Genomic DNA, 57671 nt, shown 5'->3' on the forward strand with positions numbered 1-57671 from the left:
AACGGTATAGCTGCCGGGAATAGACAGAATCGGCAATCCAATAAATACTGTCTTTCCTGAAGATAGAAGAAGCGTACTTCTTGAAAGCAGCCGCACTAAAATGAGAATATGTACAATAAAACCGCAAAGTATCTTCCAAATACTTAGGATAGTTATTGCTTACCAGCATAATCTTATTCCCCCGTTTCGCCATTTTCAATAAAGCATTCACGTCTGCCTCTACCATAGACAAATTGTTGGCTATCACAAGTATGCCCTTATTGCCATTGTCCGTCGTATCCCCCTCCATCTGATAGAACGTCTCCTTAGATATGGAATAGCCATTTGGCAAAGAAGAAGACAACAGACTGTCGAACAGCGCACAACCGAGCGGCTGCTCATCGTAATGGCTGAAAGTAGGTGTCCACACAAACTTTTTAGGCAAATGATACTCTACCGCAAACATAACCAGCAGAAAAGCTACAATAAAGATAATAAACCAGCGGCTTCCTTTCATGAGACGCCTCCTTTCCCTATTTCTTCCTGTAACGTCTGCATGGTACGAAAAAGTTCTTCCGTCGCCTCAAAGTTTCCGTAACGCACCCGCAAAAAATGATTGGTAAGTTGGCGGAAAGCCGGCAAACGGACTTCATTCAGATACTGTGTAGGCGTTTTATAAAGTTGCCAGTCGATACGTTCCGCATCGCTGAGCTGCTTCAATGTCTGCAAATAAAGCAAACGCACCGCTTCCCGATAGTCCTGACGGGAAAGCGCACCGGCAATACCTCCCGGAAAATCTACGCCATAAATCGTATCTTCCCCTACGGTATAAGGCAATGCATTCTTAGGTGAACGCATGAACAGTTCGGGACGTTTTTTGTAAACGAACCAGATAATCAGAAGCAGAAGAATAATGGCAATACATATCAGAATTATTCCCGAATACTCTTCCGCAAAACGGCTGCCGAATATCTTACGCAGAAATTCTCCGAACTGTCTACTGATCCACTCGAAGAGATTAAGCTCCGGAGTAATCAGTTCACGGTTATAGTCGTATGCCGGATCAGACTGCCAAAGAGCAATCTTTGCCGTATCACAGACCAATGTATCAGCCGGGGAAGTGAGATTCATCTATTCGGGATTTATTTTAGAGTTTATCAAAGTTGTCAATATCACTTTCTACCGTAATGCTATCCACCACTTCCGACGCATGCCCGTACTGATATACCAGCCCTACAATACTGAATATAGCCGACAGATAAGAGCCGTACAACATCAGAATAGAAAACAGATATTGTGCAAAATTCAATCCGACAGACGAAGAGACTTCACCACCGTCACTCATGGCAAAAACCATTTTCACGATATAAATAACATACCACGGTATGGAAACAATCCCCTGCAATACGCTGGCAATGATTCCCATCACAATCAAAATCAGGAAAACTCCTCCCCAAGTGGCAAATCCCAGCCGGAATGTCTTCTTGAACGCCTCCATCAGCGAAATATCTTCAAACAAATAGATAGGAGCCATCAAAGCCATAGGTATCATAAATGCAAACAACAACGGGAAAGTGAGCAGCAATGTAAAAGGAGTCAATACAGCCAATAGCACCATGATAACAATGACAAACAGGAACAAGAAACTGACAGCCACCCCCATGAGAAACAATCTCTTGACATTGCGAAGCAACAACGGTTTTATGTCACTGAATACAATACCGTTCAGACGCTCTTCACGCTCATTATACAATCGAACCATTCCATAAATCAAGGAAGTCAGCAGCAAGGCCCCCAAACACGAAAAGAAGATAACTCCCGCATAGTTCAATACAAACGCAGGTCCCAAAAGTGCGAAAGGATTGTCACCCATATTTCCTGATGCCTGCATGGCGGTAAGGTCTGTCATACCTCCCATCAGTCCGCTAAAGTTTGCAGCTTGGAGTAAACAGACAGGGAGTACCAGATACGTTGAGTATTTAAACAACTGTTTCCAATTCTCTTTTATAAAGTCAAAAGAAGCGTTCAACTTTTCGCCGAAAGGACGTTTTACGTACATCGCAATCTTAGGTTTCTGTGATTCCATGTTTTTTTCTATTTGGTAAATAAATATAGTAGAAAATGATAAATGCCAGAGAAGTAAGGATCACTCCCAGCCTCAACATATCCGGAAGTTCGGTGTGACGGGTGAGAAAGCCTTCGATAAAACCTGCCATGATAAATACAGGGACAGTGCCGATTACGATTTTCAGCCCTCGTTTCGCCCCTCTCCGGAAAGATTCCAGCCGCGAATACGTTCCGGGAAACAACCATCCGTTACCCAAAGCCAGTCCGGCAGCGCCGGCTACGATAATCGCCCAAATCTCAAGCGTTCCGTGCAGCCAGATGGCAAGGCTGGATTCCCAAAGCAAGTCGTGCTGATAAAAGAAAGTTTGAAAAGCTCCCACCATAATCCCATTGGAAAGAAGCATATATCCCGTTCCGAAGCTGGTCAATAATCCCATTACAAAGCAGTTAAAAGATACCATTACGTTATTGAGAGTAATCCCCAAGAACATCGGAACTTCAGGAGAACCGTTATACACCGCCATCGGTTCCCCATTGGCAATATTCTCCAATGTCATGTCCACATAGCCATTTCCTAAAATCAGACGAACAAAATCCGGGTCGTTCGCAGCAGATAATACGCCAATCAGGACACTGGCCAGAAAAATGAGGAACGAAGCCAACAACTCCCGGCGTGCGTCATACATGGTCAAGGGAACTTCCTGTGTCCAGAAAGTGATAATCCGTGTCCACTTCTCACGCTTATTGCGATAAATTTCATTGTGCAGCGCGGAAGCCAGATTATTCAGATAAATCGTAATGCGCGATGTCGGAAAATGTGTTTGGGAAAATGCCAGGTCGGCAGTCAAGTCCGTATAGGCATCGGCAAGTTGGTCGGGGGACAGGTTTGCAGCCTGCTCCACCACCTTCTCAGTCTCTTTCCATTTTTCAATGTTCCGACGGATAAATGTAACTTCCTTCATGCCTTTCAATAGTTTTCGGATAAGTTTTGTCCGAAACCGGAAGCAAAAGTAAGAGAATTATGATATATTTGCAACGGAATCCTAAAAATGTTTAACCCAAAATGGCAAAATCTACAATAATCACCGGACAATTCGTCCGTATCAGCCAAACACCCGCCAGTATCGGCGAGCGATTTCTGGCATTAGTCATTGATTATTTTCTGATTGTACTTTATGTATATGCTACAGCCGCCCTTTTAATGGAGTTGCGTTTACCATCGGGATTTCAGGCTATCTTTCTTCTGTGTATCATCTATTTGCCAATACTTGGATATTCTTTTTTGTGTGAGACATTCAATCATGGACAAAGCTTCGGGAAAAAACTGATGAATATACGTGTCGTCAAAGTGGACGGCTCCACTCCTACCGTCAGTTCCTACCTGCTACGCTGGCTTCTTTTCATAGTTGACGGTCCACTGACAAGCGGTCTAGGGATTATTGTCGTCCTGCTTACCAAAAACAGTCAGCGGCTGGGCGATCTCGCAGCCGGTACTATGGTAATTAAAGAGAAGAATTATCGCAAGATACACGTCAGCCTTGACGAGTTCGATTACCTGACCAAAAATTATCAACCGGTCTATCCGCAATCCGCCGATTTGTCGCTGGAACAGGTAAACGTGATTACCCGGACTTTGGAATCCGGTGAGAAAAACCGGACACAACGCATTACGGCACTTGCAAAAAAAGTGCAATCACTCCTTTCCATTACTCCACGAGACGGCAATCAGGAGAAATTCCTTCAGACAGTGTTGAGGGATTATCAATATTATGCACTGGAAGAAATATAATTCGTTTTTTATCCTGACCTTTGTTCGTATAGAATAAAAACAGAACGATTATGACAGTGACCGCCGCCTCGTGGAATAAGTAAAAGGATATGCGGCGGACACAAAAAGGAAATTTCCGAATTATAAGGTCAGAGCCTATGTAGTATATATATGTGGGAATAAAGGTTATAGATGCCGGGAAGTGTAAAAGTTCAGAGCTACACAAGAAAATATAAATGGCAATTATCTGCCATCTGCAACAAAACCGTCGTATCCTTCTTATTCACAACAAATTACAGCGTTGCAGATACCTGTTGCAGATGTGTTGCAGATGCAATATCTGCAACACATCCGTTTGCTTTATAAAAGCCTGGCAACATGATAGACAGTACCGCTACGTACACGTTTCGACGGTATTTCGTGTTTGCGGAGTATTCGTCCGAATACACTCACCCGCTTGTTTGATAACGGTATGGCACTGTTTTTCTTTATATCTTCCAGAATCTCTGCCGGCGAAAGCCATTCACCGTCCTCTTCTTCCTTGACCGGACGAAAATAACGATAAAACAACTGTTCTTCAAGTGAAACTTGTTCAAACTCACGATTATTCTCCATCATAATCCGTTCTTCAGCCTGATCAAACCAGTAACGTTCGCCATGATCGAGTTCATACATAGCCTGTGCATAAAGTTGGTCATAATCTATCGCCTTGTTTGTGTCTATCGTCCCACTCACTTCGATACAGATAAAACGGCGGCTTCCCGAAGGGTCGGTCAGCAAATCTTTCTGGTTACTCGTTGCGATAAATGAAGCATAGCGGCGCATTTCCAATACAGCGTTGCCATAACGTTTGCGCATATTTATAATCGGTTTCTGGAGGATATGCTTCAGGAAACCTTGTTGGGTGGCACTAATCTGGTCAAATTCATCAATGTTGATGAGTGCAAAGCGATTGAGATAAACTTCGGCATCTCTCTTCTGTGAAAAGTCAATGCTGTCCGTATAATATGCACGTATAGCAGGCGGAATGATACTGCGGCAGAAAGTCGACTTACGGCAACCTTGCACACCTACCAGTAAGGGAGAAACATTGTTTGCATATTTTTTATCTGTTCCACGCCAGTGAACAACCATATTGAGAAACCATCGGTGAAACAGTTCCACCCAATGTTTGTTGTTGCAGGGCACAGTCTGCGCCAGTCCGCGGATACGGTCTTTGCCGTCCCAAGCGGGAAGATGATAAAGGAAGTCTTCCAACGGATTGAATACAGGGATGCGGTTGGAGTAAATATACCGGCTGATATCCCTGTCCCATAGCGGAATACCTTCGGCTTGCGCATCTAGCGCGATACTGTTCAGCACCCGTTTGTCGATAGCGTTGAAATAAAAACGGAATGAGTTCCGCTCGCGGTATTCCACTTCGCCCACTTGGGTATTGTAACGGAATTCATAACGCCGCTTCATAAATTCCTCAGTTTGAAGTGACAGAAACTGCTCTTTTCCTAAACTATTTTTCTTTCCGAAGCCTTCCTGTTCGCTATATACATTTTTGACCAATTGGCGAATAAGTGTTTCTTCCCGGTGTAAGTAATAGTGAAAGATAGTACGTTTCACCGTTTCCTCTTCGGGGATACCCGAGTGGAAGCAATTGACAGCCAGTTGTGTCACTACAGCCTGAAAGTCCGCATCTCTTTGGAGAGCACCTTCATCTTCCGCTCTGTAGATTTCTTCATGCGTCTTTCTCAAAGCCGCTTCAAAAAGCATGAATATGGCACGTTCTGTATCATAGCCCGGTACAGCCCGTGTCAACGGAGACTTTTCCGAATGCACTACTTCCCGATAAGACAGTTCTTCGGGCATCCCTCCCGGCTGCGACAGATAAAACGGAACGGAATCCGGTCTGTACATAAGCTCCGGATCGTATGATAACCGTGAATATTGTTCCAGGGCAGGTTCTTTTGACAAAATATTGAACGGGATTTGGGGCTGGTAACATTTCACGGCCAACCGATAAGCATGTGCATGAAACACTTCCGCTTCCTCTCTTTTTTGTGGAAGCGAACCATCGGGACGGGTAAATCTCGCCCAGATTTTCACTGTCCGCCCGCTGGAACCGGTAAAAGCACAGTAGGTTTGCGGCTGTTCCCAAGCCAATTGTTTTACCAGCGCAACTTCCGATCTCCCCGATAGCGGGCCGACTGTCAGCTCAACTATTCCGTTATAACTTTTCATTTGTTTTCCACCTTCCGTCCTGCGAAATTCCGCAGCCGGAAGAATCTTTGGCAACTTGTCGGCCTCGTAGCAGCGTGAGTCGGGCAGGGAATATCGCAGCACTTCTCTGAAAGCCGATACTGGCTGCATTTTAGTTTCAGTCCGTGTTTTTTCTATCCACGTTTCCATATCCATTGTAGTCAGCGCAGTAGTTTTGTCCTTGTCTCTTAACTGTGTAATCTTCATTATTTTATTTGTTAATAATATTCTGCTAAGTTAGCCATATTTGTTTGCTCATGCAAATAAATACGATATTTTATTCTGTTTGCCTTTTTATCCGTACATTTGTGGAATTTTAAAATAACAAAACCGATAAAAAGCAATGAAAGAACCGTTCGATTATTCCTTAGTCCCCTATACTTTCGGCATGTGTGCAGCCGAAGAATGCCCGCGTGCCGCAACTTGCCTGCGGCGGATTGCCTTAGAGTATGCTCCGGCAGAGCGTGTTTTCCTGTCAATGGTGAATCCCAACCGGCTGAAAACGATGAAAGACGCGTGTGATTATTACCGCTCCGACAAGAAAGTACGTTATGCACGTGGCTTTATGCGTACGATTAATGCGCTTACTGTTCGTGCGGCAGATACTTTTCGTTATCGTATGATTGAGTATATGGGTAGAAAGAACTACTATTTGAAACGCAGAGGAGAAATGAATCTTACTCCGGCAGAGCAACAACGGGTTATCACCATAGCCAAAGAGCTTGGTGTCATTCAACAAGAATACTTTGACGGTTACGTGGAGGAATATAACTGGGGGTAGTCTCGTAAATCTCCTTTGCAAGAAAACAACAGCTACGAGAGTCCCATAGTTTCCATACTAAGAAACTACAGTATCTATAAGCAGAAACTCCCGTTTCCACACTTGGATACTCCCGTTTCCAGCCTGGAAACGGGAGTTCCGACGCTGGAAATCATCTCTTCGGATATAGGAACAAAACTTACCGTCCGATGGGAAAATATTTTAGGCTTATATTGTGTTGCAGATAAAGGTATCTGCAACCTATCTGCAACAGGTATCTGCAACGCCATAATCAACTATCTATCAATCCGTTATTTTGGTTTTGTTGCAGATGGCAGATACTTTTTCTTTTTTCAAACTTTATGGTAGTTGAACCTGAGAGTCCGATATTCATTCAATGCCCTTTCGAAGATTACGAATAATAAAAAAAATAAAAGCCTGGAAAGATTTGCATCTTCCAGGCTTTTCAGAATTTTATCTACTAATGAGACTGGTTCCTGTTTAATCCACCTGCCCCAGAGAGTTTCCGTATTCCATCTCTCCCTGAACCACAAAAAGGATCTCTTCAGGATCATATTCTCCTTGTCCGTCACTCTTAGCTTCTTTTACAATGTAAGCCACAACCTCATCCAAATCGATGTTAACGTAGCCGTCTTCATCGGGCTGAGCGTCGAGAATACCACTTTCAGAATAATATTCGTCGATCAAGTCGATAAAGTAATACAACTCGTCATCTACGAATTTCTCCTTCAGCTCCTGAGGCAGATAGTTTTTAATAAATTCGACGGTCTTTTCGTCATCAGCATCTGCCATAAAAAAATCTTCTTCCAGTCCCATAATAATTTAAGTATTAAGTGATAAGTATTAGGTATTTGCCACCTAGAGCAATTTCTTTACTTTTTCGACAAATACCGGTTTGCCTACAGCACCTACCTGCTTGTCTACAATCTCACCATTCTTGAAAAACAATACGGTAGGAATGTTACGGATACCATACTCGGCAGCCATATCACCATTTTCGTCCACATCGCATTTGCCGATGATCACTTGTCCTTCAAACTCTGTTGCCAGTTCTTCGATAATAGGAGCCACCATTTTACAAGGGCCGCACCAAGGAGCCCAAAAATCTACAACAACCGGTTTGCCTTCTGCAAGCACCTCTTTATAGTTGCTGTCTGTAATTTCAAAAGCCATTTCTTTAAGTATTAATTATTAAATTATAGTTTCGCATTCAACTGCGCTACAAATATAATCAAATTATTCCATTTGGTCATATCCGTAGACTTTTTTTAAGAGACACAGACCTAAAAGAGAGAATGCTAATAAATAACAATTATCGCTTTTTATAAATAAATCGAGAATTAATGATTGCAGTTCCCGACTATTGTATTACCTTTGCCACTGTTTGAGTTACGAATCGTTATCGCTTAGTTCTTCTTTTTATATCCTTATTATTAAGCAGACCTCTCCTTTAATTATCTCCCTCATTCTTTCTTAGTATTTAATTAATTATTTTTTAAAATGAACATTTACATTTCAGGTTTAAGCTTTGGCACAAATGATGCTGACTTGAACGAATTATTCTCAGCGTATGGAGAAACATCTTCATCAAAGGTTATTATGGATAGAGAAACAGGCAGATCCAGAGGATTCGGCTTTGTTGAAATGTCCAACGAAACAGAAGGTCAGAAAGCAATTGACGAACTCAACGGAAGCGAATTTGACCAGAAAACGATTGCAGTAAGCGTTGCCCGTCCCCGCGAAGAAAGGCCCCGTAACAACAACGGCTATAATTCCAGACGGTATTAATGTATATTCCATCAAGAGTAGGAGATTTATTCTTCTGCTCTTGTTTTTTTAAAACAATGCACAAATTAAGGACATTGCCAGACGAATAGAATACCGGAAGTATATTTATCCGCTTACTGTCTTATCACAATATCAATTATATGAAACCATTTTTTATTGGAAATATAGAAATAAAAACACCTATCATACAAGGTGGAATGGGAGTCGGAATTTCATTATCCGGCTTGGCGTCAGCCGTAGCCAACGAAGGCGGCATAGGTGTTATTTCATGTGCAGGCTTAGGCTTGCTATACCCGAAAGGGAAAGGAAGCTACACCGAGAAATGCATTTGCGGACTGAAAGAAGAAATACGCAAAGCCCGGCAGAAATCAAAAGGAATCATCGGAGTGAATATCATGGTGGCCTTATCCAATTATGCCGAAATGGTACGTACTGCCATAAACGAAAAAATAGACGTAATCTTTGCCGGAGCGGGATTACCCCTTGACCTACCCTTATATCTGACACAAGAAAGCAAAACGAAACTGGTTCCCATCGTATCTTCTTCAAGAGCTGCCAGAATTATATGTGAGAAATGGCTGAAGAACCACGATTATCTGCCTGACGCCATCGTAGTGGAAGGCCCCAAGGCCGGCGGGCATCTGGGCTTCAAGAAGGAACAGTTGCAAGATGAGAAATATGCTCTGGAAGCACTGATACCGGAAGTAGTAACGATTGCATCGAGCTACAAAGAAAAAAAGAATATCCCTGTTATTGCCGCCGGCGGAATCTCCACAGGCGAAGATATTGCGAGGTTCATGCAATTGGGAGCCTCAGCCGTGCAAATGGGAAGTATTTTTGTAACCACATTGGAATGCGATGCTTCGCAGACCTTCAAGGAAGTGTACATCGACTCTAAAGCGGAAGATGTCCTCATCATTGAAAGCCCCGTAGGAATGCCCGGAAGAGCCATCAACGGAGAATTTATCCGCAACGTAGAAAAAGGACAGGAAAAGCCCAAGTGTTGTCCGTTCCACTGCATCAAGACGTGCGACTATCAGAAGAGCCCTTATTGCATTATCAAGGCATTGTATAACGCAGCCAAAGGAAACATGAAAAGAGGATATGCATTCGCCGGAAGCAATGCCTTTCTCTCTGAAAGGATACGCAGTGTCAAAGAAGTGATCAGCACATTAAACAATGAGTTTCTTCTGGCAAGCGGCCAATTGTCGACAATGAAAATAAGAGTTTAAAAAGAAATGACATAACGAAAAAGAGTATGCCTTGACACAGGCATACTCTTTTTTTGTTTTCATATCCAAGTTCAAACGAATCCCCGGTCAATTTATATGAAATCCCAGTTCGGGACGGTCTTTTAAGTAGGTTATTAAATCACGTCCTACCGAAAGCTTTATCGGTCGGGAAATCAAATCGACCGACATATGATTCACATCGGCATCATCTGTCACCTTGAAATAAAGTTCCGTATTCCCCGGATGTTCTTTCGTCAATGTAGCAAGTTCCGTGACAAGCGCAGAGTTCAATACAGACAACGGGATAATAATTGTAATCTTCTGCACCAGTTCTTCCTTGACGTCCGGCAGAAGCTCCATAGAGGTAATTTTCACCTCCAGTTCATCCTGCCGCCATTGTTTTGGCTGGCAACGGGCTTTGATATATAAGAAAGTACCTTCGTTGAGATATCCTTGATAAGTCACCCAGTCATTTCCCCAGAACGGAATTTCGGTAGAACCCGAATAGTCTTCTATCTTGGCGATGCCGTAAGGATTTCCATTCTTGCTGATTCCACGGCGGACACTGGTCACAATGCCGCCCATCGTTATTTCACGACCGGCCAGTGCGGCTTTATCTTCCAAATCCGCCATACGTGTGTTGCAGACATGCTCCAACACGATAGAAAACTCGTCCAACGGATGAGCGGAAAGATAGATACCCACCAAATCGCGTTCACGGTTCAGACGGTCGAGATCGCTCCAGCGTTCCACCCCCTGAGGTATTTCAGGAGTTGCCACATCAATCACGTTCTCACCACCGAACAGAGAGTTGACCGCAGCCATCTTATCTGCCTGATAACGGTTTCCATAACGCATCAGAGTTTCCAAAAACACTTCCCCTTTAGAGTTTACAGCGAAATATTGTTCGCGCTTCAGTTCCGGGAAACTATCAAAGCCACCGGCCAGTGCGAGACATTCCATATTCTTCTTGTTGCAGGCATTCAGGTTGACACGCTGCACAAAGTCGAAAATTCCGGTGAAAGGCCCGTTCTTTGTACGCTCTTCCATGATACTTTGCACGGCGGCTTCGCCAACCCCTTTCACTGCGCCAAGTCCGAAACGGATATTACCGTCATGGTTGACGGTAAATTTCAGGTTACTCTCATTTACATCCGGTCCCAAAGTCTGGATACCCATCGCCTTACATTCGTCCATCAGTTTTGTGATATCGGTAATGTTCGACAAACTTCGGCTCATGACAGCCGCCATATATTCAGAAGGATAGTTCGCTTTCAGATAAGCCGTCTGATAAGCAACCCATGAGTAACAGGTGGCATGCGATTTATTGAACGCGTAGGATGCAAACTTTTCCCAGTCAGTCCAAATCTTTTCGAGCACTTTCGGGTCGTGTCCGTTCTTCCGTCCGCCTTCGATAAATTTGGGTTTCATGTGATCCAGTTTGTCACGCAGTTTCTTACCCATCGCTTTACGAAGGGCGTCGGACTCGCCACGGGTGAAGTCCGCCAGCAAGCGTGACAAAAGCATCACCTGTTCCTGATAGACCGTAATGCCATACGTATCTTTCAGGTATTTCTCCATTATCGGAATATCATACTCAATCGGCTTACGTCCGTGCTTACGGTCAATGAAATCGGGAATATAATCCATCGGTCCCGGACGGTAGAGGGCATTCATGGCAATCAAATCTTCGAATGTAGAAGGCTGCAACTCGCGCAGGTACTTCTGCATACCGGCAGATTCGAACTGGAATGTACCAATCGTACGGCCGTCACTGTATAATTTATAGGTAGCAGGATCGTTTATATCTATCGTATCTACATCGACTTCGATGCTACGGCTCAGGCGGATATTTTCGACGGCTTCCTTAATGATGGACAATGTTTTCAGTCCCAGGAAGTCCATCTTAATCAGTCCGGTATCTTCAATTACCGAACCTTCATACTGGGTGACGAGCATCTTTTCACCCGTTTCCTTATCGTCGGCGGTGCTGACCGGCACCCAATCGGTAATATCGTCACGGCAGATAATCGTGCCGCAGGCATGCACACCCGTACCACGCACGTTGCCCTCAAGCATCTTGGCATATTTGAGCGTATCCCGCACCAATGGGTCGGGAGATACTTCAGCAGCCTGCAACTCAGGGACATATTCGATGGCGTTGCGCAGGTTCAACTTCTTGTCGGGAATCTTGTCCGGTACTAATTTTGCCAGACGGTCGGATTCGGAAAGAGGAAGTTTCTGTACACGGGCAACGTCTTTAATTGCCAGTTTCGTAGCCATTGTACCATAAGTGATGATATGAGCTACTTTTTCCTGACCGTATTTATTGGTTACCCAACGTAACACTTCACCACGACCGTCATCATCGAAATCCACATCAATATCAGGCAATGAGATACGGTCAGGATTCAGGAAACGCTCGAACAGCAAGTCGTACTGGATAGGGTCGATTTTCGTAATTCCCAGACAGTAAGCCACTGCCGATCCGGCAGCCGAGCCACGTCCCGGCCCTACCGATACGCCCAGTTCCTTACGGGCCGCATTGATAAAGTCCTGCACAATCAAGAAGTATCCGGGGAAACCCATCGTCTTCATGATGTACAATTCAAAGTTCATGCGTTCCTTTACTTCTTCGGTCAACGGTTCGCCGTATATTCTCTTCGCCCCGTCGAAAGCCAGCTTGGCAAGATAGTCTCCTTCGAGTTTGATACGATAAAGTTTATCATAACCGCCCAAGCGTTTGATTTTCGCTTTCCCGTCTTCTTCGCTCAGCACCACATTACCATGTTCATCCTGGGTAAACTCATCGTAAAGGTCTTTTTCGGTATATTTAGCCCTATATCCCTCTTCTGTCCCGAAATCTTCGGGAATGGCGAAAGTAGGCATGATAGGCGCATGGTCGATGGAGTAATATTCTACTTTATCAAGGATTTCCAGTGTATTGCTCAAAGCTTCGGGCACATCGGCAAAGAGTTCATTCATCTCTTCACGTGTCTTCATCCACTCCTGCTTGGTGTAAAGCATACGGGTAGGATCATCCAGATCTTTACCGGTACTCAAACAGATCAGACGGTCATGCGCTTCAGCATTTTCCTCATCCACGAAGTGAACGTCGTTCGTACAAATCAGCTTGATGTTGAACTTCCGGGCATACTCCATCAAATGTTTGTTCACATTCACCTGCAACGGGTAACATTCATGATTGGCACGGGGAACAGTCGCCTTATGACGCTGCATTTCGAGATAGAAGTCATCGCCGAACAAGTTCTTATACCATTGGATAGCTTCTTCGGCTTCTTCGAATTGTCCGGCAGTAATCCGTTTCGGTATTTCACCACCGAGACAGGCCGAGCAGACAATCAGTCCTTCATGATACTTTTCGAGTTCGCTGCGATCGGTACGCGGACGCATATAGTATCCGCGCGTCCACGCGTGCGATACCAATTTAATAAGGTTATGATACCCTTTTTCGTTCTTGGCCAACACTATCAAGTGATAACCGCTCTGGTCAGGTTTTCCTTCTTTCAGCTCCATCGTGCGGCGGGCCACATACATTTCACAACCGATGATGGGTTTGAAGAGTTTATTTTCCGCTTCTACTATCTTGGCCTTGCAAGCGGCAATCTCCGCTTCCTTGTCCTCACATTCTATGGTGCCGGCTTCAATTCCCGCTATTCGCTTCTTCAGGTCTTTGACTTCACCTTTCGGACCGCTATTCTTTTTATTGACGTAATTCGTAAATTCCTTGATACCGAACATATTTCCATGATCGGTCACGGCAATACCCTTCATTCCGTTTTTCATCGCCTTATCGACCAGACGAGCCACGCTAGCCTGACCGTCAAGAAGAGAATATTGGGTATGGACATGTAAATGAACGAAATCCTGCATAATGATAAGTAGTTAATTTGAAGGCATAAAATTACTACCTCTAGGGTTATAAACAAAAATAATCCTCAAAAAGTTATCAACATTCACATTTCTATGCTCATTTACTTGCTGATTTTTTAAATTAAGTATATTTTTGCAGACAATATCATTAAACAGCATTCATGGGCCGACTAAAGAAATTGAAAAAAATACGAATTCACCGCGAAGGAACACATATATTATGGGCTAGCTTTTTGCTATTGCTACTGATTAATGCAGCTCTTTATTGGGGAATCGATTGCAAAATACCATTTTATGTGGTAGCAGTAGCGAGTATCGCAGTCTATCTGCTAATGGTGAACTTCTTCCGTTGTCCGATCCGTCTTTTCGGACAGGACACCGAGAAAATAGTCGTGGCACCTGCCGACGGAAAAATCGTCGTTATCGAAGAAGTCGATGAAAACGAATATTTCCACGACCGCCGGCTGATGATCTCTATCTTCATGAGCATTGTGAATGTTCATGCCAACTGGTATCCGGTAGACGGTACCATCAAGAAGGTGGCTCATCACAACGGTAACTTTATGAAAGCATGGCTGCCGAAAGCCAGCACAGAGAACGAACGTTCTACGGTAGTGATTGAGACTCCGGAAGGTGTGGAAATACTTACACGCCAGATTGCCGGTGCTGTGGCACGCCGTATCGTAACCTACGCTGAAGCAGGTGAAGAATGTTATATCGACGAGCACATGGGATTCATCAAATTCGGTTCCCGCGTGGATGTATATTTACCCATTGGTACGGAAGTCTGTGTCAGCATGGGTCAATTAACGACCGGTAACCAAACGGTTATCGCCAAACTCAAATAATTCTGTCACAATGACAAACGTTATTAAAAACAGTATTCCGAATACCGTAACCTGCCTGAACCTTTTCTCCGGTTGTATCGCTTGCGTCATGGCTTTTGAAGCAAAATACGAACTGGCACTGCTTTTCATTATCTTAAGCGCTATTTTTGATTTTTTCGACGGTCTGTTGGCCCGTGCGCTCAATGCCCATTCCATCATTGGAAAAGATTTGGATTCGTTGGCTGATGATGTCAGTTTCGGCGTTGCACCTTCGCTGATTGTATTCTCTTTGTTTAAAGAGATGTACTATCCCGCAAGTATGGAATTTATAGCTCCTTATCTGCCTTACGCAGCATTTTTGATTTCCGTATTCTCCGCTTTGCGTCTGGCCAAGTTCAATAATGATACCCGGCAGACAAGCTCATTCGTCGGTCTTCCAGTTCCCGCCAACGCTTTATTCTGGGGGTCTTTGGTGGCAGGGGCACATGACTTGCTGGTTTCCGAAGGCTGCCATCCTGTCTATCTTTTTATATTGGTTTGCCTGTTTTCATGGCTGCTGGTATCAGAGATACCTATGTTTTCATTGAAATTCAAAAACCTGACATGGGGTGACAATAAAGTCAGTTTTATTTTCTTGATTATTTGTATTCCTTTCCTTGTTTTTCTGGGAATCAGTAGCTTTGCAGCCATCATTGTATGGTATATTTTACTTTCACTTTTTACAAGAAAAAGTAAATAAACAATCTCTTGGCACGTTTGTTGTACTATGAGTTTTATCAAAGTTACAATATAAAAATCATAGCCCGATGCATATACTTTTATTTATACTTATCTTTATTATTGCCATTGTCGTATTTGGCCTTTCTATTGTAGGTTTCCTGTTAAGAACCATTTTCGGGATAGGCCGCCGTTCGTCGTCGTCATCATCGCGCCCGAACCAGACAGAATCCGGGCGTACTGCCACGGGGCAACAAAGCTACGGTCAAAACGCTCAGGATACGGCGGATAATGAAGAGGAAATATACTCGGAGAATGTATCGGGAAGAAGACACAAGAAAATATTCACGCAGGATGACGGTGAATATGTGGACTTTGAAGAAATAAAAGAATAACGGCTATCTCCGTTTAGCGGCAAAGAACTCTTTCATGAGCATGGCGCACTCGTCAGCCATCAGACCTTTAACAACAACTGTTTTAGGGTGCAGGGCCGAACCGGCATATTTCTGATAACCGCGTTTCTCATCTTCGGCGCCAAACACAAGTTTGCCTGTTTGTGCCCAGGCAATAGCTCCGGCACACATCACACAAGGTTCAACCGTGACATACAAGGTACATTCATTGAGATATTTACCGCCAAGCACATTGGCTGCGGCAGTAATCGCCTGCATTTCAGCGTGTGCCGTTACATCATTCAATGTTTCCGTGAGATTGTGGGCACGTGCGATAATCCGCTCTTTACAAACTACGACAGCTCCCACGGGCACTTCTCCCCGCTCGGCAGCCTTACGCGCCTCTATCAAAGCTTGTTTCATGAAATAAGTATCGTCCAGCATCCCAGCCTTTATTTTTAATCCTTAATTATCAATTACCGTCTCATATCATGCTCACCAAAAAGGGTCGGATAATCTTCTTCCATATTCTTATGAATAAACATGAGAATCGTTTCGCGAAGCCAACGTGACTTATTTGTTATCTTGTATTTTTCAAGATAACGGTCCACAATCAGTTGCTCTTCATCGCTCAACAAAATGCTCATCCGCCGTTCTCTTTTAGTACACTCGACGTGCATTTTCAGGCATTTCTTACTCCTTTTTCTCATATCTTCTGCAAAATTACTTTTACTTCTGTAAATTCAAAGAATAAAAGCAGTAAATTTGCAAAAAAAGATGGCTAAACATAACGAATTGGGTAAAGCAGGAGAAGATGCCGCAGTAGCCTATCTCGAACAGCAGGGCTATATCATCCGTGACCGGAATTGGAGAAAGGGACATTTCGAATTGGATATTGTGGCTACAAGCGACTGTGAATTGATTGTAGTAGAGGTGAAGACCCGCAGCAACACTCAGTTTGCGGAACCGGAAGACGCTGTTGATTTACCCAAGATAAGACGTACAGTGCGTGCCGCAGATACGTACATGAAACTATTCCAGATTGACGTCCCCGTACGTTTCGATATTGTCACTGTAGTAGGTGGGAACGGAGATTTCAAGATTGAGCATATGAAGGAAGCGTTTTATCCACCTTTATTTTAAGGTTTGCCACAGAGAATGCAGAGTCATACAGAATTTATTATAGATTTGATTTATTATGAACGTAGAAACTGTTAGAGAATACTGCCTGAGCAAGAAGGGGGCCACTGAATCTTTTCCCTTTGATGAGGTATCCCTAGTTATAAAAGTGATGAACAAGATGTTTGCCCTTATTGATTTGGAAGAAGCAAATCATATCGCGTTGAAATGTGATCCGGAAAAAGCGATTGAACTGCGTGAACATTATTCCGGAATTGAAGGAGCTTATCATTTCAACAAGAAGTATTGGAATGGTGTCCGCTTCGACAGTGATGTAGACGACAAACTTATGAAAGAGCTCATAGACCACTCTTATGATGAAGTAATCAAGAAGTTTACTAAAAAGCTACGTGCAGAATATGATGCTCTCCCCTGAATTATTTCCGGTTCCATTGATTCATATCAGTGAAACGAGTTCTACCAACAACTATCTGCAAACTTTTTGCGCCAAAGAAAAAGCCGGAGAGTTTACGACCGTAGTCGCCGACTTCCAAACTTCCGGACGGGGGCAGCGTGGAAATTCGTGGGAATCGGAGCCTTATAAGAATCTCCTTTTCAGCTTTGTGTTTTTTCCTGAATTTCTGGAAGCACGCCGCCAGTTTCTTATTTCCCAAATCGTGTCTTTAGCTATTAAAGAAGAGTTGGAGACTTATACCGCTGATATTTCTATCAAATGGCCGAATGATATTTACTGGAAAGAGAAAAAGATATGTGGCATATTGATAGAAAACGACCTGATGGGGCGCAATATCAGTCAGAGCATTGCAGGTATCGGAATCAATATTAATCAGGAAGTGTTTCACAGCCCGGCTCCTAACCCTGTTTCACTCTATCAAATCACAGGAAAACAATATGATATTTTTGAGATATTGAAGAATATAATGCTGCGCGTCCAGTCTTATTATTGCCGGCTTAAAAAGGATAACACATCATCAATCGCTATTCACTATGAAAAGTCACTTTTCAGAAAGGAAGGGATGCATCGGTACAAAGACGCTGACGGAGAGTTCCTTGCACGGATTGTATGTGTAGAACCCGAAGGCAGATTGATTCTGGAAGATGAAATGCAGACGAAAAGAGGCTATATGTTTAAAGAAGTGGAATATTTATTGAGATAAGTAATCTACGAACTGATTAAAACATTATCTTTGACACCGATGTTTTATATAAAAACTATCTCATTTATGAAAACAAGATTAATATTCCTGCTTCCATTATTATGGGTGCTAACAGGTTGCAGTGATTCGGAATCCTCAGACACAGCCACCTTAAAAGTTTCGGAAACCTCATTCAAAAACATAAGTGCGAATGGAGAAACGATAACAGTAAATATTCAAAGTAATCATAAGTGGAACATCAGCAGTAACAACTCGTGGTGTACTACCGATATTACATCTGGAGAAAATAATGGTAAGATAAGAATAGAAGTTAATAAAAACAGTGAAGCATATGCTCGCGCAGCAACGATTACAGTTGAAACTGATGGCCAACAAGAAAAGGTGTCAGTCATACAGGATGGAAAGCAACTTTCTGTTGAAGAAATAGAAAATCATCACTATAAAATACCAGTGGTATTTCAAGTTCTTTATAAAGATCCCAATAACACAACACAAAACATGAGAGCCAGTAGAGCTTCTGATCTAATTGTTGCATGTAACAAATACTATCAAAACTTACTAGAAAGTGCAAGCGTTGATATGAATCTTGAGTTCGTTCTTGCAACTAGAGACCCTGAAGGCAATATACTACAGGAAGCAGGAATCAATCGAACGCAAATTAATGAAGCAACAATGGATTGTGAAAAGTTTATGGAGAATAAAGACAATCTAAAATATCTTTGGGATACTGACAGATATATCAATATCATGTTGTACACATTCAGCAACGAAAATATATTAGGTATCTCGCATTTACCCTATACAATCGCTCCAGACAAACTTGATGGACTCAATCAGCTAGACTTCCTGCCAGAACATTCCAACTTAACATATCCTCACTGCGTATCTATTAATAATAAGTATATCTATTCATCTGCCAGTATAGAAAACAGAACGTATAATTCTGTAGATGTAATCCCAACTATCGCCCATGAATTAGGACATTATCTTGGTTTATTCCATGCTTTTTCTGAACCAGAAAATAAAGAAACAGGTATTAATACATGCATAGACAGTGACTATTGTGATGATACTCCAACGTATGACAGAGATGCATACATCACTTGGATGTCAGACTATATAATCTCAAAAAATGGAATAACCAATATGTCGCAGAGTGAGTTTAATAAATTATTTGAAAGACTAGATTGTGTGAGTAAAACGGTCTCTATTCCCAACAACATTATGGACTATGATATTTCATGGTTAAATCGTTTTACTAATGACCAAAGAAATAGGGTTAGACATATGTTGGCTCGAGGTGTACTAATTCCGGGGCCTAAAGAGACTAGAGTAAGCACAAGAGCAACAGGGCCACAGAATTTCCCAATGAGAATGATTAAATAGCAGGTAAAATATCATCAAAAGAAAGAGGTGAACCGCCTAGCGCTTCACCTCTTTCTCTATTCTCAATATCTTGTCCAATGTCTTTTGGGCTTCTGTCGACGGAAACCTTAGAACAACCTTCTGCAAAGAGCTCCGTGCTCTTTCATATCCTGTAGAAAACACTTTCGATAGTCCATCCCGATAGCGGGCATATTGCATTTTCGTTGGTGATGATATTTTCTTATAGTCGGCTTCCAATTGCTTCTTCTCCCGCTCAGCCATCAAATAATAGTAATTGCCTAAGAAGATGTTAGCCGCCAGATTATCTGCATCCAGTTGCAATATCTTTTCATACATATGCAGAGCATCCTTTTCCTGTCCACGGTATACCTGCATCTCTGCACATGATTCAAGATAATCTACATTATTGGGAGCCTTTTGAAGCAACTCTTTATAAAACAGATAGGCCTTGTCATAATTCCGATTCTTTTTATAAGCAACCGCCAGTTCATTAGCCAACTTCACACTCACTTCACTATTCTTGTCGACATTCGTCCAATAGTACATTTCTGTGCGGTCAATATTCAGACTGATTGTCTGTCGGAAATAGCTCACAGCCTGTCCATTCTGCCTGGCTTCGATAGCGGCAGACACTTTCTGCAACATCTCATCAACCGACTGTGCATTCAGCATCAGCGGCAATGAAAACAACGATAAAAAGAAGATAGTTAAGGCTCTCATAATCCAATATTTGCTATTTAGTTCGTGACACACAAAGATACAATAAAAAAATAAAAAATGTACCTTTGCGGCATAAAAGAACAATCAATTTGATAAAAGTGTTTCTATAAAATGATAGATAAAAAACAAACCTCTGAAAACAGACGAATATTACAGATTGCCATACCATCGATTATATCCAATGTAACCGTTCCGCTACTGGGACTTATTGATGTCACTATCGTAGGGCACCTTGGTTCTCCGGCCTATATCGGAGCCATTGCCGTAGGGGGAATGCTGTTCAATATCATCTACTGGATTTTCGGATTCCTGCGTATGGGGACGAGTGGCATGACTTCGCAGGCCTATGGTCAGCACGACCTTAATGAAATCACCCGGCTGCTGGTACGCTCCGTAGGTGTAGGATCAGTAATCGCCTTTTGCCTGCTGATACTCCAATACCCTATTCTGAGACTGGCATTTGCATTTATACAAACGACACCGGAAGTCGAGCAACTGGCAACCACTTATTTCTACATCTGCATTTGGGGAGCCCCCGCCATATTAGGCCTTTATGGATTTGCCGGCTGGTTCATCGGAATGCAGAATTCACGCTTCCCGATGTACATCGCCATTACTCAAAATATCGTCAATATTGCAGTCAGCCTATGCCTTGTTTATCTACTGGATATGAAAGTGGCAGGAGTAGCCACAGGCACCCTTATCGCACAATATGCAGGTTTCATTATGGCAATACTGTTATACATACGCTATTATAGCAAACTCCGTAAACGAATTATATGGAAAGAAATAGTACAGAAGCAAGCCATGTACCGTTTTTTCCAAGTGAACCGTGACATATTCTTCCGCACGCTCTGCCTTGTCATAGTCACCATGTTCCTCACTTCGGCCGGAGCGGCACAAGGCGAAGTCATTTTAGCGGTCAACACCTTGTTAATGCAGTTATTCACTCTTTTCTCCTATATCATGGACGGCTTTGCCTATGCGGGCGAAGCATTGTCAGGACGCTATATCGGTGCAAGAAACCAAACAGGCCTGCACAGCACGGTACGCCACCTATTTTATTGGGGATTCGGGCTTTCAATGGTATTCACCATTCTATATTCGGTCGGAGGAAAGGAATTCTTGGAATTACTGACTAATGACGTTTCGGTAATCAAAGCAGCGGATTCCTACTTTTATTGGGCACTCGCCATTCCATTAGCCGGTTTTTCCGCCTTCTTGTGGGACGGGGTCTTTATCGGTGCCACTGCTACCCGCCAGATGCTTTACTCTATGCTAGTTGCTTCCGCCAGTTTCTTCGGGGTATATTATGCATTTCATCCCCTTTTGGGAAATCATGCCTTATGGCTGGCGTTTCTTGTTTATCTTTCATTAAGAGGAATCGTACAAACTTTCCTGGGAAGGCAAATCATGAAAAAAGTAATCGTATCCTAATAAGGCTATCTGACAAATTATCTCTATATTTGCGGCAAACTATAAAAAGCAAAAGATATGGCTAAGTATAAAAGAATCTTGCTGAAACTAAGCGGAGAGAGTCTGATGGGCGAAAAGCAATATGGCATCGACGAGAAAAGACTGGCAGAATATGCAGAGCAAATCAAGGAAATCCACGGACAAGGTGTACAGATAGGTATCGTTATTGGCGGCGGAAATATCTTCCGTGGGTTGAGCGGAGCCAATAAAGGTTTCGACCGCGTGAAAGGTGACCAAATGGGAATGCTGGCAACTGTCATCAATAGCCTGGCATTGAGTTCGGCATTGGTGGCTGCCGGAGTGAAAGCCCGTGTATTGACAGCAGTCCGCATGGAACCTATCGGTGAATTTTACAGTAAATGGAAAGCTATCGAATGCATGGAAAACGGTGAGGTTGTCATCATGTCCGCAGGAACGGGAAATCCTTTCTTTACCACAGATACAGGTTCTTCATTAAGAGGAATAGAAATTGAGGCTGACGTAATGCTGAAAGGAACCCGTGTAGATGGTATTTATACCGCCGATCCGGAAAAAGATCCTACCGCAACCAAATTTGACGACATCACGTATGATGAAGTACTGAAACGCGGTTTGAAAGTAATGGACTTGACAGCTACTTGTATGTGCAAGGAGAATAATCTGCCTATTGTCGTATTTGATATGGATACGGTAGGTAACTTGAAGAAAGTAATCAGCGGAGAAGAAATAGGCACGATTGTACACAACTAACTTACTCCTTCAAAATATTCAGAATAAGACAGAAGTCTCTTAAACGAGATTATCTGTCTTTTTTCGTATATAATTGCCTGCAATAATAGTTTTTAGCATACGAAAGATTAAATTATACTATCAACAGGGTAAACGCTTGTTTATCATTTACGAACTGCGTACTTTTGCACGCCATTTAAAAAACTTAAAACGATGAACAGCAAAACCAAAGGTTTTATCTATGGAGCGATTGCCGCCGCAAGTTACGGTATGAATCCTCTTTTTGCACTTCCGCTCTACGCAGCAGGCATGAGTGTCGATACGGTTTTATTTTACCGCTACTTTTTTGCTGTCATTGTATTGGGGATACTAATGAAGATGCAACACCAGTCTTTCGCTCTTCGGAAAGCGGACATTCTTCCTCTGATTATTATGGGATTGCTGTTCTCATTTTCTTCACTACTCCTATTCATGAGCTACAACTATATGGATGCCGGAATTGCTTCTACAATCCTGTTCGTCTATCCGGTAATGGTAGCGGTCATTATGGGAGTATTTTTCAAAGAAAAGATTTCCGCAATTACCGTTTTCTCAATCTTGCTGGCACTTTCGGGCATCGCCTTACTGTATCAGGGAGACGGTGGCAAGCCGCTGTCTACCATAGGTATCATCTTTGTGCTGTTGTCCTCACTTTCATATGCTATATATATAGTAGGTGTAAATCGTTCGACATTGAAAAACCTGCCGACAACCAAACTTACGTTTTACGCTATCCTGTTCGGACTCTCGGTTTATATCGCCCGTCTGAACTTCTGCACGGAACTGCAAATCATACCATCTGTCTGGCTTTGGGCAGACGTACTGGCACTGGCTATTCTGCCTACTGCCGTATCGCTCGTTTGCACAGCACTGGCTATCCATTATATAGGCTCTACCCCGACTGCCATCTTAGGCGCTTTGGAACCTGTGACGGCTTTGTTTTTCGGAGTTCTTTTGTTTCACGAAAAACTCACGCCCCGGTTAATGACAGGTATTTTAATGATTATCACTGCCGTTACCTTGATTATCATTGGTAAGTCGCTCATAAAAAAGATGAGTATGCTGTTGCAGATGAACAAAAAATAATATACTTTTGCTAATTAATCAATCGAATAGCAACTTTAATTATCGAAAAATATGGTAGACGTAAAGACTTGCCTTGACAATGCACAAGAAAAAATGGATATGGCCATTATGTATCTGGAAGAAGCACTGGCACATATCCGCGCCGGAAAAGCGAGTACCCGACTGTTGGACGGTATCCGTGTAGACTCTTACGGAAGTATGGTTCCTATCAGCAATGTAGCAGCCGTAACCACTCCCGATGCACGCAGTATCACCATCAAACCGTGGGATAAAAGCATGTTCCGTGTCATCGAAAAAGCAATTATCGACTCCGACCTCGGCATCATGCCCGAAAATAACGGTGAAGTAATCCGCATCGGTATTCCTCCTCTGACGGAAGAACGCCGTAAACAACTGGCGAAACAGTGTAAAGGCGAAGGCGAAACGGCTAAAGTTAGCGTACGTAACGCACGTCGTGACGGTATCGACGCACTGAAGAAAGCTGTAAAAGACGGATTGGCAGAAGACGAGCAAAAGAATGCGGAAGCAAAACTTCAAAAAATCCATGACAAGTATATCAAACAAATTGATGATATGCTGGCTGAAAAGGACAAAGAAATCATGACTGTCTAAAAAAACAAGAAGAAAGCGTGCACGGATTAGTAATCAAAAACACAGGTAGCTGGTATCAGGTAAAGACCGATGACGGGCAACTTATCGAATGTAAAATCAAAGGTAATTTCCGGCTCAAAGGTATTCGCAGCACCAATCCGGTAGCGGTAGGTGACCGTGTGCAGATTATACTCAACCAGGAAGGTACTGCTTTCATCAACGAAATAGAAGATAGGAAGAACTACATTATCCGTCGTTCTTCCAATCTTTCTAAACAATCCCACATCCTTGCCGCCAACCTCGACCAATGTATGCTGGTGGTAACCGTCAACTATCCCGAAACTTCCACAATCTTCATCGACCGTTTCCTGGCATCAGCAGAAGCCTACCGGATACCTGTCAAACTGGTATTCAACAAGATAGATGCTTACAACGAAGACGAGCTCCGCTATCTGGACGCGCTTATTAATCTATATACACATATAGGATATCCCTGTTTTAAGGTTTCCGCCAAGAATGGCAACGGGGTAAACGAAATCAAAAAGGCTTTGGAAAGCAAAATTACTCTATTCTCCGGACATTCGGGAGTAGGAAAATCTACACTTATCAATGCCATACTACCGGGAACAGAAACAAAAACCGGTGAAATCTCTTCTTATCATAACAAGGGAATGCACACCACTACTTTCTCCGAAATGTTTCCCGTAAACGGAGACGGATATATCATTGATACTCCGGGTATTAAAGGCTTCGGCACCTTCGATATGGAAGAAGAGGAAATCGGTCATTATTTTCCCGAAATATTCAAGATTTCCGCTGACTGCAAATACAACAACTGTACCCATCGCCACGAACCGGGATGTGCCGTACGAAAGGCAGTAGAAGAGCATCTAATCAGCGAATCACGTTATACTTCTTATCTGAATATGCTGGAAGATAAAGAGGAAGGCAAATACCGGGCGGCTTACTAATCTTTTTTACCACATACTATCTTTCAATCAAGGAAATATATTCCATGATTATTTTTCTTATACCCTACAAAATAATAATCATGATATTTTACTTTTAGAAGAAAAGTCCGAATATCCCCCTACAACATACTCAAGCATTAGAATATCTTAGAAAAACACATACAAGTACATACAGAACTTGGTTATTATTTCATCGTCTTTTATCAAAAGAATAATTGTACAGCATTATAAAATATGAACTGCTTTATACTTCCACGTAATTTTGGCATTTATTCCACTATGTAATACCATAACGGAACAAAAGTATATATTCTTTTTGCAAAAAACAATAAAAACACATCTTTTTTTCATGAACCTCACATTTATACCGAAGCTTAAAGTAAAATATATACACCAATCTCTTTTCAGCCACCCTATTTATTACAAATAAAATTACAAACCTCTCAATATCTTACCAAGTTCTGTATGAACTATGTTAATAAAGCAATCAGAGCTTACGTAAAAAATAGTTTAGATAAACAAACCTGAATGTCAACTAAAAATTTAATTATTATGAAGAAAATCACGAGACAAGTCTCAATGTTTTTAGTGATAGGTATACTGGGGTTTCCCGCCACCTTGCAAGCTAAAATCGAGACGGAAGTTTCAAACCCGGAAATGGTGCAAGAGAGAGTTACAGGAACAGTCACAGATGCTTCCGGTCCGGTAATCGGGGCAACAGTCATGCAAAAAGGTACAACAAACGGTACCATTACCGACATGGATGGGAAGTTCTCTTTAGATGGAGTGAAAAAAGGAGATGTCATCCAGATTACTTATATCGGATACATCATGCAAGAGATTACCTACACAGGCAAACCTATTCAGGTGACATTATTGGAAGACAGCAAAAAACTGGACGAAGTGATCGTTGTAGGTTATGCCACTGTAAAGAAGGCCAACTTGACAGGTGCCGTTTCTGCCGTAGACAGTAAAATACTGGAAGACCGTCCGATTATTAACCTCGGACAAGGATTGCAGGGAACAATTCCTAATCTGAACATCACTACCAGCGGACAACCGGGGAAAGGTTCTACCTATAACGTCCGCGGCGAAACATCCATCAATGGTGGTAGCCCGCTGGTATTAGTGGACGGAGTAGAAATGGACCCGAACTTGATTAATCCCCAGGACGTTGCCAGCGTATCTGTATTAAAAGATGCCGCCTCCGCTTCGATTTATGGAGCACGTGCCGCTTACGGCGTAATCTTAATCAGTACCAAAACCGGAAAAAAAAATATGCCTACCCAAGTATCACTTGATGCTTCCATATCATTCAACAGCCCGACGACACGTCCAAGTTACATGAACTCCATGGAATATGCCAACTGGATGAATGCAGCCAACAACTTGACTAACGGTCGCGACCTCTTCAGCGCTGACGAAATGGAACATATCACGGCTTATTTCAATGACCCTGCGAACAATTCTCCGGTATTCGTCACCAACGATCCGAACAGTTGGCAATATGGAAACTGTCAAGCAGGCAAGTATGCCTATTGCGGGAATACTGACTGGATGAAAGAAATGTACAAGAAGAACTATCCGGTACAGAAATACAATGTGAACATCAGTGGCGGTAGCGACAAGGCCACCTACTACACTTCAGTGGGATATACCGACCAAGGGTCATTATTACGCCACGGCGACGAAGGATTCCGCAAGTTCAACATGGTGAATAACATCAATTACAACATCAACAATTGGTTGAACGTATCAATGAAAACAAGTTATATCCGCACCGAATTGTCCGGCATCGTACAAGACGGAGTACATGGTGAATCCTGGGTTGGTAATGACACACAGCCCTTAATGCCAGTGAAACACCCCGATGGAAACTGGGCCGGACAAGGTAACTATACCAACTTTGCAGCCGTATTGGACGAAATGGGCTCTCGCAAAACTACCAAGAACGACTTCTGGAATACACTGGCATTAAAGCTAACACCTCTGAAAGGTCTGAGTATCAATATGGACTATACCTTCAATTACTATTCCGAACATAATAAGAACCACATTAAGTCCTTCAACGAATACGGTGTGGATGGAAATTTCCTGCAAGTGTTCCAATATTCCAAACCGAATGGCGTGTTTGAAGGCCAGAATAACGACACTTATAATGCATTCAACTTCTTTGGCGATTATGAACGTACCTTTGGAAAACATTATTTCAAAGTTATGGCAGGTTACAATCAGGAAACCAAACATACACGTTATTTTTATGCCCAGCGTCAGAATCTTATATCAAACGATCTTCCTTCCATGAATTCAGCTACAGGCGAAAAATATGTCGGCAACTCCGATGACAGTTGGGCTACACGAAGCGGTTTCTTCCGCGTCAATTATACGTATGCAGACCGTTATCTGTTGGAATTGAACGGACGTTACGACCTTTCTTCAAAATTCCCCAAAAATGACCGGGCTGTATTCAATCCTTCTTTCTCTGTAGGTTGGAAACTCTCTGAGGAAAGCTGGTTCAAGAATCCAACCAATGGCTTCTTTGACGAATTAAAGTTCAGAGGCTCATACGGTAGTCTCGCCAATCAAGCATTGGACAATGGCTGGCATGCTTATTTGTCCAACTACAGCAGCGGGACAATGGCTTACATCATGGGGGGTATACAGAACCAAACTGTAAGCCCCGGCGGTCTTGTGAGCTCTTCCATCACTTGGGAGAAAGTGACCCAATGGGACTTAGGTCTTGACTTTGCCATATTAAACAGCCGCTTGCAAGGTACTTTCGACTATTACCAACGCTCCACCACAGGTATGCTGGGCGCAGGCAAGGTGCTCCCTAATATTCTTGGAACAAACGAGCCTGAAGAAAATGCGGCAGATATGGTGACTAGAGGTTGGGAACTGTCTCTCTCCTGGAACGACAGACTGGAAAACGGACTCCATTATAACGTAAGTTTCAACCTGTCTGACACGCAAGCCGAAATAACCAAGTTTGACAACCCTACAAAATCACTCTCCAGCCCTTACTATGAAGGGCAGATATTGGGGGATATCTGGGGATATGAATCTACGCTGTTTCAGTCGCAAGCCGAAATTGACGCAGCTCCCGACCAGTCACAACTGGATGGCGGTATCAAGAAAGTGCCAGGTGACATCAGATTCATTAATCAAAATGGCGACAATGTGCTGGACAATGGTGAAAATACGGTAGATAATCCCGGTGACATGAAAATTATCGGTAACAACAAAGCGCGTTTCCGCTATGGCTTCAACATCTCCGGTGACTGGAAAGGTTTTGATCTGGGCATCTTCTTCCAAGGCGTAGGAAAACGTGACCTGATGTTACCCAATACATTCAAATGGCAATACGCCAGTCAGTGGCAAGTACCTACCGCCGCAGCTCAAGACTATTGGCGCGAAGACAACACAAGTGCACTTTTCCCAGTAGCACGCTTTAACGGAGGTACTGCACTCAGCAAAAATCAAACACGCTACTTGCAGAACGCCGCCTATCTCCGTTTGAAATCATTATCAGTAGGCTACACTATACCGCAAACACTAACCCAGCAATGGGGAATTCAGAAATGCCGCATTTATTTCAGCGGTGAAAACTTGTTGACATTCAAACATACTCCCGAAGGATTCGATCCTGAACTGGACGACCCGTATAAGTATCCACAACAGAAATCATTATCTGTCGGTATTAATGTCGTATTTTAACCTTAAAATGATAGAATTATTATGAAACTGAAATATATGATTTATATAGCTGCAACTCTGTCACTGACAAGTTGTAACGATGCCTTTCTCGAAAGAGCTCCTCAAAACCTGAATGAGCAAACTTTCTGGACCAGTGCAAACGATCTCAAGACATATGCCAACGGTTTTTACAGTCTGATACCCTCCGGAGTCAGCAATCTCGACGATACGGATAGTGACACGCAAGTCCCTAATAACATCAATACCTTCTTGTGGGGACAATATGTAGTACCTACAGAAGGGGGAGCATGGAGCCAAGACAACTGGTCTACTATACGGAAACTCAACTATTTTATGACGCATTACCAAAGTGCACAAGGGACTGAAGCGGAAATTAACAACTATGTAGGCGAAATACGTTTCTTCCGCGCTTTGCAATATTTTGACAAAATAAAGACCTTAGGAGACGTTCCTTGGCTGGAAAAAGATTTGAACGTCGATAGCGAAGAACTCTACGGACCGAGAACTGCACGCAATGAAGTAGCCAAGAAAATTATCGAAGACCTGGACTTTGCCATCCAATGGCTTCCTGATGCCGGCAGTGAAGAAGCCAACCGCCTGAATAAGGATATTGCCCGCCATGTGAAAGCCCGTGTTTGTTTGCATGAAGGCACCTATTATAAGTATCATACGGAACTGAACTACGCGAGTGAGGCCAACGGTTTATTGCAGCAGGCAGCCGAAGCATCCGATGCGCTCATCAATCCCGGCAGGTATGAAATATATAATACCGGCCACCCTGAAAGCGACTATCACAATCTTTTCATTATGGAAGATAAAAGTAAGCTGAAAGAGGCTATTCTTTATATCGACTATATGGAAGATAAGCGTATGCATAATATGAGTCATGGTTCCGAAGAAGCCAGTGCCGGATTCTCAAAAGATTTTGTAGACTGTATTTTGTATAATGACGGACTTCCTAAAGGAGTGACTACCCAACCTACAGCCGACAATACCATTAAAGAAGAAATGAAGGGGCGCGATCTACGATTCTCCCAGCTCATAAAGAACGACGCCTACCTGACGGAAGAAGATCTGGAAAAAGATAATTATGACGACGATTATGTAGATAACTATCATCTGACCGGTTACCACACCATCAAAGGGTATAACCCGAATTTGCCATCAGGCTATTATATCGAGACTTCCGACGGCATCGCCTACCGCTACGCAGAAACATTATTGATTAATGTCGAAGCCAAAGCCGAACTGGAGACATTGACTCAAAAAGACCTTGACAATACTATCAACAAACTACGCGATCGTGTAAACATGCCGCACCTGAATTTGAATGTAGGATTTACAGACCCGAACTGGCCAGACTACGGATACCCTCTTTCCCCCATATTGCAGGAGATTCGTCGCGAACGCCGCATAGAATTGGCAGGAGAAGGTTTTCGTTTCGACGACCTATGCCGTTGGAAAGCCGGACATTTGCTGGATAATGTAAAAACATACATCGGAAAGAAACTTTCTACAGGTAAATACGCGATTGTATATCCCAATTATACCAATGACGATCTCTCCTATCAAGAAGGAAAAAGCCGTAAATGGGATGATAAAATGTATCTCTATCCAATTGCCACAGGTGAATTGCAGCGCAACCCCCAATTATTGCCGCAAAATCCGGGATGGAAATAACTTAACACAATCCCTCATTTTTTTAGTTAATAACTTAAGGTATTAGATTCTTTTTTATTCGAGCCCGGCACTATACCGGGCTCTTTTTACATAATCATTTTCATTTCTTTACTTTTATTTCCAGGAAAAAACATTTTGAGATTAAACCATTGCAAAGATACGGTGTCTAATCAACGAAAGAATAATTATTCAATAGCTATATACGATACTAAACCATGAATAAGAAAACTAAATGGGGCATCATTATTCTTGTTGGTGCCGGAATTATTGGTGGAGGAATCTACTCACAATTACCCAAAAAGAACAACGAACTAGCCGCTGCCGACAAAGTAATGGGCGGTAATAAAAGAAAAGGAAAGCAAACTTTAAATGTAAACGCCAAAGTCATAAAGCCACAATCCCTGACGGATGAATTTACAACCACAGGAGTACTTCTGCCCGATGAAGAAGTGGATTTGTCTTTCGAGACTTCCGGAAAAATTGTCGAAATCAATTTTGAGGAAGGAACATCGGTGAAAAAAGGCCAGTTGCTTGCCAAAGTAAACGACCGGCAGTTGCAAGCACAATTACAACGTCTTGTTTCGCAATTGAAATTGGCAGAAGACCGTGTGTTCCGCCAAGATGCGCTATTGAAGCGGGATGCTGTCAGTAAAGAAGCTTACGAACAAGTAAAAACGGATTTGGCTACTTTGAACGCAGACATAGAAATAATCAAGGCCAATATTGAATTGACCGAGCTTCGCGCTCCGTTCGACGGAGTTATCGGACTCCGCCAGGTCAGTATCGGTAGTTATGCCTCTCCCACTACGGTCGTTGCCAAACTAACTAAAATAGCTCCTCTCAAAGTGGAGTTTTCCGTACCGGAACGTTACGCCAAACAGATAAAAAAAGGGACTAACTTAAACTTCAACGTGGAAGGCAATTTGGATGCTTTCGGCGCACAAGTATATGCTGTGGAATCAGCTATCGACCCTAACCTGCACCAGTTTACCGCCCGTGCACTATATCCGAATGTGAACCATATCCTGCTTCCCGGCCGCTATGCAAGCGTGCTGATAAAAAAAGACGAGATAGAAAATGCCATCGCCATCCCTACGGAAGCGATTGTGCCGGAAATGGGTAAAGATAAAGTCTACCTCTACAAATCCGGAAAAGCCGAACCGGTGGATATCACTACCGGAATCCGCACCGCATCGGAAGTGCAGGTGATAAGAGGATTGCATATGGGAGATACCATCATCACTTCAGGAACATTGCAACTCCGTACCGGACTTGCTGTGACACTTGACAACATTGATTAATACCAGTGCCTTATGAACATATCCGAATTAAGCATACGCCGCCCGGTATTAGCCACCGTACTTACGATTATTATCCTACTCTTCGGATTTATCGGATACAACTATTTGGGTGTCCGTGAATATCCGTCAGTGGATAATCCGATTATTTCCGTCAGTTGTTCTTATCCGGGAGCCAACGCCGACGTTATCGAGAACCAGATTACCGAACCATTGGAACAGAACATCAATGGTATTCCGGGTATCCGTTCTTTGTCCAGTGTCAGCCAACAGGGACAGAGCCGTATTACGGTAGAGTTTGAATTGTCCGTCGACCTGGAAACGGCGGCAAATGACGTGCGTGACAAGGTTTCACGCGCACAACGCTATCTGCCGCGCGACTGTGACCCGCCGACAGTATCGAAAGCGGATGCGGACGCCATGCCTATCTTGATGGTAGCTCTGCAAAGCGACAAACGTACCCTTTTGGAATTGAGTGAAATTGCAGACTTAACGGTTAAAGAGCAATTACAAACCATTTCTGATGTCAGTAGCGTATCCATTTGGGGAGAAAAACGCTATTCCATGCGACTCTGGCTCGACCCGGCAAAAATGGCAGGCTACGGTATCAGCCCTATTGACGTAAAAAATGCAGTGGATAATGAGAATGTGGAACTTCCGTCAGGCAGTATCGAAGGAAATACAACCGAGTTGACGATTCGCACATTAGGATTGATGCATACAGCGGACGAGTTCAACGACTTGATTATCAAAGAAGAGAATAATCGTATCGTGCGTTTCAGTGATATCGGACGTGCCGAACTGGGACCTGCCGACATCAAGAGTTATATGAAGATGAACGGCGTACCGATGGTAGGCGTTGTAGTTATTCCACAACCGGGAGCTAATCATATTGAAATTGCAGACGCTGTATATCAGCGTATGGAACAAATGAAAAAAGACTTGCCGGAAGATGTACACTATAATTACGGTTTTGATAATACCAAGTTTATCCGTGCATCTATCAATGAGGTAAAATCAACTGTATATGAAGCTTTTATACTCGTTATCATCATTATTTTCCTTTTCTTGCGCGACTGGCGTGTTACGCTGGTGCCATGTATCGTGATTCCTGTCTCCCTTATCGGCGCATTCTTCGTCATGTATTTGGCTGGATTCTCAATCAATGTGCTTTCCATGCTTGCCATCGTATTGTCTGTGGGATTGGTGGTAGATGATGCTATCGTAATGACAGAGAATATCTATATCCGTATCGAAAAAGGAATGACTCCGAAAGAGGCGGGTATCGAAGGGGCCAAAGAAATCTTTTTTGCCGTTATTTCAACGACTATCACGCTGATCGCCGTATTCTTCCCCATCGTCTTTATGGATGGTATGACGGGACGTTTGTTCCGGGAGTTCAGTATCGTAATCTCAGGGTCGGTTATCATCTCTTCATTTGCCGCATTGACTTTCACGCCAATGTTGGCAACCAAGCTACTTATAAAGCGGGAGAAACAAGGCTGGTTCTATACAAAGACAGAACCTTTCTTTGAAGGAATGAACCGGCTATACAGCCGTTCACTTGCCGCTTTCCTGAATAAACGGTGGATTGCACTTCCATTCACATTCATCACGATTTGCCTGATTGGTGTTTTATGGAATGCAGTTCCTTCGGAAATGGCACCTTTGGAAGACCGTTCGCAAATCAGCATCAATACGAGAGGTGCAGAGGGAGTCACTTATGAATATATACGTGATTATACCGAAGACATCAACCAGCTTGTCGACTCCATCCTACCGGATGCGGAAGCCGTGACCGCCCGTGTATCCAGCGGTAGCGGGAACGTACGTATCACGCTGAAGGACATGAAGGACCGTAACTACACACAGATGGAAGTTGCCGAGAAAATCTCGAAAGCTGTACAGAAGAAAACAATGGCGCGTTCGTTCGTGCAACAGCAATCTTCCTTCGGCGGACGCCGTGGAAGTATGCCTGTCCAATATGTGCTTCAAGCCACCAATTTGGAAAAACTGGAAGAGGTATTACCTAAATTCATGGCTAAAGTGTATGAAAACCCAGTCTTCCAGATGGCAGACGTTGACTTGAAGTTCAGCAAACCGGAAGCCCGTATCCAAATTAATCGCGACAAGGCCAGCATCATGGGCGTAAGTACAAAGAATATTGCCCAGACTTTGCAATACGGATTGAGCGGTCAGCGTATGGGATATTTCTATATGAACGGAAAACAATACGAAATCCTTGGCGAAATCAACCGCCAGCAAAGAAACAAACCGGCCGACTTGAAAGCGATTTATGTCCGTAGCAATAATGGAGATATGATTCAATTGGACAATCTGATTGAATTGGAAAGTGGTATTGCACCGCCTAAACTATACCGCTACAACCGTTTTGTATCAGCCACTATCTCTGCGGGACTGGCGGATGGAAAAACAATCGGACAAGGGTTGGATGAAATGGACAAGATAGCCAAGGAAACATTGGACGACACTTTCCGTACTGCTTTGGCAGGCGATTCCAAGGAGTATCGTGAAAGTTCTTCCAGTTTGATGTTCGCCTTTATTTTGGCTATTCTTCTGATTTATTTGATTCTGGCAGCCCAGTTCGAGAGTTTCAAAGACCCGTTGATTATCATGTTGACGGTGCCGCTGGCTATTGCCGGAGCATTAGTGTTTATGTACTTTGGAGATATTACAATGAATATTTTCAGTCAGATTGGTATCATTATGCTTATCGGACTGGTAGCCAAAAACGGTATCCTGATTGTGGAATTTGCCAATCAAAAACAGGAAGCCGGAGAAGACAAGATGAGTGCAATCAAGGATTCTGCCCTGCAACGTCTCCGCCCGATTCTGATGACAAGTGCTTCTACGGTTCTGGGACTTATCCCATTGGCATTTGCCACCGGAGAAGGTGCCAACCAGCGTATCGCCATGGGTACGGCAGTAGTAGGCGGCATGGTCGTTTCCACTTTGCTTACCATGTATATCGTGCCGGCTATTTACAGTTATATTTCGACGAACCGAATCAAAAAACTAAAAGAATGAAACAGAAAGGAATTTGCATAAAACGCATCGCATATATAGTTACCGCATGTGCCTTCTTATCAGTTTCTACTGTAAAGGCACAGGTGCTCACCTTAAAAGATTGCCTAGAGGAAGGATTACAAAACAATTACTCTTTGCGCATCGTCCATAACGAAGAGCAAATCAGCAAGAACAACGCGACATTGGGAAACGCAGGCTATCTGCCGACGCTGGATTTTTCTGCCGGATACACCGGAAATTTGGACAACATCGAAAGCAAGACCCGTGCCACCGGGGAGATTACAAAGAACAATGGAGTATACGACCAGACAATCAATGTCGGCCTCAATCTTAATTGGACCATCTTTGACGGGTTCAATATCAGCACAACTTACAAGCAGTTGAAAGAGTTGGAACGACAAGGCGAAACTAACACCCGTATAGCTATCGAAGATTTCATTGCCGACCTGACGTCAGAATACTATAATTTTATCCAGCAGAAGATTCGTCTGAAAAACTTCCATTATGCAATGTCACTTTCTAAAGAGCGCTTGCGCATAGCGGAAGCGAGCCATCTTGTCGGCAAATTCTCCGGCTTGGATTATCAACAGGCGAAAGTGGACTTCAATGCGGATAGTGCCCAATATATGAAACAACAGGAGTTACTGCACTCTTCACGTATCCAGTTGAATGAGCTGATGGCTAATAATAATGTAAATCAAATTATTATCATCAAGGATTCTACCATTGACGTATACAGCGACTTGAAGTTCGAAGAATTGTGGAACAGTACATTGGCAACAAACGCTTCTTTATTAAAAGCTGATCAGAACACAGTACTCGCACAATTGGATTATAAAAAAATAAATTCGCGCAACTATCCATATCTTAGATTAAATACCGGATACGGATATACCTTCAATAAATACGACATCAACGCCACCAGTAGAAGAGGCAATTTAGGCTTTAATGCCGGAGTTACTGTCGGATTTAATATCTTCGATGGAAATCGCCGACGCGAAAAGCGAAATGCGACTCTTGCATTCAAAAACCGACGTCTGGAACGACAGAACCTTGAACTGGCACTCCGCTCCGACCTCAGCAACTTGTGGCAGGCATATCGCAACAATCTTCAACTCCTGAATTTGGAACGACAGAATCTTGTAACTGCCAAGGATAACCATGATATTGCCATGGATCGTTATATCCAGGGAGACCTTTCCGGTTTTGAAGTACGCGAAGCACAAAAGAGCTTATTGGATGCGGAAGAGCGTATCCTCTCCGCAGAGTATAACACGAAACTTTGCGAAATTTCCTTATTGCAGATTAGCGGAAAGATTACAAAGTATCTGAAAGAATAAAAAACATAAGAACAAAAGAATATATGCTCCACGCTTAATATTTCAAGAATAGTGATATCGGAAAGCATATGTTCTTTTGTTCTTATGCCCCTCTCTCCAAAAAGGCTTCCAGCTTTTATCCCATAATATATTTTGCAGATTTGCCAATACGGTTCACCAAATTCACTATCAACCAGGAAGTAGCAAAAGCTACTATCGCAGCAATCGGTATCTGCAAAGGAACAGGTATATCGAGAGCTCTCACCAATACCACCGACGGACCGGTGAAGAAATAATGTATCATATAAACACCGAAGCCACAAACTGTCAAATTAGCTAATGCTTTCCGTATTCTCTCCGAACGGACATCGACTTTTTTAGCCAGCATAAATACAGGTACGGTCATCATCACCACATTAAGAGAACAATAAGTAAAGAAAAGCTCTAACATTTCATCTGTACAATCCGGCAAAGCCGTCATATACCGGAAACCGAAGAACGTCACCACATAACCTACCACAAACATAGGAATACCGATTACCAATGTTTTCTTCAAGCTCCAGTCAAGGTCTTTCAGATAATGTCCCAATAATAAATATCCGTTGAATCCGGCAAATGCATACAACATTCCGAAAGAATTCCATGAACAAGAGCCCCACAGGTAAGGAGAAACGAACTGATAATAATAAGGCAGAAGCAAGGTCACACCCCAAGCCAGCAGGAACATCAATTTTGCACGTTGCGAAGCCCTTTCCACCCATGCCGAAAATATAGGCAAGTAAAGATAAAGCCCGATAAGCAGATAAATATACCACATATGCACTGCCAGAAGGGAGAAGTTAAAAGGAATCATCAGGATATATCGTATAGCTACCGAAAAGGATTGCTGCATCACTTCCTCACCGGAATAAGGAAAGAAATCAAGAATAATCTTAGGATCCAGCCCCAATATGCCTGTCAGCCAAGGAAAAAGATTATAGATAACAGACCAGATTAAGAACGGATACAGGACACGGGTAATACGTTTCTTATAAAAAGTGGAAGTATCACCCTTGACAGGCAAAAGCAATGCGCCCGTTATCATCACAAACAGGGGCACACAAGGACGGAGGACAGCTCCATAAATGGCTCCCCATAATTTAATTTCCCCAATATTGGGAGCAGTACCCGGATAAAAATTAAAAGGATCGGTACAATGGCAGCAGACAACTGTAAACATTGCGATAAGGCGTACAACATCCAGCCATACGATGTGCCGGTTCTTTTGAGTAGTCAGTTCGATTGTCGGTGGTTTCATAATGTTAGTGAGTAGAAAGGAGAAGTTAATAAAAAAGGGATACCCATACGAAAGACAGGTATCCCTCAAATGAATAATTTTATATAAACGAATTTATTGACTGCTTATTTAGTGCAATTCCATGGCTTCAACTGCTTGAAGAAGTCATTGCCCTTATCGTCAACCAAAATGAATGCCGGGAAATCCTCTACTTCAATCTTCCAGATAGCTTCCATACCCAGTTCAGGATATTCCACACACTCAATGCTCTTGATATTATTCTGAGCAAGGATAGCTGCCGGACCACCGATAGAACCCAGATAGAAACCGCCATACTTCTTACAAGCATCCGTCACCTGCTGGCTACGGTTACCTTTTGCCAACATAATCATGCTGCCGCCATGACTTTGGAACAGTTCTACATACGAGTCCATACGCCCAGCCGTAGTCGGCCCCATAGAGCCACAAGCCATACCTTCCGGTGTCTTGGCCGGACCTGCATAGTAAATAGGATGATCTTTGATATATTGAGGCAGCTCTTCACCACGGTCCAAACGTTCTTTCAGTTTAGCGTGAGCAATGTCACGGCCTACAATAATCGTTCCGTTCAATGACAAACGGGTCGATACCGGATATTTAGTCAGTTCTTTCAGGATTTCAGCCATCGGGCGGTTCAGGTCGATTTTTACAACATCGCCTTCTCCCGCTTTACGCAGTTCCACCGGAATAAGTTCGCCCGGATTTGAATCCAGTTTCTCAATCCAGATACCTTCCTTGTTGATTTTACATTTGATGTTACGGTCGGCAGAGCAGGATACGCCTAGACCTACCGGACAAGAAGCACCGTGACGCGGCAAACGGATGATACGGACATCGTGAGCCAGATATTTACCGCCGAATTGAGCTCCAAGACCAATCTTGTGGGCTTCCGCCAATACTTCTTTTTCCAGTTCGACATCACGGAAAGCACGACCGTATTCATTTCCAGTTGTCGGCAGGTTATCATAGAAATGAGTAGAAGCCAGCTTCACTGTCAGCAGGTTCTTCTCAGCAGAAGTACCGCCGATAACGAAAGCAATATGATAAGGAGGACAAGCGGCTGTTCCCAAAGTTTTCATTTTTTCAACCAGGAACGGAACCAATGTACCCGGATTCAGGATAGCTTTTGTTTCTTGATAAAGATAAGTCTTGTTGGCAGAACCACCACCTTTTGTTACACAAAGGAATTCATACTCCATGCCTTCGGTAGCTTCGATGTCAATCTGTGCAGGAAGATTACATTTTGTATTCACCTCATCATACATATTCAGAGGTGCATTCTGAGAATAACGCAGGTTCTCTTCAGTATATGTCTTATAAACACCCAGTGAAAGAGCCTCTTCATCCGAATAGCCAGTCCATACCTGTTGTCCTTTCTCACCATGGATGATGGCAGTACCCGTATCTTGACAGAAAGGAAGTATCCCCTTTGAAGCAACTTCCGCATTACGCAGGAAAGTCAATGCCACATATTTATCATTTTCACTTGCTTCCGGATCGCTCAGAATCTTAGCAACTTGTTCGTTGTGCGAACGGCGAAGCATGAATGATACATCACGAAAAGCCGCATTAGCCATCGCAGTCAGACCTTCTTTCTCAATTTTCAGAATAGGATTCCCTTCAAACTCGCTTACCGACACATAGTCTTTTGTAAGCAGATAATACTCAGTTGTATCTTTCCCCTTTTCAAACATGGGCTGATACTTAAACGGAGGTGTTGCCATAAGTTTCTTATTTTATTACGTAATGTTAGTTAGTGTGACAAAGGTAATAATTAAGAATGAAGAATGATGAATGAAGAATGAAGAATTAAGAATGAATAACGGAGAATTGCAGAACGGAAACGAAAACGGTGGACAAGTTGTGCTTTAGTTACACAATGCCCACCGTTTATCATTTCACAGGTTATGGTTTATTTACTCTTGTATGTTTTCAATACGTTTAATCAGTTCATTTCCAAGCGCTGTTTTTTCTTCAATATGTTTCAACACAGCCGTCACAAACGTATTGCTCTCGAAATCACCGCGCACTTGTTCAAAGTCCTGCTTCATTTCGTCGTGAGAACCGTCGGCACCGAATCCGGTCATGGAAGACAGGGAGAATTCTTTCTTTGCATCCTCATATACCATCTTATCCAGTCCGACGACAGCTTCCTGCCAGGATTTTACGATACGAATCACATCTTGTGCCGTAATAGTCTCCGGATTCAAGCCATAAAATTCCTGAATCTTATTGTAAGCCCACGTCCATTCGTATGTGTAATAATTCTCGTGCATCTCAGCGAAGCAGGCATTGATTGACTTCAAACGGTTGATAGTACCGTTCTCAATACCATCCAACAGACGGTCTATCTCGCTCTTTGGAGCAATCAGCCCGGACACATCCACCCACTCACCGATTCCGATTTCCGTATCCGGTTTCAAACGATGACGGATTTCTTCGTTGCTCTGGAAGTTGATGCCTTCCAACCGCTTAATGATTGAGTTCCCCAAGAATTTATGAATAGCTATTTCATAAAAACGGATACCGTTATTCAAAGAAGAGTTTTTGATTTTGGCACTTTGGTAAGAATAGATTTCGGATGTCACACCGGATACCCGTCTCAATTCTTTCAGGATAGAACGTCCTTTGAACATTTTCTGAATGGTATAAGGACTCAACAGGTTGTAATTGATATAATCCAACCGGTTCGGGTCCTGCCGCTTGTCACGTTTCGGCCATTTCTGAGCGTCACGGATTGTACCGACGCTCCGCAGATTAACTCCCGGAACCAGATAAGTCGTATTCCGCTGCTCTATCAAGTAAGAAAAAGGAAGATTAGAGGTATCTGCATGATTGACATGGCGCCCCATCACAAGAGAAAAAGCTCCGACACGCGCCGGCCACAGGATATATGAATCTGAAGTGGTTTTCGCTCCTCTCTCCATCGTTCCCTGATGAATCGGGCCCAGCTTATACATATGGTTACTCTGATTGGAGCCCGAACCTGCATTCATAAATGAGAACATTCCGGCAATCAGCAAAGTAGATTTGTGATGTGTCACAGTGAAAGGACCTGCGAAAATGGCACATGCTTCTCCATTCTCTCCCTGGCAATTACTAAAAAACAAGGAATCGGAAGCAGAATAGTTGTGTCCCAATTTACAGGACTGTCCGACGAAGCAACGGCTCAACATCGTGCCGTCATCTATCTGCGAACCGGACGAGATAATAAAATCATCACAAATTACTCCATGTCCGATATGCACAGGAGCTGTCACGTTACTATTAACGCTACCATTGGTCAGACGACAAGTTCCGCAGATATGGCAGTAATCGCCAATCCGCACATTCCGGATGGAACCAGTATTGAGAATCATCACGTGATTGCCAATACTGCCAACGGCAGACGCATGTTTGTTGGAATAATAATCCGCAATGGATTTCATGCGGTTAATCAGTTCGGGACGGTGACGGTACAATGCAAGTATATATGCCTGATGAGCAGACAACTTGTCATTAATCAGCACCTCGCGTCCTCCGGTTTCATTGAGAACTGCCACTTCCACCCCATTACCGAAAGTTGTCAACCCATCCACTAAGATGATATCCACATTTTCGATAAAGGTATCGCTGCCAATCTCATAATTAGCAATATAATTCTGGATATTCTCAATGCAGCAGTTATCCCCAACTGTCACATTGTGCAGCGTCACATGGCGCAATCCCGAGTGTTTCTTAATGCCTCCCCGCAGTGTGAATTCAGCCTCAAATACCCCTAGCTTCACTTCGCCCGAAAAGCGGGTGTGATGGACATACTCACAATTAAATCCATCGGCTACCAGAACATTTCCCCAATCATCGGCCAGACACGACTGGCTCTTCAACTGAAGCACCTCATCTTCAGTCAATCTACGATAGTCTTTCATATAAATAAATATAGTAATGTGCCGCTTCCCCCAATCAGCAAAGCAGCACATTGATTAATTATTCTTCCTCTTCGTAGGTCTGATAAAGAAAATCGTTATAGGGGTATTTCTGAACGTGCAATTCTTTCACTCGTTGATAAACTACATCTTTCAGTTCGTCTATATTGATTCGTTCGCGGGCGGAAATAAAGAGACAGTTGTCCTCCATCTTTGCCATCCACGTCTTCATCAGTTCTTCGAGTGTTAAGTTTTCCTTAGTTCGGGGGGTAAGGTCGTCCGACGCTTTCTCCACGTAGGTATAGGCGTCTATCTTGTTGAATACAAGTATCATGGGTTTGCCACCGCCGCCAATTTCGGCAAGTGTCTTGTTCACCACCTCAATCTGTTCTTCAAATCCGGGGTGGGAAATATCTACTACATGCACCAGCAAATCCGCTTCGCGCACTTCGTCCAAGGTCGATTTGAAGGACTCAACCAAGTCGGTAGGCAACTTACGGATAAATCCTACCGTATCCGACAACAAAAACGGAAGATTATCTATAATCACCTTACGCACGGTAGTGTCCAACGTAGCGAACAGTTTGTTTTCCGCAAACACCTCGCTCTTTGCCAGCAGGTTCATCATTGTCGATTTACCGACATTGGTGTAACCGACCAGTGCGACACGTATCATGCGTCCACGGTTCTTGCGTTGGGTAGCTTTCTGTTTATCAATTTCCGCCAGGCGTTCTTTCAGCAACGACATACGGTTCAGGATGATACGGCGATCCATTTCGAGCTGCGTTTCACCCGGTCCACGAAGTCCCACGGAACCTTTACCGCCACCGGCACCGGAACCACCGCCCTGGCGTTCCAAGTGAGTCCAGAGTCGTTGCAGACGCGGCAACATATATTTGTACTGCGCCAGCTCCACCTGCGTCTTTGCATTGGCAGTCTGGGCACGCATGGCAAATATATCGAGAATCAGCGAAGTACGGTCCAGTATCTTCACTTTCAGTTCGGCTTCAATATTACGAATCTGTTTCGCGGAAAGTTCGTCATCAAAGATGACCATTCCCACTTCACGTTCTTCTTCCTCTTCGTTATGGATATATTGTCTGATTTCCTCCAGTTTTCCTTTTCCTACATAGGTCACCGAGTTGGCTGTCGGCAACTTCTGCGTAAATCGTTTCACAACTTCCGCCCCAGCCGTCTCGGCAAGGAACGCCAATTCGTCCAGATACTCGTTCGTCTTACGCTCATCCTGTGTCTGAGTGATAAGTCCGACAAGTATTGCTGTCTCTACTTTGGCTTCGGATATTACAAATTCTTTCATTCTTTACTCTTATATAATAATGTGGGCGCAAATATAACAAAAAATATGGAGCTTGTGATTGAGTTCCGTCATTTTCCTCAATCACAAACTCCATTTCAAAGAGATAAACATCCCCGGAGCAAATAAGTTTATTTATATCCCGTATTCTGTTCCATATTCGGATTAGCATCCATTTCCGCCTGCGGAATAGGCATCACAGTCCGGTAGTCACTCCATTTAACCGTTATCAAATCATTACCATTCAAGAAATGAGAGCCACCCTGACGAGTAATTTCTGCTCCTTGACGTAACACATCGTATAAACGATGTCCTTCCAGTACCAATTCTTTACGACGCTCTTTGGCTATCAAATCCAATGTAGCATCTTGCTTTGAAACGCTTGGACTAGCACGATGTCTGATTTCATATAAATAATCATCCGCCAAATCCTGATCAGGTGACGCTTTCTTCAAAGCAGCCTCAGCAGCAATCAAATAGATATCCGATAAGCGCAAAACCCGTACATTGTTAATTGTAACCGCTCCACGTCCCGGATACTTGTTTATAGTACGCTGTGTACCATTCTTATCAGTAACCAACAAACCGATACGTACATCGTCAGAGCGTTCATTCAAAAGATCAACAAATGCTTTTGTAGCAACGACTGCTCCATATTCGCTCGGACTGACTACCGCTCCCCATAACTCACGGTCGCCGGAATAGGAAGTTGACGACAACGCTAAATCAAAAATTGATTCACTGTTTTCTTCCTGTCCCCACACTGTCAGATAATCAGCATTATCAATCAAAGAATAAGGGCCGTTCTCCACCACATCCTTGGCATAAGAATAAGCTGCATCATAGTCACCTTTATACAAATTAACACGTGCCAACAGAGCTTTCACAGCCCACCTATTAAAATGCCCATAATTTTTCTCTTCATTTATCAGTCCCAACGCATCCGACAAATCGTCCAATACAGCCTGATATCCCTCTGCTACCGTCGAACGCCCCGGAAGGTCGGTCGCTGTCAATACTTTTTTTACCACAGGCACTCCTAATGAAGCTCCGTTATCTTTCAAATAGGGTGTTCCATAAGTAATAAGCAAATTAAAATGTGCCAATGCCCTAATAGCCAACGCCTCACCTTTTGAGTTCTTCACAACATCCGTCATTGGGACATCACCATTATCTATTGCATTCAAAAGCACATTCACTCTGTTAATAACCGCATATGGAGTATACCACAAATCTTGTGGGGCATTATTCTGACGGTATGTAAAACGGTAGTAATTTTCTGTACGATCACCGATTTTATTTGTCTGAGTGTCATCACCACCAACCTCGGCACGGGCCAGAAAATCCATTCCATAATAATAATACGTATCACCATCAGTTCTTGCACTAATCAATCCGGCATAAGCACCATTCAACGCAGTTTTTGTATCCTCAGGTGTACTTATCGCTCCGTCGCTCACCAGAGAATCCGTAGGCAAAGTTGTCAGATAATCGTTGCAGGACGATAACATGATCAAACCGGCGAAAAGGACTCCCCCTATTTTTTTATTTATATTGATTGTTTTCATCATATTCTGTTTTTCTTATTAAAATCCGATTTCAATACCAAATGTCACACTCTTCAGATTCGGGAAGGCAAAAGTAGGAATACCGTTAATCGGCTGTTCCGGATCAACATTCTTATAAGAAGTCCATGTCAAGAGATTGCTTCCCGAAATAAACAAGCGTACATTCTCCATCTGTGCACGACGTACCAATTGTGCCGGAAGAGTATATGACAGACTCATGCTCTTCAGACGCAAATAGTTCAGGTCTTTCATAAAACGGGAACTTCCGTAATTTCCATATTCGTAGTTGTTAATACGTCTCGGAACACTCGTTACATCACCCGGTTTCTGCCATCTGTCAAGCTGGTCGACTGAAGAGTTGTAATAAACCACATAACCGTCAGTATCTGTGAAACTTGTTCTCATTGTATCGAATACTTTTCCACCTAATGAGAAGTTGAACAACAGGTTTAATTCCAGCCCTTTCCATGATACGGAGTTTCTCCAACCACCGGTAAGTTTCGGATCCGGTTTACCGATAACAACTCTCTGTGCCTGAGCCGGATCTTTCGTCAGTTCCTTATTAAGGCTTCCATCCTCATTCTTAGTATTCAACACCCATTGTTCCTCACCTGTCGCCGGATCAACGCCTGCCCATTCACGACTCCACCATGCATAGTATGATTCGCCTTCACGAATGATACTGGTACCGTTTATTATATCTTTTCCTTCATATAACTTTGACACTTTATTGGAGTTGTGCGAAAGTGCCAAACCTGTATTCCATTTTACTTGTGTGTGTTTGAATACATCAACATTAATATCAAGTTCCACACCTTTGTTGGTCATCTCGCCTACATTCTTCAACATCGTCTTGAAACCAACAACCATTGAAGTCGGTACATTCTGCAACAAATCGCTAGTTCTACGACTGTAATAATCGAAACTAATATTCAAACGATCAAAAAGAGATGCGTCAAAACCAATATTGAAGTTTTTATTCTTCTCCCATGACAAATCAGGATTAGGAACTGATTGAGGTGCCGAACCCGCAATGTTTTGATAATTATAGCCATATCCATACAAACTTAAATGACCATACAAGTCTCTAGGCAATGTCCCGTTTATACCATAGGAAGCTCTCACTTTCAAGTCATTAACCTGTGTGATACCCTTCATGAAACCTTCCTGTGTCAATCTCCAGGCTGCTGATACAGACCAGAAATTAGCCCAACGGTTATTGGCTCCCAAACGTGAGCTACCATCTCTACGGAAGTTTACGGACGCATAATATTTATTATCATAATCATAATTGACACGCGACAATAAAGAAAGCAAATGGTCTTCCGTATAATAAGCAGAGCCTTCCTCAGGTGTAGCCGCATTGATAGATTCAGGAAGTTTATCGTGTGGATATCCCGAAGATGTAGCAAAGACATACTCAGTACGACGGTCATCTACATCCCAACCGATTAATGCATCCAGATTATGTTTCAGCTTAAATGTTTTTACATAATTCAAGGTGGTAGACGAATAGCTGTTTTGTTGTTGCATCGGATAAGTAGCTCTCAATCCGCCGGTCAGTGTTCCATTGTTAGAGTTTAACGGCCAGTAAGTAACAGAGTTATTGTTCACATAATCATAACTAATACTTTGCTTCAAAGTCAACCCCTCAATAAACTGGTACGAAGCCCACAAATTATTGAAACTTCTGAAAACTTTCGATTCATTTTTATCCAGATTAATATCTTCTACCGGATGCGTATGAGGAAATACCTGCTGCAGGAACGGATGCGTATAGTAATTACCCTCATCATCATAGATCGGCATATTCGGAGTACATACATAATTAATCAGGAAGAAAGGATTCGCATAAGCTGTTCCTTCACTTGAAACTGAAGAATTTTGTCTTGACATCGAAATATTGGCTCCCATTTGCCATTTATTATTTGCCGAACGATGAACAGCGTTAATACGTCCCATAAATCCATCTAATGAAGATGTTCTTGATTTACCTTCTTCTTTCTTATATGCCAACGATGCAAAAAATGAATTGCGTTCATCACCACCTTGTGCTGAGAACTCATAGTTTTGACTAGAACCATGCTTACGGAAAAAAGCATCCTCCCAGTCAACATCATATTTGGCATCAGCATAAAAATCTGCCATTTCCTGTGCATATGCTTTTGCATCTTCTTCAGAAGCCGGCCCCGTATAGTTACCGTCACCATCGGGAATACCATAAATGGTAGCTTCATTATAACATGCTTCATATGTCAACTCGTGACGTTGCTGCCCATTCACGCTTTTACGATTCTTCATCGCCCAATCCGAGAATCCCCAATTTGCCTTGAAATTAACACGGGTCTTGCCACCTTTACCATGCTTCGTCGTTATCAGAATAACACCATTTGCGGCACGTGAACCATACAATGATGCGGCAGCCGCATCTTTTAACACTGTGATATTCTCAATATCACTCGGATTAATGGACGACATGACATTGAATGCTTTCGAATCGTTTGTCACAGCAGATATTGCAATATCTCCTGACACAACCGGCACACCGTCAATAACGTACAACGGTTCATTAGACGCGTTCATAGAACCGGTACCCCGCACACGGATCTGTAATCCTGCCCCCGGTTGCCCACTGGTAGAATTGATAGCCAATCCCGGAGTTGTTCCAGAGAGAGCTTCTTCGAAAGAAGTCACTGGAATATCCTTCAAAACCTTATCTCCCTTAACGGTAGATGCAGCACCTGTAAATGATGCCCGCTTTGCAGTACCATAAGCAACTACCATTACTTCGTCTATTTGTTGAGAATCAGATTTTAGTACAACCTTCAAACGAGGTTTAATAGTGACTTCCTGAGTCTGCATGCCAATATACGAAATCTGCAAAGTCTTTGCAGAACTTGGTACATTCGACAAATTAAAGTTACCATCTACATCTGTGATTGTACCTTGGGTGGTACCTTTTACCAACACAGAAGCGCCAACAACCGGCTGCCCATCTTCTTCAGAAATCACAACACCTGTGACCTTCTGAGTCTGGGCAGTTACTAGGCTTATGCCCACAAAAAGGCATGCCAATAACAGCATCAATTTTCTTTTCATAAATTCTCTCTTAAAGTTTAACTTTACATTAATTGTTTCTTTACTCTAACAATTTGCAAATATATTAATAAATATGAAACTAACAATTATTTTGATAAAAAAAGGTTGCAAATCTAACATATTGTTATTTATGATGTACTTTTTATGTTGATAAGCATATTTTTGAAACATAAAAACAATTAGTTTTAAAACCATATACTAACATTTTGATTGAGCAAAATGTACGATTTAATATTTCCTTTGCTCGTTTTTCGTCACAAAATAGCTTTTATAGAGCTACTTTTTGTTTTTTTGCGGAAGAATAGCTATAAAAAAGTGGCATATAATTTAAAGTTTTGTGAATACTTAGCTTTTCAAAGATTATTTTTTTAGAGATATTAATGCATATTCATCTCCGATGTAGCACAGAACTACGTTTAATTTGTTCTATTATTAATTAAAAAAGAAAAGGATGGAAAAAATTAGTTACAATCTTGTTTTTAACAGAAAAAAGAAATTGAATAAGAAAGGAATGGCATTAGTACAGGTCGAAGCTTATCTCAATAGGAGAAAAATGTATTTCTCCACCAAAATATATCTCAAAGTTGATCAGTGGGATGCTAAACGAAGAATGGTGAAAAGTCACCCTAATGCTGATGTTATAAACCGCATGTTATACGAATATATAGCGGCGATTGAACAAGCTGAACTTGGATTATGGCAACAAGGCAAACCGATTTCACTGGATTTATTGAAGGAGGCCATTGACAAACCTATAAGCAATGGAAGATCATTTTTAAGTTTCTATAAAGAAGAAGTTGCAAATTCTTCTCTAAAAGAGAGTACCAAGCAAAATCACCTTTCCACGCTTGAATTACTTCGGGAGTTCAAAAAAGACATCTCGTTTACGGACTTGACATTTGAATTTGTTTCTTCATTTGACAATTACCTGCAATCCAAAGGGTATCACCTTAACACTATAGCCAAACATATGAAGCACCTAAAACGATATGTTAACGTTGCTATTAACAAAGAATATATGGATGTGCAAAAATATGCCTTCAGAAAATATAAGATTAAAAGTATAGAAGGTAATCATACGCATTTGTCACCAGAAGAATTGCGCAAATTTGAGGATTTACAGTTAACAGGAAGATATGCAAAATTACAAAAGACCAAAGATGCCTTTTTATTTTGCTGCTATGCAGGGCTGCGATATTCCGATTTTATAAATCTGACACCTGCGAATGTTGTCGAATTTCATCAGGAGACTTGGCTTATATATAAATCTGTAAAAACAGGGATTGAAGTCCGTCTGCCATTATACCTATTATTTGAAGGTAAAGGAATTGGTATATTGCAGCGCTATAAAGAAGAACTGAATAGTTTCTTCAAGTTAAAAGATAATTCCAATATTAACAAAGAGTTGAATATATTAGCAAAATTGGCAGATATTGATAAGCGGGTATCCTTTCATACTGCCCGCCATACAAATGCAACTTTATTATTATATAGCGGTGCGAATATAACCACTGTACAAAAATTATTAGGTCACAAAAGTGTGAAAACCACCCAAGTATATGCAAATATAATGGACATTACGGTTGTACGTGATCTTGAGAAGGCAGCCTCATTGAAAGGAAAGAACGCGCATAAGAATTAGACTCAAAACTCCATTTCTAAAATTCTTGTTTTATAGGTAAGAGTAGCCAATTTATAGACTGGCTGTATTAAAAGTCTTATGCATTTCCATACAAGAAATAAGCCGATTCGTGCGGTATTGAGCTAGTTGATGTGATTTTCCCATTACAATAAAGTTGAAAAGTGTGTAAGTATCTGCAACGCTGCAACAATACCATTGTAATCTATTAATATATAAACAGTTATAGTGTTGCAGATACCTGTTGCAGATGGTGGCAGATACCCTTTATCTGCAACACACATTGTGCAGTTTCGAAAAGCTATTCCCTTAAAGTATGATGACTCTGCGTTATATCAGTATCCATACTGGGAAACTAGAGTATCCGCATAGGGAAACTCTAGTATCTATACGCAGAAACTTGCGTTTCCCTACTTGGAAACTTGCATTTCCTGCCTAGGAACTGGTGTTTAGACGTAGGAAACCATTGTTGCATATATAGGATTACAGCGTTTACATGAAGGATTTGTTGTTTTTAGTGTGTTGCAGATAAAGGGTATCTGCCACCATCTGCAACAGGTATCTGCAACACTATAACTGTTTATATATTAATAGATTACAATGGTATTGTTGCAGCGTTGCAGATACTTACACACTTTTCAACTTTATAGTAATGAGAAAATCACATCAATTAACTCAATATTGTAAAGTTAGGTTCATTCAAGGTCGAAATTTATAACAATTAATGATATAAAAATGGTTACCTATCATAAAATAGTAACAATTTATGTTTGTCATTTCAGCTATTTGTTAAGAATACGCCACTGATAATCAAATGAATAAACAAATTATTTTGGTGGAAATATAGTAGAATAAATTATTGGTTCAAGATTTTATATCAACATTAACATGTTGATTACCTGCACAGTATATTCAAATTGCATTTATACTATATAGATATTACATTATCTGTTTATCGCTAATAATAAAGAGGTTACAATTATATTTAGTTCTGCAAAGACTTTGCAGATTTCGTACATTGGCATGCAGACTCAGGAAGTGGCGATAAAGCCTAATTTGAAGATTGTACTTAGGTCGGATGCTCAGCAAATTGACGAAGTTGTTGTAACAGCAATGGGCATAAAAAGGTCAGAGAAGGCATTAGGTTATGCGGCAACCTCTGTAGGAGGGGATAAGATTACCGAGAGCCGTACTTCTGATGTAATGTCCAGTTTGGCAGGTAAGATTGCTGGTGTGCAGATTTCCAATACCTCGTCAGATCCGGGATCCTCTAATTCTGTTATTATCCGTGGTGTCAGTTCATTATCCGGTACTAACCAACCTCTATATGTAGTAGATGGAGTACCTTTGAACAACTCTACCGTATATTCTACAGATGGTTTGAACAGCGGATACGATTTTGGTAATGGAGCAAATGCTATTAATCCGGATGATGTGGCAAACATGACTATATTAAAAGGTGCTGCGGCAACAGCTTTATATGGTAGCCGGGCCGCAAACGGTGTAGTTATGATTACCACCAAAAGCGGACGGAAAGGCAAAGGCATTGGGATAGAATACAATGGTGGAGTTCAATGGTCAACCATCTTGCGTTTACCGGAATTTCAGAATGAATTCGGTATGGGATGGAATGGCAATCATACGGAATTAGAGAATGGCTCTTGGGGGCCTCGCTTTGATGGTTCCATGCAGTTATGGGGAAATGTATACAATAACTCACAAAAGTTAAAACCTTATGTATCAATGCCTGATAATATCAAAGACTTTTTTGATGCAGGATTCAGGTATAGTAATAGCATCTCATTTAACGGAGCTACTGATAAAAGCGATTATTATGTTTCTTTCTCTCAGATTAGTGATGATGGTATGATTCCGACAGATGCAGACAGTTATGACAAATATACATTTTCTGCGCGTGGCAGTCACAAAGTTGGTGCTTTAACTTTCTCTTCTTCATTGAACTATGCCTATCAGCAGAATAAGTTTGCGACAACAGGGCAAGGACTATCCATGCTAAACTCTTTGTATCAGTCACCACGAGATATTAGCATTATAGGATTGGAAGACCAAACTGATTTATTCAATACTCCAGGTTATTATTACACCCCTTATGGAGTAATGAACCCATATTACATTTTGAACAACTATCTGAATAAGTATGAATCTGAAAGGTTCTACGGAAAGTTCCAATTAGATTATGAGTTCTTGAAATACTTCAAATTTACGTACCGTATGGGATTGGATACTACAACGGGACAAAGTGATAAGGGAAAACCGAATTTGTATGCTCTTTATTACGAAGGAACTCCTAATGGAGAAGGACAAGGTTCCAGTAGTCCGTTCTCCGGCGAGACCGGACAGTATACAGAACAAATTACCCGACGCCGTGAAATTAATCAGGACCTTTTGCTTAGTTTCAATATGCCAATCAATGATTTTAATGTCAATGCATTGGTAGGATTCAATGGCAACGAACGTAAAGTTTCTTATCAATATTCTGAGGTAAATGACCTGACAATTCCCACATGGTTCAACTTAAAAAATTCCGGTAAAACTCCCATTGTAGAACAACATATGGAACTTAGACGCCTGATGGGTGTGTTTGGACAGTTCGAAGGTTCATGGAAGAATATGTTATATTTAACGGTTACTGCCCGAAACGACTGGTCTTCCACTCTTCCGAAAGGCAACCGCAGTTTCTTTTATCCGGGTTTTACAGGTAGTTTTATTTTCAGTGAGTTGCTGAACGATACATGGAAAGATGTTATCACTTTCGGTAAATTACGTGCCAGCTGGGGTAAAACAGGTAATGATGCCGATGTATATATGGTTAATCCTGTATATGCGCAGTCTTCAAACAGAATACCTTTTGGTTATCTGACTTTCCCGTTAGGAGGCGTTAACGCTTACTCGGCCGGAAATGTGCTTGGAAGTAATACATTGAGTCCGGAAATGACAACAGAAGCAGAAGTTGGTTTGAATATGGCCTTTTTGAAGAATCGATTGTCATTCGATATTTCTTACTACAATCGTAATACCGACAAGCAGATTTTCTCTTTGGCAATGGATCCTGCTTCAGGATATACGGCACAAAACATGAATTTAGGTAAGATACGTAATCGTGGTATTGAACTATTGGTCAGCGGTACTCCGATAAGAACCAAAGATTTTGCTTGGGAACTGACATGGAACCTTACTAAAAACTGGAGCAAAGTAGTCAGCCTGCCGGAAGAATTGGGTGGAATCACTATCATTTATGGTTTGAATGGCGGTACAAGTATGTATGCTATAACCGGAATGCCTGTTGGAGTATTCAAAGCTCAAGTAGCCGAGCGCGATCCGCAGGGAAGAGTTGTTGTAAACTCATCAACAGGTCTTCCTGTTGAAGCTGCTGAATTCGGAATTTGTGGTGATATGAATAATAAATATCAGATGGGTATTTCTACCAATTTCAAATACAAAGGTCTAAGTTTAGGGCTTGATTTTGATATCCGTCAGGGTGGAGTTATGTATTCACGTACTAAAGATATTAATTACTTCACAGGTAATGCAATACAGACTGCATATAATGACCGTAACCCTTTAATTGTTCCTAACTCGGTAAATAAAATAGTAAACGGAGATCAGGTAACTTATGTAGAAAACACAACTCCTATTACTAGTTCCAATATTTACAAATATTGGGGTGACGGTGGTTCGGATATGGGAAGTTGCTTCTTGGTGGATAAATCTTATGTAAAACTTCGTTCTGTTGTACTAGGCTGGGATTTACCAAAAAAATGGTTGGCTAAAACTCCCTTCCAGGCAGTCAAAGTTTCAGCATATGGCAACAACCTATTTATTTGGACTCCATCCAGCAATACATTTATTGATCCCGAAATGACTTCATTTGGTAATGACCTTGAAGGTAACTATGGGGAATATACAGCCAACCCTAGCTCACGCCGTTTCGGTTTCAACTTAATGGTTAAATTTTAAACAGGAATAAATATGAAGAAGATATTATTATATACATCGTTGGCAACAACAGTATTTTTTGCCAGTTGCGATTTGGATATCAATGATGACCCCAATTACCCGATGAATGATCAGGTAACGGCAGATTTGATATTTCCTTCCATCAGTGCATCTATTGCTTCGGCTGTAGGAGGCGAAATCTATAATTATGCAGGTTTCTTTGCCCAATATTATGAACAGAAGCCGGAATCCAACCAATATAACACTCTATGTGAGTATACATTTACCGAATCTTCCCAGCAAATGGATTATTCTTATAGAATTTTATTTGCAGGCGCCCTGGAAGATGCAAAACAGGTTTTGGAAAAGACAACAAATCCCGCTGATCGTTTTGCGACTACCATACTGAGAGCATATGCTTTCCAAATCATTGTAGATAATACCAGTGATTCGCCTTATTCAGAAGCTTTGCAAGGAAATGCTAATGCAACGCCCAAATGGGATACAGGTGAGACTGTATATAAAGGTATATTGGATGAGATTGATGCGGCAGAGGCTGCTTTGGACGGAAGCGGCATGGACGTGCCGGATTTGATATTCAACAAAGACCTCACTCAATGGAAAGGATTTGCCGATGCTCTCCGTCTCCGTATGTACTTGCGTTTTATCGATGCTAATGTAGACGCAGCAGCCTATACTGAAAAAGTAAAACTTTTAGTACAAAACAACAAGTTCTTTACCGGAGATGTGAAATTGGACTGTTTTGTAGATGAAACTGATAAACGTAATCCATGGTATAATACTAATGCTGTGGGGCTGACAGGCAATCATTGCGCTGCTTATCCACTCATCTCCTATCTAAGTAATACGGGAGACCCCCGCATCGCCTATGGTATTAATAAGACTGATGCAGATGGAAAGTATGTCGGACAGCTCCCCGGAGGAAAAACGCATATGCAAAGTATCTTAGGTACTGATAACTGGAAAAATAAAAACGTAAGTGCCATCAATTATTCAATTGGGGCAACAAAACCTGTTTACTTCTTTACTCAAGCGGAATTACAATTCCTGATTGCAGAAGTGTATGCTCGTTTCTTGAACAATGATGCAAGTGCAAAAAGCGCATACGAAGCAGGTGTAACCGCTGATTTTGCTGTTCGTGGATTTGCAGGACAAGAGAATAGTATTTTGGAAGGTGACTGTTCCTGGGATGCCGCTTCAACATTGGCAGACAAGCTAAATCTGATTTATATGCAGAAGTGGGTGGCTCTTTTCTATATGGATCATATGGAAGCATGGAGTGAAATCCGTCGTACAGATTGTCCGAAACTATCGTCCCACTCAGCAGAAGAGATACAGAAAAATGCAGCCTTATATACTCCGGGAGATCTAGTAGCACCATGGACTAACGGATTAGAAGCAGGTGGACTAATGAAACGCATGACTTATCCTTTAAGCGCACGCCAGCAGAATGCCAATACTCCAGCAGCTGTACCGGGAAGCACTCCGGTTTGGTGGGATATCAAATAGAAGCTAATAACTTAGTAAGACTTATATATGAAAAAAATATTATATAACATATTAGTATGTTTGTCGTTCGTTTTTGGAGCTTGCGACAAATCAACAGATGACACTTCCAAAATCACCTATTTCGTAACATTGGAAAGAGAAGGCGATGAGAAGATAGTTCTAGAAAAAGGCCAATCTTATGTGGAGCCAGGATATTATGCAGAAATGAACGGCGAAGACATTACATCATCCGTACAAATAAAAGGAAGTGTTGATGTAAATACTCCAGGCATCTATAATTTAGTATATGCGGCATATAATGAAGACGGTTTTGCCAAAACTTTCACAAGAACAGTATATGTAGCAGATAATACTGCGTCTCCTTTGCAATCTGGTATTTATACCGTAGCTGAAGGCAGCAAACGCACTGTTCCTGCCGTTATAGCTTTCAGTGGATATGAAATAATTATATTGCAATTAGAACCGGGCATTTTTTATATCAGCGACTTTTTAGGAGGCTGGTACGAGCAACGTGCAGGCTATGGACCGGATTATGCGATGGTCGGTAAGTTTGAATTGAATGATGATAATACCATCACTCCTTTGGAAAGTTACGTTGCAGGATGGGGTGACTCTATGGATCAGATGACTAATACGTCATTAGATCCTGCAACAGGGAATCTGAAATGGACCGTTGATTATGCCGGTCAGTTATCTTTTGATATTATAGTAAAAAAATAAGTATACGATTATGAAGAAATATATGATATTGCTTTTGGCTTCACTAGCTTTTGCATTTACAGCATGTGATGATGAAACAGAACCAGGAGGTACCGCCGTTGAAAAAATGGCAGGCGACTGGTGGATAACAGTGAACGCAATTATTGACGGGAAAGAAGTAGAAGATCCTTTTGGACTGGGACATCTGCAAATGAGTACTTACAACACGGCCAACAATAGTGAAACTGAAATGTGGCTGGATGATTTAAATAATTTCTGGAGCTACAAACTAAAGGTGAATGTAAACTATGCAGAGAGAACCTTCTCAACAGCGGGATTCGCAGATAATGTAACTTATGAATCCAAAGTGAAGATTACTGACGGTAAAGTGCTGGAAAAAGCAGCAAAGACACCTAGTGGTATGCCTGCCGATAGTATCGTATATATGGTACAGTTCGATGACGATGAGGATGGATTAACTTATAAAATTTCAGGATTTCGTCGAACAGGTTTCCCTGCTGATGATTTTTAATTAGAGAACTTAAATTATAAAAAGAGGCTGGCTCAAAGTATATATTTTGAGTTCCAGCCTCTTTTACATTTTAATCTATATGGAGTTATTTTTCCGACTCATTATTTGAGAAAACCACCCATCCCCTCTCTCACAATATCCACCAATATCGGCTTCGCCCCGCTCACGAAACATTCCACAGCAATCACCATCAGAATCAATCCCATAAGACGCATCATCACATTATTTCCCGTTTCACCCAAGACGTTCACCAATTTTGTGGAAGCACGAAGAATGAAGAAAGTCAGCAGATAAATCAATGCAATAGTACCTATCAGTATCCCTTTCATTTCATAAGAATGGGCATCCTGCATCAATACGATGGCGTTGGCAATCGCACCGGGACCGCACAACATTGGTATACCAAGCGGAGTGATAGAAATATCATCCGCATACGTTTTGATTTCCTCATCTTTCAGTTTCATCGGCGTATAGCGGGCTTGAAGCATATCGAAGCCTATCTTGAAGATTATCACTCCACCGGCAATACGGAACCCGTTGGTGGAGATACCGAAGAACTTAAAAAGGAACTGACCGGCAAAGACGAAAACCATTATTGTGATAAACGACACAATAGTGGCACGACGGACGATAGACTGACGCTCTTTCTCTGTCATCCCGTGAGTCATAGTAAGGAAGACAGGCATTGTACCCAAAGGATTGGTCAATGTAAAAAACGAGGTGAAGCAAAGTAAAGCAAAAGGCAGAAGTGCACTATCCATGATTATATCGTATTTTTATGCATTTATTAAACGCAACAAAAATACGACTTAATCCAGAGAACTTATAATAAATTCATTAATTCTTTCAGAGAATGAATGTGATAAGTAGGAAGAAAAGGGAAAGTAGCCCGTTCCGTCACATTGTAGAAGGCTTGATGCATTCCTATCCCGTGCGCTCCGGTAATATCCGCTTCCCAACTATCACCAATCATCAACGATTCGCGCATCTCAGATTGGGTGGCGGACAGGGCAAAATTAAAGATTTCGGGTCGGGGCTTCAACACTCCGAGGTCTTCCGAAAGAATCACTTTCCTGAAATAACCATCCACACCCGCCGAACGCATCTTACGTGATTGCAACTCACGAAAGCCATTGGAAAGGATATACAGGTTATATTTAGGAGCAAGATACTCCAACACCTCTTTTGCATGAGGCATCAGACCGCTTTTAGTAGGAATAATGGCAAAAAAATCTTTCGAGAACCGTTCGGCCAAGATTTCATCTTCCACTCCTACCGCCTGCAAAGGATAAAAGAAACGTTGACGGTTCAATTCATCTTTCGTCACCTTTCCTTCACCGTATTCAATCCAAAGTTCGGTGTTACGTTTCTGATAAAGCGTATAATAATGGTCGAACGAATCAAAGTAACGGTCGAATGCATATTTCTGATATACTTCTTCAAAAGTGTCACGGGCATTGCGGGAGAAAGCCCAGATAGTGTCGTCAAGATCAAAAAACAGATTTTTATATTTCATCAGCAGTAATGGGTGTATATAAAAAATAAAAAAGCCAATGTGCTAATTTCTTGAATCCAGGAATCAGCACATTGGCAATTCTTAAAAAGGAATCCTACCTTATTTCACCTGGATAACCAAGTATCTGGATACACTCCAGAATTCATTAGGATTAGTAATCTTCAATGTCAGTTGACCTTTGTCATCTTTCACCAATTCATAAGAACCGGCAGGATGAGTAGTCAGCAACTCAGCACGTTTAGAGTACAATTTGATTTCTTTTGTTGTACGAATATCGATCTGAGTGAAATAATCCTTGTTGAAATCAGCGCTCTTCAGGACATCTCCGCTCTGAAGGATCTTCTGAGCTTTCAATTCAGATTTTGTTCCGAATACGAACCAGGCAGCGTTCAAGCTCTTTTCCTGTTCGGCAACGGTTTTAGCTTTAGCTTCGTTTTCTGCAACCAATGTTTCTTTGGCAGCAGACAAGTCGCTGACAGCAGCGTCCAGTTCCTGAATACGGATATTCTTGGAAGCCAGCTCTGTCTGAAGTTCCTCGATACGCTGTTGTTTAGCGTTCAGTTCG

45 protein-coding genes and 1 pseudogene (2 of these 46 cut by a window edge) are annotated in these 57671 nt (G+C 42.2%); 26 read left to right on the forward strand and 20 right to left on the reverse strand.

Translation table 11 applies throughout. From position 1 onward, the window contains the following. The 4 genes in view from ACGHVY_RS00265 to ACGHVY_RS00280 are tightly spaced (at most 16 nt apart) and all read right to left on the reverse strand, a layout consistent with a single transcriptional unit that may run on beyond the window. On the reverse strand, positions 1 to 496 hold the beginning of the coding sequence (locus tag ACGHVY_RS00265) for a DUF4350 domain-containing protein (protein WP_390596222.1). It extends 722 nt beyond the left edge of the window; 496 of the gene's 1218 nt are visible here — the first part of the coding sequence; it begins with the start codon at positions 494 to 496; the stop codon falls past the left edge of the window. Next, the gene (locus ACGHVY_RS00270) at positions 493 to 1110 is read right to left on the reverse strand and encodes a DUF4129 domain-containing protein (protein WP_390596223.1); all 618 of its coding nucleotides are present in this window, start codon (positions 1108 to 1110) and stop codon (positions 493 to 495) included. The genes ACGHVY_RS00265 and ACGHVY_RS00270 overlap by 4 nt, the downstream gene beginning before the upstream one ends. 16 nt (positions 1111 to 1126) lie before the next feature. Beyond that, entirely contained in the window at positions 1127 to 2065 is a 939-nt protein-coding gene (locus ACGHVY_RS00275) for a hypothetical protein (RefSeq protein WP_390596226.1), read from the reverse strand. Continuing rightward, entirely contained in the window at positions 2046 to 3008 is a 963-nt protein-coding gene (locus ACGHVY_RS00280; RefSeq protein WP_390596229.1) for a stage II sporulation protein M, read from the reverse strand. The genes ACGHVY_RS00275 and ACGHVY_RS00280 overlap by 20 nt, the downstream gene beginning before the upstream one ends. Positions 3009 to 3109: 101 nt before the next feature. Between ACGHVY_RS00280 and ACGHVY_RS00285 the strand changes: the two genes are divergently transcribed. Beyond that, positions 3110 to 3835: an RDD family protein gene (locus ACGHVY_RS00285; RefSeq protein WP_390596232.1), complete on the forward strand. Its 726-nt coding sequence runs from the start codon at positions 3110 to 3112 to the stop codon at positions 3833 to 3835. 339 nt (positions 3836 to 4174) lie between these two features. Here the strand turns inward: ACGHVY_RS00285 and ACGHVY_RS00290 are convergent, their stop codons facing one another. Further along, entirely contained in the window at positions 4175 to 6271 is a 2097-nt protein-coding gene (locus ACGHVY_RS00290) for a BT4734/BF3469 family protein (protein ID WP_390596235.1), read from the reverse strand. Positions 6272 to 6407: 136 nt separating this feature from the next. Here ACGHVY_RS00290 and ACGHVY_RS00295 point away from each other — a divergent pair, with 136 nt between their 5' ends. Further along, a complete protein-coding gene (locus tag ACGHVY_RS00295; RefSeq protein WP_390596237.1) occupies positions 6408 to 6845 on the forward strand; it encodes a DUF6078 family protein in 438 nt (145 codons plus the stop codon). Positions 6846 to 7325: 480 nt separating this feature from the next. Here ACGHVY_RS00295 and ACGHVY_RS00300 read toward each other — a convergent pair whose 3' ends face one another. Continuing rightward, positions 7326 to 7661 carry a hypothetical protein gene (locus tag ACGHVY_RS00300; RefSeq protein WP_308745998.1) on the reverse strand — a complete coding sequence of 112 codons (336 nt, stop codon included), beginning with the start codon at positions 7659 to 7661 and terminating at the stop codon, positions 7326 to 7328. 42 nt (positions 7662 to 7703) lie between these two features. Beyond that, positions 7704 to 8018, reverse strand: a complete 315-nt coding sequence (gene trxA / locus ACGHVY_RS00305) for a thioredoxin (RefSeq protein ID WP_308745999.1) — start codon at positions 8016 to 8018, stop codon at positions 7704 to 7706. 327 nt (positions 8019 to 8345) lie between these two features. Between trxA and ACGHVY_RS00310 the strand changes: the two genes are divergently transcribed. Both ACGHVY_RS00310 and ACGHVY_RS00315 read left to right on the forward strand, forming a co-directional pair. Then, positions 8346 to 8633, forward strand: a complete 288-nt coding sequence (locus ACGHVY_RS00310; RefSeq protein ID WP_308746000.1) for an RNA-binding protein — start codon at positions 8346 to 8348, stop codon at positions 8631 to 8633. A gap of 140 nt (positions 8634 to 8773) precedes the next feature. Continuing rightward, entirely contained in the window at positions 8774 to 9865 is a 1092-nt protein-coding gene (locus ACGHVY_RS00315) for a nitronate monooxygenase (RefSeq protein ID WP_308746001.1), read from the forward strand. Positions 9866 to 9952: 87 nt separating this feature from the next. Here the strand turns inward: ACGHVY_RS00315 and dnaE are convergent, their stop codons facing one another. Continuing rightward, complete coding sequence (gene dnaE, locus ACGHVY_RS00320; protein WP_390596241.1) at positions 9953 to 13759, reverse strand: DNA polymerase III subunit alpha; 3807 nt, start codon at positions 13757 to 13759, stop codon at positions 9953 to 9955. Between the two features lie 161 nt (positions 13760 to 13920). Here dnaE and ACGHVY_RS00325 point away from each other — a divergent pair, with 161 nt between their 5' ends. The 3 genes from ACGHVY_RS00325 to ACGHVY_RS00335 all read left to right on the forward strand — a co-directional run bounded on the left by ACGHVY_RS00325 (position 13921) and on the right by ACGHVY_RS00335 (position 15698). Further along, complete coding sequence (locus ACGHVY_RS00325) at positions 13921 to 14607, forward strand: phosphatidylserine decarboxylase family protein (protein ID WP_308746003.1); 687 nt, start codon at positions 13921 to 13923, stop codon at positions 14605 to 14607. Positions 14608 to 14617: 10 nt separating this feature from the next. Next, positions 14618 to 15325, forward strand: a complete 708-nt coding sequence (pssA, locus tag ACGHVY_RS00330) for a CDP-diacylglycerol--serine O-phosphatidyltransferase (protein WP_308746004.1) — start codon at positions 14618 to 14620, stop codon at positions 15323 to 15325. A 67-nt stretch (positions 15326 to 15392) separates the two neighbouring features. After that, positions 15393 to 15698 (forward strand): DUF4834 family protein, encoded by a 306-nt coding sequence (locus ACGHVY_RS00335; protein ID WP_308746005.1) that lies wholly within the window; start codon positions 15393 to 15395, stop codon positions 15696 to 15698. A 3-nt stretch (positions 15699 to 15701) separates the two neighbouring features. Here ACGHVY_RS00335 and ACGHVY_RS00340 read toward each other — a convergent pair whose 3' ends face one another. Together ACGHVY_RS00340 and ACGHVY_RS00345 are read right to left on the reverse strand one after the other, a co-directional pair. Continuing rightward, positions 15702 to 16139, reverse strand: a complete 438-nt coding sequence (locus tag ACGHVY_RS00340; protein WP_390596243.1) for a nucleoside deaminase — start codon at positions 16137 to 16139, stop codon at positions 15702 to 15704. A gap of 32 nt (positions 16140 to 16171) precedes the next feature. Continuing rightward, positions 16172 to 16405 (reverse strand): hypothetical protein, encoded by a 234-nt coding sequence (locus ACGHVY_RS00345; RefSeq protein WP_004299215.1) that lies wholly within the window; start codon positions 16403 to 16405, stop codon positions 16172 to 16174. 67 nt (positions 16406 to 16472) lie between these two features. Between ACGHVY_RS00345 and ACGHVY_RS00350 the strand changes: the two genes are divergently transcribed. From ACGHVY_RS00350 to ACGHVY_RS00365, 4 genes are all read left to right on the forward strand, one after another. Beyond that, complete coding sequence (locus tag ACGHVY_RS00350; RefSeq protein ID WP_390596245.1) at positions 16473 to 16838, forward strand: YraN family protein; 366 nt, start codon at positions 16473 to 16475, stop codon at positions 16836 to 16838. Positions 16839 to 16893: 55 nt separating this feature from the next. Beyond that, positions 16894 to 17250: an MmcQ/YjbR family DNA-binding protein gene (locus ACGHVY_RS00355; protein WP_308747299.1), complete on the forward strand. Its 357-nt coding sequence runs from the start codon at positions 16894 to 16896 to the stop codon at positions 17248 to 17250. Beyond that, complete coding sequence (locus ACGHVY_RS00360) at positions 17234 to 17992, forward strand: biotin--[acetyl-CoA-carboxylase] ligase (RefSeq protein ID WP_390596247.1); 759 nt, start codon at positions 17234 to 17236, stop codon at positions 17990 to 17992. The genes ACGHVY_RS00355 and ACGHVY_RS00360 overlap by 17 nt, the downstream gene beginning before the upstream one ends. Positions 17993 to 18058: 66 nt before the next feature. Next, positions 18059 to 19378: a zinc-dependent metalloproteinase lipoprotein gene (locus ACGHVY_RS00365; RefSeq protein WP_390596250.1), complete on the forward strand. Its 1320-nt coding sequence runs from the start codon at positions 18059 to 18061 to the stop codon at positions 19376 to 19378. 36 nt (positions 19379 to 19414) lie between these two features. Here the strand turns inward: ACGHVY_RS00365 and ACGHVY_RS00370 are convergent, their stop codons facing one another. Beyond that, positions 19415 to 20098: a tetratricopeptide repeat protein gene (locus ACGHVY_RS00370; RefSeq protein ID WP_390596251.1), complete on the reverse strand. Its 684-nt coding sequence runs from the start codon at positions 20096 to 20098 to the stop codon at positions 19415 to 19417. Between the two features lie 111 nt (positions 20099 to 20209). Here ACGHVY_RS00370 and ACGHVY_RS00375 point away from each other — a divergent pair, with 111 nt between their 5' ends. The 10 genes from ACGHVY_RS00375 (at position 20210) to ACGHVY_RS00420 (ending at position 36052) form a co-directional block, all read left to right on the forward strand. Beyond that, positions 20210 to 21535, forward strand: a complete 1326-nt coding sequence (locus ACGHVY_RS00375; protein ID WP_390596254.1) for an MATE family efflux transporter — start codon at positions 20210 to 20212, stop codon at positions 21533 to 21535. A 57-nt stretch (positions 21536 to 21592) separates the two neighbouring features. After that, positions 21593 to 22303 (forward strand): UMP kinase, encoded by a 711-nt coding sequence (gene pyrH / locus ACGHVY_RS00380; RefSeq protein WP_308747304.1) that lies wholly within the window; start codon positions 21593 to 21595, stop codon positions 22301 to 22303. 192 nt (positions 22304 to 22495) lie between these two features. Then, positions 22496 to 23407 (forward strand): DMT family transporter, encoded by a 912-nt coding sequence (locus tag ACGHVY_RS00385; protein ID WP_308747305.1) that lies wholly within the window; start codon positions 22496 to 22498, stop codon positions 23405 to 23407. A gap of 51 nt (positions 23408 to 23458) precedes the next feature. Beyond that, positions 23459 to 24019 carry a ribosome recycling factor gene (gene frr, locus ACGHVY_RS00390; protein ID WP_294477754.1) on the forward strand — a complete coding sequence of 187 codons (561 nt, stop codon included), beginning with the start codon at positions 23459 to 23461 and terminating at the stop codon, positions 24017 to 24019. A gap of 17 nt (positions 24020 to 24036) precedes the next feature. After that, on the forward strand, positions 24037 to 24969 hold the full coding sequence (gene rsgA, locus ACGHVY_RS00395) for a ribosome small subunit-dependent GTPase A (RefSeq protein ID WP_308744023.1): 933 nt from the start codon (positions 24037 to 24039) through the stop codon (positions 24967 to 24969). A gap of 552 nt (positions 24970 to 25521) precedes the next feature. Then, a complete protein-coding gene (locus tag ACGHVY_RS00400; RefSeq protein WP_390596258.1) occupies positions 25522 to 28686 on the forward strand; it encodes a SusC/RagA family TonB-linked outer membrane protein in 3165 nt (1054 codons plus the stop codon). A gap of 21 nt (positions 28687 to 28707) precedes the next feature. Then, positions 28708 to 30366: a RagB/SusD family nutrient uptake outer membrane protein gene (locus ACGHVY_RS00405; RefSeq protein ID WP_390596261.1), complete on the forward strand. Its 1659-nt coding sequence runs from the start codon at positions 28708 to 28710 to the stop codon at positions 30364 to 30366. A gap of 215 nt (positions 30367 to 30581) precedes the next feature. After that, positions 30582 to 31667 carry an efflux RND transporter periplasmic adaptor subunit gene (locus ACGHVY_RS00410; protein WP_390596264.1) on the forward strand — a complete coding sequence of 362 codons (1086 nt, stop codon included), beginning with the start codon at positions 30582 to 30584 and terminating at the stop codon, positions 31665 to 31667. A gap of 12 nt (positions 31668 to 31679) precedes the next feature. Next, the gene (locus tag ACGHVY_RS00415) at positions 31680 to 34712 is read left to right on the forward strand and encodes an efflux RND transporter permease subunit (protein WP_308744021.1); all 3033 of its coding nucleotides are present in this window, start codon (positions 31680 to 31682) and stop codon (positions 34710 to 34712) included. Continuing rightward, entirely contained in the window at positions 34709 to 36052 is a 1344-nt protein-coding gene (locus ACGHVY_RS00420) for a TolC family protein (protein ID WP_390596267.1), read from the forward strand. The genes ACGHVY_RS00415 and ACGHVY_RS00420 overlap by 4 nt, the downstream gene beginning before the upstream one ends. 115 nt (positions 36053 to 36167) lie before the next feature. Here the strand turns inward: ACGHVY_RS00420 and ACGHVY_RS00425 are convergent, their stop codons facing one another. The 6 genes from ACGHVY_RS00425 to ACGHVY_RS00450 form a co-directional block, all read right to left on the reverse strand. Beyond that, complete coding sequence (locus ACGHVY_RS00425) at positions 36168 to 37328, reverse strand: acyltransferase (RefSeq protein WP_390596269.1); 1161 nt, start codon at positions 37326 to 37328, stop codon at positions 36168 to 36170. Positions 37329 to 37432: 104 nt separating this feature from the next. Next, the gene (locus ACGHVY_RS00430) at positions 37433 to 39070 is read right to left on the reverse strand and encodes a fumarate hydratase (protein ID WP_308744018.1); all 1638 of its coding nucleotides are present in this window, start codon (positions 39068 to 39070) and stop codon (positions 37433 to 37435) included. Positions 39071 to 39262: 192 nt separating this feature from the next. Then, on the reverse strand, positions 39263 to 41254 hold the full coding sequence (locus ACGHVY_RS00435; RefSeq protein WP_390596272.1) for a DUF4954 family protein: 1992 nt from the start codon (positions 41252 to 41254) through the stop codon (positions 39263 to 39265). Positions 41255 to 41312: 58 nt separating this feature from the next. Continuing rightward, positions 41313 to 42569: a GTPase HflX gene (gene hflX / locus ACGHVY_RS00440; protein WP_390596273.1), complete on the reverse strand. Its 1257-nt coding sequence runs from the start codon at positions 42567 to 42569 to the stop codon at positions 41313 to 41315. A 128-nt stretch (positions 42570 to 42697) separates the two neighbouring features. After that, positions 42698 to 44137 (reverse strand): RagB/SusD family nutrient uptake outer membrane protein, encoded by a 1440-nt coding sequence (locus ACGHVY_RS00445; RefSeq protein WP_390596275.1) that lies wholly within the window; start codon positions 44135 to 44137, stop codon positions 42698 to 42700. A gap of 15 nt (positions 44138 to 44152) precedes the next feature. Continuing rightward, entirely contained in the window at positions 44153 to 47233 is a 3081-nt protein-coding gene (locus ACGHVY_RS00450) for a SusC/RagA family TonB-linked outer membrane protein (protein WP_390596278.1), read from the reverse strand. Positions 47234 to 47684: 451 nt separating this feature from the next. Between ACGHVY_RS00450 and ACGHVY_RS00455 the strand changes: the two genes are divergently transcribed. The 5 genes and pseudogenes from ACGHVY_RS00455 to ACGHVY_RS00475 all read left to right on the forward strand — a co-directional run bounded on the left by ACGHVY_RS00455 (position 47685) and on the right by ACGHVY_RS00475 (position 55590). After that, positions 47685 to 48875 (forward strand): site-specific integrase, encoded by a 1191-nt coding sequence (locus ACGHVY_RS00455; RefSeq protein ID WP_390596279.1) that lies wholly within the window; start codon positions 47685 to 47687, stop codon positions 48873 to 48875. Between the two features lie 984 nt (positions 48876 to 49859). Then, a pseudogene (locus ACGHVY_RS00460) lies at positions 49860 to 52850 on the forward strand (SusC/RagA family TonB-linked outer membrane protein); the annotation flags it as partial. Positions 52851 to 52862: 12 nt separating this feature from the next. Further along, positions 52863 to 54359 carry a SusD/RagB family nutrient-binding outer membrane lipoprotein gene (locus ACGHVY_RS00465; protein ID WP_390596282.1) on the forward strand — a complete coding sequence of 499 codons (1497 nt, stop codon included), beginning with the start codon at positions 52863 to 52865 and terminating at the stop codon, positions 54357 to 54359. A gap of 27 nt (positions 54360 to 54386) precedes the next feature. Next, positions 54387 to 55079, forward strand: a complete 693-nt coding sequence (locus ACGHVY_RS00470; RefSeq protein WP_308744011.1) for a BT_2262 family domain-containing protein — start codon at positions 54387 to 54389, stop codon at positions 55077 to 55079. A 22-nt stretch (positions 55080 to 55101) separates the two neighbouring features. Beyond that, positions 55102 to 55590, forward strand: a complete 489-nt coding sequence (locus tag ACGHVY_RS00475) for a lipid-binding protein (protein ID WP_390596284.1) — start codon at positions 55102 to 55104, stop codon at positions 55588 to 55590. Between the two features lie 101 nt (positions 55591 to 55691). Here ACGHVY_RS00475 and ACGHVY_RS00480 read toward each other — a convergent pair whose 3' ends face one another. The 3 genes from ACGHVY_RS00480 to ACGHVY_RS00490 all read right to left on the reverse strand — a co-directional run. Further along, positions 55692 to 56351: a MarC family protein gene (locus ACGHVY_RS00480; protein WP_390596287.1), complete on the reverse strand. Its 660-nt coding sequence runs from the start codon at positions 56349 to 56351 to the stop codon at positions 55692 to 55694. A 62-nt stretch (positions 56352 to 56413) separates the two neighbouring features. After that, on the reverse strand, positions 56414 to 57106 hold the full coding sequence (locus tag ACGHVY_RS00485) for a YjjG family noncanonical pyrimidine nucleotidase (RefSeq protein ID WP_308744008.1): 693 nt from the start codon (positions 57104 to 57106) through the stop codon (positions 56414 to 56416). A 99-nt stretch (positions 57107 to 57205) separates the two neighbouring features. Next, positions 57206 to 57671, reverse strand: partial view of a hypothetical protein gene (locus ACGHVY_RS00490; RefSeq protein ID WP_175628409.1) — the 3' portion only. Its footprint extends 392 nt past the window's final position; the window shows 466 of its 858 coding nt (coding positions 393-858); the start codon falls outside the window, past its right edge — the gene reads right to left on this strand; it ends in the stop codon at positions 57206 to 57208.

It is taken from the genome of Bacteroides sp. f07, from assembly GCF_042854785.1.
Taxonomy (GTDB): domain Bacteria; phylum Bacteroidota; class Bacteroidia; order Bacteroidales; family Bacteroidaceae; genus Bacteroides.

What these genes read in the sequence shown, in the direction of transcription:
- ACGHVY_RS00270 (WP_390596223.1), bottom strand. Translation starts at nt 1,110, where the DNA reads ATGAATCTCACTTCCCCGGCTGATACATTGGTCTGTGATACGGCAAAG.
- ACGHVY_RS00275 (WP_390596226.1), bottom strand. Translation starts at nt 2,065, where the DNA reads ATGGAATCACAGAAACCTAAGATTGCGATGTACGTAAAACGTCCTTTC.
- ACGHVY_RS00280 (WP_390596229.1), bottom strand. Translation starts at nt 3,008, where the DNA reads ATGAAGGAAGTTACATTTATCCGTCGGAACATTGAAAAATGGAAAGAG.
- ACGHVY_RS00285 (WP_390596232.1), top strand. Translation starts at nt 3,110, where the DNA reads ATGGCAAAATCTACAATAATCACCGGACAATTCGTCCGTATCAGCCAA.
- ACGHVY_RS00290 (WP_390596235.1), bottom strand. Translation starts at nt 6,271, where the DNA reads ATGAAGATTACACAGTTAAGAGACAAGGACAAAACTACTGCGCTGACT.
- ACGHVY_RS00295 (WP_390596237.1), top strand. Translation starts at nt 6,408, where the DNA reads ATGAAAGAACCGTTCGATTATTCCTTAGTCCCCTATACTTTCGGCATG.
- ACGHVY_RS00300 (WP_308745998.1), bottom strand. Translation starts at nt 7,661, where the DNA reads ATGGGACTGGAAGAAGATTTTTTTATGGCAGATGCTGATGACGAAAAG.
- trxA (WP_308745999.1), bottom strand. Translation starts at nt 8,018, where the DNA reads ATGGCTTTTGAAATTACAGACAGCAACTATAAAGAGGTGCTTGCAGAA.
- ACGHVY_RS00310 (WP_308746000.1), top strand. Translation starts at nt 8,346, where the DNA reads ATGAACATTTACATTTCAGGTTTAAGCTTTGGCACAAATGATGCTGAC.
- ACGHVY_RS00315 (WP_308746001.1), top strand. Translation starts at nt 8,774, where the DNA reads ATGAAACCATTTTTTATTGGAAATATAGAAATAAAAACACCTATCATA.
- dnaE (WP_390596241.1), bottom strand. Translation starts at nt 13,759, where the DNA reads ATGCAGGATTTCGTTCATTTACATGTCCATACCCAATATTCTCTTCTT.
- ACGHVY_RS00325 (WP_308746003.1), top strand. Translation starts at nt 13,921, where the DNA reads ATGGGCCGACTAAAGAAATTGAAAAAAATACGAATTCACCGCGAAGGA.
- pssA (WP_308746004.1), top strand. Translation starts at nt 14,618, where the DNA reads ATGACAAACGTTATTAAAAACAGTATTCCGAATACCGTAACCTGCCTG.
- ACGHVY_RS00335 (WP_308746005.1), top strand. Translation starts at nt 15,393, where the DNA reads ATGCATATACTTTTATTTATACTTATCTTTATTATTGCCATTGTCGTA.
- ACGHVY_RS00340 (WP_390596243.1), bottom strand. Translation starts at nt 16,139, where the DNA reads ATGCTGGACGATACTTATTTCATGAAACAAGCTTTGATAGAGGCGCGT.
- ACGHVY_RS00345 (WP_004299215.1), bottom strand. Translation starts at nt 16,405, where the DNA reads ATGAGAAAAAGGAGTAAGAAATGCCTGAAAATGCACGTCGAGTGTACT.
- ACGHVY_RS00350 (WP_390596245.1), top strand. Translation starts at nt 16,473, where the DNA reads ATGGCTAAACATAACGAATTGGGTAAAGCAGGAGAAGATGCCGCAGTA.
- ACGHVY_RS00355 (WP_308747299.1), top strand. Translation starts at nt 16,894, where the DNA reads ATGAACGTAGAAACTGTTAGAGAATACTGCCTGAGCAAGAAGGGGGCC.
- ACGHVY_RS00360 (WP_390596247.1), top strand. Translation starts at nt 17,234, where the DNA reads ATGATGCTCTCCCCTGAATTATTTCCGGTTCCATTGATTCATATCAGT.
- ACGHVY_RS00365 (WP_390596250.1), top strand. Translation starts at nt 18,059, where the DNA reads ATGAAAACAAGATTAATATTCCTGCTTCCATTATTATGGGTGCTAACA.
- ACGHVY_RS00370 (WP_390596251.1), bottom strand. Translation starts at nt 20,098, where the DNA reads ATGAGAGCCTTAACTATCTTCTTTTTATCGTTGTTTTCATTGCCGCTG.
- ACGHVY_RS00375 (WP_390596254.1), top strand. Translation starts at nt 20,210, where the DNA reads ATGATAGATAAAAAACAAACCTCTGAAAACAGACGAATATTACAGATT.
- pyrH (WP_308747304.1), top strand. Translation starts at nt 21,593, where the DNA reads ATGGCTAAGTATAAAAGAATCTTGCTGAAACTAAGCGGAGAGAGTCTG.
- ACGHVY_RS00385 (WP_308747305.1), top strand. Translation starts at nt 22,496, where the DNA reads ATGAACAGCAAAACCAAAGGTTTTATCTATGGAGCGATTGCCGCCGCA.
- frr (WP_294477754.1), top strand. Translation starts at nt 23,459, where the DNA reads ATGGTAGACGTAAAGACTTGCCTTGACAATGCACAAGAAAAAATGGAT.
- ACGHVY_RS00400 (WP_390596258.1), top strand. Translation starts at nt 25,522, where the DNA reads ATGAAGAAAATCACGAGACAAGTCTCAATGTTTTTAGTGATAGGTATA.
- ACGHVY_RS00405 (WP_390596261.1), top strand. Translation starts at nt 28,708, where the DNA reads ATGAAACTGAAATATATGATTTATATAGCTGCAACTCTGTCACTGACA.
- ACGHVY_RS00410 (WP_390596264.1), top strand. Translation starts at nt 30,582, where the DNA reads ATGAATAAGAAAACTAAATGGGGCATCATTATTCTTGTTGGTGCCGGA.
- ACGHVY_RS00415 (WP_308744021.1), top strand. Translation starts at nt 31,680, where the DNA reads ATGAACATATCCGAATTAAGCATACGCCGCCCGGTATTAGCCACCGTA.
- ACGHVY_RS00420 (WP_390596267.1), top strand. Translation starts at nt 34,709, where the DNA reads ATGAAACAGAAAGGAATTTGCATAAAACGCATCGCATATATAGTTACC.
- ACGHVY_RS00425 (WP_390596269.1), bottom strand. Translation starts at nt 37,328, where the DNA reads ATGAAACCACCGACAATCGAACTGACTACTCAAAAGAACCGGCACATC.
- ACGHVY_RS00430 (WP_308744018.1), bottom strand. Translation starts at nt 39,070, where the DNA reads ATGGCAACACCTCCGTTTAAGTATCAGCCCATGTTTGAAAAGGGGAAA.
- ACGHVY_RS00435 (WP_390596272.1), bottom strand. Translation starts at nt 41,254, where the DNA reads ATGAAAGACTATCGTAGATTGACTGAAGATGAGGTGCTTCAGTTGAAG.
- hflX (WP_390596273.1), bottom strand. Translation starts at nt 42,569, where the DNA reads ATGAAAGAATTTGTAATATCCGAAGCCAAAGTAGAGACAGCAATACTT.
- ACGHVY_RS00445 (WP_390596275.1), bottom strand. Translation starts at nt 44,137, where the DNA reads ATGATGAAAACAATCAATATAAATAAAAAAATAGGGGGAGTCCTTTTC.
- ACGHVY_RS00450 (WP_390596278.1), bottom strand. Translation starts at nt 47,233, where the DNA reads ATGAAAAGAAAATTGATGCTGTTATTGGCATGCCTTTTTGTGGGCATA.
- ACGHVY_RS00455 (WP_390596279.1), top strand. Translation starts at nt 47,685, where the DNA reads ATGGAAAAAATTAGTTACAATCTTGTTTTTAACAGAAAAAAGAAATTG.
- ACGHVY_RS00465 (WP_390596282.1), top strand. Translation starts at nt 52,863, where the DNA reads ATGAAGAAGATATTATTATATACATCGTTGGCAACAACAGTATTTTTT.
- ACGHVY_RS00470 (WP_308744011.1), top strand. Translation starts at nt 54,387, where the DNA reads ATGAAAAAAATATTATATAACATATTAGTATGTTTGTCGTTCGTTTTT.
- ACGHVY_RS00475 (WP_390596284.1), top strand. Translation starts at nt 55,102, where the DNA reads ATGATATTGCTTTTGGCTTCACTAGCTTTTGCATTTACAGCATGTGAT.
- ACGHVY_RS00480 (WP_390596287.1), bottom strand. Translation starts at nt 56,351, where the DNA reads ATGGATAGTGCACTTCTGCCTTTTGCTTTACTTTGCTTCACCTCGTTT.
- ACGHVY_RS00485 (WP_308744008.1), bottom strand. Translation starts at nt 57,106, where the DNA reads ATGAAATATAAAAATCTGTTTTTTGATCTTGACGACACTATCTGGGCT.